General features: G+C 62.9%; 48 protein-coding genes (2 of these 48 cut by a window edge). 30 read left to right on the forward strand and 18 right to left on the reverse strand.

Translation table 11 applies throughout. The features are described from left to right. Together PW947_RS15350 and PW947_RS15355 are read left to right on the forward strand one after the other, a co-directional pair. A protein-coding gene (locus PW947_RS15350) for an ABC transporter permease (RefSeq protein ID WP_299633325.1) crosses the window boundary here: on the forward strand, window positions 1–646 show its 3' portion. Its footprint begins 599 nt before the window's first position; only the last 646 of its 1,245 coding nucleotides appear in the window; its start codon lies off the left edge, out of view; its stop codon occupies window positions 644–646. Window positions 647–685: 39 nt separating this feature from the next. Then, window positions 686–1,492 carry an ABC transporter permease gene (locus PW947_RS15355; RefSeq protein WP_299633326.1) on the forward strand — a complete coding sequence of 269 codons (807 nt, stop codon included), beginning with the start codon at window positions 686–688 and terminating at the stop codon, window positions 1,490–1,492. Between the two features lie 3 nt (window positions 1,493–1,495). Here PW947_RS15355 and PW947_RS15360 read toward each other — a convergent pair whose 3' ends face one another. Next, window positions 1,496–2,503 (reverse strand): LysR family transcriptional regulator, encoded by a 1,008-nt coding sequence (locus PW947_RS15360; protein ID WP_299633184.1) that lies wholly within the window; start codon window positions 2,501–2,503, stop codon window positions 1,496–1,498. A gap of 249 nt (window positions 2,504–2,752) precedes the next feature. On the opposite strand from PW947_RS15360, the gene PW947_RS15365 reads away from it, so the two are divergent. Together PW947_RS15365 and PW947_RS15370 are read left to right on the forward strand one after the other, a co-directional pair. Continuing rightward, window positions 2,753–4,966: an FUSC family protein gene (locus PW947_RS15365; RefSeq protein ID WP_299633185.1), complete on the forward strand. Its 2,214-nt coding sequence runs from the start codon at window positions 2,753–2,755 to the stop codon at window positions 4,964–4,966. Between the two features lie 181 nt (window positions 4,967–5,147). Further along, window positions 5,148–6,644, forward strand: coding sequence for a succinate CoA transferase (locus PW947_RS15370; RefSeq protein ID WP_299633186.1), 1,497 nt, complete (start codon window positions 5,148–5,150; stop codon window positions 6,642–6,644). 44 nt (window positions 6,645–6,688) lie between these two features. On the opposite strand, the gene PW947_RS15375 is transcribed toward PW947_RS15370, so the two are convergent. The 4 genes from PW947_RS15375 to PW947_RS15390 form a co-directional block, all read right to left on the reverse strand. Beyond that, the gene (locus PW947_RS15375; RefSeq protein ID WP_299633187.1) at window positions 6,689–7,210 is read right to left on the reverse strand and encodes a hypothetical protein; all 522 of its coding nucleotides are present in this window, start codon (window positions 7,208–7,210) and stop codon (window positions 6,689–6,691) included. Between the two features lie 30 nt (window positions 7,211–7,240). Then, the gene (locus PW947_RS15380) at window positions 7,241–8,503 is read right to left on the reverse strand and encodes a hypothetical protein (RefSeq protein ID WP_299633188.1); all 1,263 of its coding nucleotides are present in this window, start codon (window positions 8,501–8,503) and stop codon (window positions 7,241–7,243) included. Between the two features lie 100 nt (window positions 8,504–8,603). After that, entirely contained in the window at window positions 8,604–8,786 is a 183-nt protein-coding gene (locus PW947_RS15385) for a hypothetical protein (RefSeq protein WP_299633189.1), read from the reverse strand. A 374-nt stretch (window positions 8,787–9,160) separates the two neighbouring features. Beyond that, window positions 9,161–9,439, reverse strand: a complete 279-nt coding sequence (locus PW947_RS15390) for a DUF4148 domain-containing protein (RefSeq protein ID WP_299633190.1) — start codon at window positions 9,437–9,439, stop codon at window positions 9,161–9,163. Between the two features lie 277 nt (window positions 9,440–9,716). Here PW947_RS15390 and PW947_RS15395 point away from each other — a divergent pair, with 277 nt between their 5' ends. From PW947_RS15395 to PW947_RS15410, 4 genes are all read left to right on the forward strand, one after another. Beyond that, window positions 9,717–11,234, forward strand: coding sequence for an ATPase domain-containing protein (locus tag PW947_RS15395; protein ID WP_299633191.1), 1,518 nt, complete (start codon window positions 9,717–9,719; stop codon window positions 11,232–11,234). A gap of 2 nt (window positions 11,235–11,236) precedes the next feature. Further along, a complete protein-coding gene (locus PW947_RS15400) occupies window positions 11,237–12,928 on the forward strand; it encodes an ATP-binding protein (protein WP_299633192.1) in 1,692 nt (563 codons plus the stop codon). A gap of 97 nt (window positions 12,929–13,025) precedes the next feature. Further along, window positions 13,026–14,378 (forward strand): ATP-binding protein, encoded by a 1,353-nt coding sequence (locus PW947_RS15405; RefSeq protein WP_299633193.1) that lies wholly within the window; start codon window positions 13,026–13,028, stop codon window positions 14,376–14,378. Further along, window positions 14,375–16,306, forward strand: coding sequence for a response regulator (locus tag PW947_RS15410; RefSeq protein ID WP_299633194.1), 1,932 nt, complete (start codon window positions 14,375–14,377; stop codon window positions 16,304–16,306). Before PW947_RS15405 ends, PW947_RS15410 begins: the two co-directional genes overlap by 4 nt. Before the next feature lie 33 nt (window positions 16,307–16,339). Here the strand turns inward: PW947_RS15410 and PW947_RS15415 are convergent, their stop codons facing one another. Next, window positions 16,340–17,137, reverse strand: a complete 798-nt coding sequence (locus tag PW947_RS15415; protein ID WP_299633195.1) for a CerR family C-terminal domain-containing protein — start codon at window positions 17,135–17,137, stop codon at window positions 16,340–16,342. Window positions 17,138–17,248: 111 nt separating this feature from the next. Here PW947_RS15415 and PW947_RS15420 point away from each other — a divergent pair, with 111 nt between their 5' ends. Genes PW947_RS15420 through PW947_RS15430 form a run of 3 tightly spaced genes read left to right on the forward strand, consistent with a single transcriptional unit; the run spans window position 17,249 to window position 21,468 of the window. Then, window positions 17,249–18,382: an HlyD family secretion protein gene (locus PW947_RS15420; RefSeq protein WP_299633196.1), complete on the forward strand. Its 1,134-nt coding sequence runs from the start codon at window positions 17,249–17,251 to the stop codon at window positions 18,380–18,382. Continuing rightward, window positions 18,375–19,967: an MDR family MFS transporter gene (locus PW947_RS15425; RefSeq protein ID WP_299633197.1), complete on the forward strand. Its 1,593-nt coding sequence runs from the start codon at window positions 18,375–18,377 to the stop codon at window positions 19,965–19,967. Before PW947_RS15420 ends, PW947_RS15425 begins: the two co-directional genes overlap by 8 nt. Before the next feature lie 7 nt (window positions 19,968–19,974). Then, window positions 19,975–21,468: a TolC family protein gene (locus PW947_RS15430; protein ID WP_299633198.1), complete on the forward strand. Its 1,494-nt coding sequence runs from the start codon at window positions 19,975–19,977 to the stop codon at window positions 21,466–21,468. A gap of 99 nt (window positions 21,469–21,567) precedes the next feature. On the opposite strand, the gene PW947_RS15435 is transcribed toward PW947_RS15430, so the two are convergent. Beyond that, on the reverse strand, window positions 21,568–21,768 hold the full coding sequence (locus PW947_RS15435; RefSeq protein WP_299633199.1) for a hypothetical protein: 201 nt from the start codon (window positions 21,766–21,768) through the stop codon (window positions 21,568–21,570). A gap of 63 nt (window positions 21,769–21,831) precedes the next feature. Further along, on the reverse strand, window positions 21,832–22,152 hold the full coding sequence (locus tag PW947_RS15440) for a hypothetical protein (RefSeq protein WP_299633200.1): 321 nt from the start codon (window positions 22,150–22,152) through the stop codon (window positions 21,832–21,834). A 238-nt stretch (window positions 22,153–22,390) separates the two neighbouring features. Between PW947_RS15440 and PW947_RS15445 the strand changes: the two genes are divergently transcribed. Further along, window positions 22,391–23,080, forward strand: coding sequence for a dihydrofolate reductase family protein (locus tag PW947_RS15445; RefSeq protein ID WP_299633201.1), 690 nt, complete (start codon window positions 22,391–22,393; stop codon window positions 23,078–23,080). Between the two features lie 15 nt (window positions 23,081–23,095). Here PW947_RS15445 and PW947_RS15450 read toward each other — a convergent pair whose 3' ends face one another. Then, window positions 23,096–24,043, reverse strand: a complete 948-nt coding sequence (locus tag PW947_RS15450; protein ID WP_299633327.1) for a LysR family transcriptional regulator — start codon at window positions 24,041–24,043, stop codon at window positions 23,096–23,098. Window positions 24,044–24,237: 194 nt separating this feature from the next. Between PW947_RS15450 and PW947_RS15455 the strand changes: the two genes are divergently transcribed. The 3 genes from PW947_RS15455 (at window position 24,238) to PW947_RS15465 (ending at window position 27,226) form a co-directional block, all read left to right on the forward strand. Then, window positions 24,238–25,548: an MFS transporter gene (locus PW947_RS15455; protein ID WP_299633202.1), complete on the forward strand. Its 1,311-nt coding sequence runs from the start codon at window positions 24,238–24,240 to the stop codon at window positions 25,546–25,548. A gap of 170 nt (window positions 25,549–25,718) precedes the next feature. Then, complete coding sequence (locus tag PW947_RS15460; protein WP_299633203.1) at window positions 25,719–26,750, forward strand: histone deacetylase family protein; 1,032 nt, start codon at window positions 25,719–25,721, stop codon at window positions 26,748–26,750. A gap of 227 nt (window positions 26,751–26,977) precedes the next feature. Further along, entirely contained in the window at window positions 26,978–27,226 is a 249-nt protein-coding gene (locus tag PW947_RS15465) for a hypothetical protein (RefSeq protein WP_299633204.1), read from the forward strand. Window positions 27,227–27,363: 137 nt separating this feature from the next. Here PW947_RS15465 and PW947_RS15470 read toward each other — a convergent pair whose 3' ends face one another. Together PW947_RS15470 and PW947_RS15475 are read right to left on the reverse strand one after the other, a co-directional pair. Continuing rightward, window positions 27,364–29,004, reverse strand: coding sequence for a sensor domain-containing diguanylate cyclase (locus PW947_RS15470; protein ID WP_299633205.1), 1,641 nt, complete (start codon window positions 29,002–29,004; stop codon window positions 27,364–27,366). Window positions 29,005–29,168: 164 nt separating this feature from the next. Then, window positions 29,169–29,393 carry a hypothetical protein gene (locus PW947_RS15475; RefSeq protein ID WP_299633206.1) on the reverse strand — a complete coding sequence of 75 codons (225 nt, stop codon included), beginning with the start codon at window positions 29,391–29,393 and terminating at the stop codon, window positions 29,169–29,171. Between the two features lie 813 nt (window positions 29,394–30,206). On the opposite strand from PW947_RS15475, the gene PW947_RS15480 reads away from it, so the two are divergent. Then, a complete protein-coding gene (locus tag PW947_RS15480; protein ID WP_299633207.1) occupies window positions 30,207–30,365 on the forward strand; it encodes a hypothetical protein in 159 nt (52 codons plus the stop codon). Between the two features lie 94 nt (window positions 30,366–30,459). On the opposite strand, the gene PW947_RS15485 is transcribed toward PW947_RS15480, so the two are convergent. The 3 genes from PW947_RS15485 to PW947_RS15495 all read right to left on the reverse strand — a co-directional run bounded on the left by PW947_RS15485 (window position 30,460) and on the right by PW947_RS15495 (window position 34,345). Beyond that, window positions 30,460–31,758, reverse strand: a complete 1,299-nt coding sequence (locus PW947_RS15485) for a cytochrome c (protein WP_299633328.1) — start codon at window positions 31,756–31,758, stop codon at window positions 30,460–30,462. Between the two features lie 80 nt (window positions 31,759–31,838). Beyond that, window positions 31,839–33,617, reverse strand: a complete 1,779-nt coding sequence (locus PW947_RS15490; protein WP_299633208.1) for a GMC family oxidoreductase — start codon at window positions 33,615–33,617, stop codon at window positions 31,839–31,841. Further along, on the reverse strand, window positions 33,617–34,345 hold the full coding sequence (locus tag PW947_RS15495) for a gluconate 2-dehydrogenase subunit 3 family protein (protein WP_299633209.1): 729 nt from the start codon (window positions 34,343–34,345) through the stop codon (window positions 33,617–33,619). Before PW947_RS15495 ends, PW947_RS15490 begins: the two co-directional genes overlap by 1 nt. Window positions 34,346–34,888: 543 nt before the next feature. On the opposite strand from PW947_RS15495, the gene PW947_RS15500 reads away from it, so the two are divergent. Continuing rightward, window positions 34,889–36,325 carry a DHA2 family efflux MFS transporter permease subunit gene (locus PW947_RS15500; RefSeq protein ID WP_299633210.1) on the forward strand — a complete coding sequence of 479 codons (1,437 nt, stop codon included), beginning with the start codon at window positions 34,889–34,891 and terminating at the stop codon, window positions 36,323–36,325. 242 nt (window positions 36,326–36,567) lie between these two features. After that, a complete protein-coding gene (locus PW947_RS15505; protein WP_299633211.1) occupies window positions 36,568–37,674 on the forward strand; it encodes an AI-2E family transporter in 1,107 nt (368 codons plus the stop codon). 77 nt (window positions 37,675–37,751) lie between these two features. Here the strand turns inward: PW947_RS15505 and PW947_RS15510 are convergent, their stop codons facing one another. Then, on the reverse strand, window positions 37,752–39,416 hold the full coding sequence (locus PW947_RS15510) for a DUF6311 domain-containing protein (RefSeq protein ID WP_299633212.1): 1,665 nt from the start codon (window positions 39,414–39,416) through the stop codon (window positions 37,752–37,754). 74 nt (window positions 39,417–39,490) lie between these two features. Between PW947_RS15510 and PW947_RS15515 the strand changes: the two genes are divergently transcribed. From PW947_RS15515 to PW947_RS15525, 3 genes are all read left to right on the forward strand, one after another. Then, complete coding sequence (locus PW947_RS15515; RefSeq protein ID WP_299633213.1) at window positions 39,491–40,456, forward strand: hypothetical protein; 966 nt, start codon at window positions 39,491–39,493, stop codon at window positions 40,454–40,456. Window positions 40,457–40,544: 88 nt separating this feature from the next. After that, on the forward strand, window positions 40,545–43,742 hold the full coding sequence (locus tag PW947_RS15520; RefSeq protein ID WP_299633214.1) for an autotransporter domain-containing protein: 3,198 nt from the start codon (window positions 40,545–40,547) through the stop codon (window positions 43,740–43,742). 114 nt (window positions 43,743–43,856) lie between these two features. Continuing rightward, window positions 43,857–45,950 (forward strand): tetratricopeptide repeat-containing sulfotransferase family protein, encoded by a 2,094-nt coding sequence (locus PW947_RS15525; protein ID WP_299633215.1) that lies wholly within the window; start codon window positions 43,857–43,859, stop codon window positions 45,948–45,950. A 2-nt stretch (window positions 45,951–45,952) separates the two neighbouring features. Here PW947_RS15525 and PW947_RS15530 read toward each other — a convergent pair whose 3' ends face one another. Then, complete coding sequence (locus PW947_RS15530) at window positions 45,953–46,822, reverse strand: alpha/beta hydrolase (protein ID WP_299633216.1); 870 nt, start codon at window positions 46,820–46,822, stop codon at window positions 45,953–45,955. Further along, a complete protein-coding gene (locus tag PW947_RS15535) occupies window positions 46,819–47,991 on the reverse strand; it encodes a glycosyl transferase family 8 (protein ID WP_299633217.1) in 1,173 nt (390 codons plus the stop codon). The genes PW947_RS15530 and PW947_RS15535 overlap by 4 nt, the downstream gene beginning before the upstream one ends. Window positions 47,992–48,268: 277 nt before the next feature. On the opposite strand from PW947_RS15535, the gene PW947_RS15540 reads away from it, so the two are divergent. Then, entirely contained in the window at window positions 48,269–48,442 is a 174-nt protein-coding gene (locus tag PW947_RS15540; RefSeq protein WP_299633218.1) for a hypothetical protein, read from the forward strand. Window positions 48,443–48,556: 114 nt separating this feature from the next. Here PW947_RS15540 and PW947_RS15545 read toward each other — a convergent pair whose 3' ends face one another. After that, on the reverse strand, window positions 48,557–49,450 hold the full coding sequence (locus PW947_RS15545) for a PAS domain-containing protein (RefSeq protein ID WP_299633219.1): 894 nt from the start codon (window positions 49,448–49,450) through the stop codon (window positions 48,557–48,559). Window positions 49,451–49,770: 320 nt separating this feature from the next. Between PW947_RS15545 and PW947_RS15550 the strand changes: the two genes are divergently transcribed. The 8 genes from PW947_RS15550 to PW947_RS15585 form a co-directional block, all read left to right on the forward strand. Further along, the gene (locus PW947_RS15550; RefSeq protein WP_299633220.1) at window positions 49,771–50,484 is read left to right on the forward strand and encodes a MotA/TolQ/ExbB proton channel family protein; all 714 of its coding nucleotides are present in this window, start codon (window positions 49,771–49,773) and stop codon (window positions 50,482–50,484) included. Then, window positions 50,477–50,923 (forward strand): biopolymer transporter ExbD, encoded by a 447-nt coding sequence (locus PW947_RS15555; RefSeq protein ID WP_299633221.1) that lies wholly within the window; start codon window positions 50,477–50,479, stop codon window positions 50,921–50,923. Before PW947_RS15550 ends, PW947_RS15555 begins: the two co-directional genes overlap by 8 nt. A gap of 116 nt (window positions 50,924–51,039) precedes the next feature. Further along, entirely contained in the window at window positions 51,040–51,450 is a 411-nt protein-coding gene (locus PW947_RS15560; protein ID WP_299633222.1) for a biopolymer transporter ExbD, read from the forward strand. A 1-nt stretch (window position 51,451) separates the two neighbouring features. After that, window positions 51,452–52,183: an energy transducer TonB gene (locus PW947_RS15565; protein ID WP_299633223.1), complete on the forward strand. Its 732-nt coding sequence runs from the start codon at window positions 51,452–51,454 to the stop codon at window positions 52,181–52,183. Then, window positions 52,173–54,044 (forward strand): extracellular solute-binding protein, encoded by a 1,872-nt coding sequence (locus tag PW947_RS15570; RefSeq protein ID WP_299633224.1) that lies wholly within the window; start codon window positions 52,173–52,175, stop codon window positions 54,042–54,044. The genes PW947_RS15565 and PW947_RS15570 overlap by 11 nt, the downstream gene beginning before the upstream one ends. A 1-nt stretch (window position 54,045) precedes the next feature. Continuing rightward, entirely contained in the window at window positions 54,046–55,125 is a 1,080-nt protein-coding gene (gene yejB, locus PW947_RS15575; protein WP_299633225.1) for a microcin C ABC transporter permease YejB, read from the forward strand. A gap of 2 nt (window positions 55,126–55,127) precedes the next feature. Then, window positions 55,128–56,147: an ABC transporter permease gene (locus PW947_RS15580; RefSeq protein WP_366146124.1), complete on the forward strand. Its 1,020-nt coding sequence runs from the start codon at window positions 55,128–55,130 to the stop codon at window positions 56,145–56,147. Continuing rightward, on the forward strand, window positions 56,147–57,671 hold the 5' portion of the coding sequence (locus PW947_RS15585) for an ABC transporter ATP-binding protein (protein ID WP_299633227.1). Its footprint extends 119 nt past the window's final position; the window shows 1,525 of its 1,644 coding nt (coding positions 1–1,525); it begins with the start codon at window positions 56,147–56,149; its stop codon lies beyond the right edge, outside the window. Before PW947_RS15580 ends, PW947_RS15585 begins: the two co-directional genes overlap by 1 nt.

A 57,671-nucleotide genomic window follows, 5' to 3' on the forward strand; every position in this document is an offset into this window, starting at 1 on the left:
GTGGATCGGCGCGACAGTGACGCTGGTGTGCCTGGTGCTCGGTTATCCGGTGGCGTATCTGCTCGCGAACCTGCCCGCGAAGCAGAGCAACCGCCTGATGCTGTTCGTGATCGTGCCGTTCTGGACTTCGCTGCTGGTGCGCACGACGTCGTGGTACGTGCTGCTGCAACCGGCCGGCGTGGTGAACAGCACACTGGGGCGGCTCGGTCTTGCGAGCCACCCGTTGCCGCTGATTTTCAATCGCACCGGCGTGCTGATCGGCATGACGCACATCTTGCTGCCGTACATGGTTCTCGCGATTTACTCGGTGATGAAGAGTGTCTCGCCAGTGTATGTGCGCGCGGCGCAATCGCTCGGCGCGCATCCGGTGGTCGCGTTCGTGCGCGTCTATATTCCGCAGACGCTGCCGGGCGTCGGCGCAGGCTGCTTTCTGGTGTTCGTGCTCGCGTTGGGTTACTACATCACGCCCGCGCTGCTGGGCGGTGCGGGTGACGAAATGATCAGCCAGTTGATCGCGTCGCAAACCAACGAGCAATTGAACTGGGGGCTCGCCGGTGCTTTGTCCGCGTACCTCGTGATTTTCACGGCGGTATTTTATTTTCTGTTCAACCGCCTGGTCGGGATCGACCGGCTGCGGTTCGGTTAGACGAGGCGAGGACTTATCGTGCAGACCACTCATCGCCGGATGATGTCGGAGCGTGTCGCGGCCACGGCGATGCGCATTCACAGCGGCGTGATTTTCTTTTTTCTGGTCGCGCCGATCGTCGCCATCGTGCCGCTGTCGTTCAATTCGGGCTCGTATTTTTCGTATCCGATGGACGGCTTTTCGCTGCGCTGGTATGCGCAGGCGTTCGGCAGTCACGACTGGCAGCGCGCGTTTGCAAACAGCATCGGCATCGGCGCGGCCGCGACGCTGATTTCGACCTGTCTGGGCACGCTTGCCGCGCTCGGGCTCAGTCGCGCGAGCTTTCCGTTTCGCGCGATCATCATGCCGCTTCTGATCTCGCCGATGATCATTCCCATCGTCGTGGTCGCGGCCGGTTTCTACCTGATTTTCGCGCCGCTCGGGCTCGTGAATTCGTATGCGGGCGTAGTGCTCGCGCACGCGGCGCTCGGGACGCCGTTCGTCGTGATTACGGTAACGGCGTCGCTGCTGTCGTTCGACCAGAGCCTGTTGCGTGCGGCAGCCGGTCTCGGCGCGCCGCCGTGGGTCACCTTTCGGCGGGTGACCTTGCCGCTGATCACGCCCGCCGTTGCAACCGGCAGCGTGTTCGCGTTCGCCACCTCGTTCGACGAAGTGATCGTGATCCTGTTTATCGGCGGACCGGATCAACGCACGGTGCCGCGACAGATGTGGAGCGGAATTCGCGACCAGATCGACCCGTCGATTCTCGCGGTCGCAACGATCCTGATCGTATTCGCGGTGGCGCTGTTCAGCGCGATGAACTGGCTGCGCGGACGGGCGGCCGCTGGCGCCGCCCGCGAAGCCTGACGGCTAGATTGCCAGTTCCGTTGCCGCCGACGCCGCAGCGAAGGCCTGCGGACCATCCATTCCCAAAATGCATGGCAACGCCGCATCGACGCTGGCGAGCGTCGCTTCGTCACGCGTAATCAACTGCGGCAGGCGCGTGCGCAGAAAATCGATCCACGTACGGGTTTTCGCATCCACGAAACGCCGGGATGCGTAAAGCGCCCAGATATTCGTCTTTTGCAGCGTGTGTTGCGGCAACACCCGCACCAGCGAACCATCCTTCAAACCGGCAACGGCGGCATAGAGCGGCAACATGCCGATGCCCAGCCCTTCGCGAATTGCCACCGCCAGCGATTCGGCGATATTCACCTGAACCGGTCCCGTGATCGGCAGCGTCTGGATTCCGTCCGGTCCTTCGAGCGTCCATTCATCGGCCGGAAACGCGGGCATCTGCAGACGCAGGCACTCGTGTACCGCGAGATCGGCGGGCGTTTGCGGTGCACCGCGCTGGCGGATGTACTCGGGCGACGCGCACAAAATGCTGAACGTCGTGCCAAGCCGGTGCGACACCATCTCCGAATCGGGCAGCGAAGCCGCCGATACGATCGCCACGTCGCTGCTGCCTTCGAACAGATCGGGCATGCGCTGCGACAGCGTCAGATTCACGGAGACATCCGGGAAGTTGCGCCGGTATTCCGCGATCGCAGGCAGTATGTAATGTTGGCCGATGCTCGCGAAGCTGAACATGCGCAACGTGCCGGTGGGATGCTCGTGCGCGCAACTCGCTTCTTCTTCGGCGCTGTCGAGGTCGGCGAGGATTTGCAGGCAACGTGTCAGGTATCGCTCGCCGGCGGACGTCAACGAAAGGCGGCGCGTGGACCGCGTCAGCAGGCGTGTACGAAGGTGCGTTTCGAGTTCCGTCACGGCGCGGGACATCGCCCCGGTGCTCGAATTCAGGCTGTCGGCGGCTGCGGTAAAGCTGCCGCACTCCACCACGCGGGCAAAGACCCGCATGTTCTGTAACGTATCCATCAAAAACCAGTGCCTTCGGGGGGAAGCAGCATTGTCCGCCTCTTGCAAGCCTTGATTGTTGTCAAATCAGGAAAGAATGCTTCCAGGAACGGCACTTAATCTTGATCGTCGTCGCGTCCAGAATCGGCGCCTTGCCGTGGCAGTCAGGCATTCGCATGCGTCCGACGCATGCCTGAATACCGACCATGCGCTACACGCATGCAAGCCGCCGGCACCCCGACAATACGCGCCGCGAGGCAGATTACGGTCATGAACGATGGACATGCGATGACGAAACAGGCCACGGCAGCCTTGCCGGCCTGGAGCGTTCGTATGCGGGCGGCGGCGGGCGACCTTGGACGCCACTGGTTGTCCACCGACGGCGCGCTGTGGCTACACATCCTGAAGACGATCACGGCCGTTCTGCTCGCAATGAGCATGTCGATGCTGCTCGATCTGTCGCAGCCACGTATTGCGATGATTACCGCCGTCGTGCTGATGCAACCGCTGGCCGGGATGGTGCTCGCGAAGAGCCTGTACCGGCTGGCCGGCACCGCGCTCGGGATGGTGGCCGCCGTCGTGCTCGGCGCGCTGTTCGTGCAGGAGCCTGGCCTGTATCTCGCCGGATTGACCGTATGGGTTGCCGGTTGTACGGCGCTGGCGGTGCGTTACCGTCAATTCCGCTGGTACGGTTTCGTGCTCGCCGGCTACACGGCTGCGCTGATCGGCGTGCCGCTCGTCGAACATCCCCACGATCTGCTGCTCGCCGCGCTGAACCGCGCGGCCGAAGTCACGCTCGGCATTATCTGTTCGAGTGCCGTCAGCGCGCTATTGATGCCGATGCGCGCGACCGACACGCTCGCGCATGCGCTGCTGCGTCGCGAGAAAACCTTTCGTGCGCTCGCGGCCAGCGTGCTCGAACGGCGTGTCGAGCGGCATGGTTTCGAGCGGCGTTTCGCGGAGCTGGTCGACGATATCGTCGGGCTCGAAGCGGCACGCAAATTCGTCGCTTACGAAGCGGCGGCGAAGCGCGATCAGACGCGCCGGCTCGCGCGGCTCAACAGCGAATTCATGGATGCATGCGCGCGTCTGCATGCAATGCATCAACTGTTGAGGCGACTGGGCATCGGCGACAGTCACCATGTCATCGACGCGCTCACGCCGCATCTGACCGAACTTGCCGGTTTGCTGACCGCGCTCGATACCGCCGACAATCCCGCGCTCGCAAAGGACGCCGCTTCTTTTGCCGCGCATCTGCGCCATTTTCAGCGCCACCTGACAACACAACTGCAAGCGGACCGCTATGCGCTCGACGGCAATCCGCCGTCGTTGCTGGCCGATTTCGACACGGCGAGCGAACTGCTCAGCCGCTTCGTCGACGATTTGATCCGTCATGCCGCAACGCTCGCCGCATGGCGCGACGACAAACCGCATTCGCAATCCGACCGTATTCCGGCGCGATACGAGAACCGCACGCAAGGCATCGTCGTCGCGGCGACCTTCGTGCGCACTGCGGCGATCGTGGCCAGCGTGGGCTGGTTCTGGATCGCGACCGCATGGACCAGCGGTGGCATGGCGGTGATCGCGACCACGCTGACCTGCGGTCTCTGTTCGACCTCCGCGCGACCTGCGCAACTCGCCGCGCAAATGGCTGCCGGGGCCGCGTTATCGGTTGCGGTAGCCTATCTGCTGCTGTGCCGCGTGTACCCCGCAATCGACGGCTTGCCGCTGTTGTGCGCGGTGCTTGCGCCGTTGATCGGCGTTGGCGTGTTTATCGGTTCGCGTCGTCATGCAGCCGGCTACGGCACCGGTTTTCTGGTCTTTTTATGTCTGCTGGCCGGGCCCGACAACGTGATCGCGTACACGCCCGACACGCTGATCAACAACGGCGTGGCCGTGATTGCCGCAATGGCCGTCACCGCAATCGGGCTCGCCGTCGTGTTGCCGCCGCAAACGCCGTGGCTCGTGCGGCGCACGCTTCGCACCTTGCGCGGACAGATCGCGCTGGCCTGTACCGGACCGCTCGACCGCCTGAACCAGCGGTTTCATTCGAGCACGCACGACCTGATGTTCCAGTTGCGCGCGCTGCTGTCGGCGCGCTCGCGCAAGCATCGCGACGCGGTGCGCTGGACGCTGGCGACGCTCGAAATCGGCCACGCGATGATCGATCTGCGCGAAGCGCTGGCCCGTGTGCACGCCGACGGCGACACGCACGATCCGATGGCGACGGTCGTGGCGCGCCTCGCGCTTGCGGTTGTGGCGCTGTTCCGGGAGCCGGGCGAACTGAGCGCGCTCGATGCAATCGACGCCGTGAATCGCGCACTCGACGCCGCGCATGCATACGTGCCACTCGAAACACGGCAACACTCGAAGCGTCATCTGCAGCGCGATATGAGACGCATCGTGACGTCGTTGCACTTTATCCGCGCCGCGTTGCTCGATCGTGACGCGCCGTTTAGCCAGAACCGTCGCACGTTCCGGTGACGCATGCGCTGAACGCATGGGTGATCGTTCCTCCGGTTGAAATTCAGCTTTGACGAAGCAGGGATTTATCCGGCGAGCGTCGGAATTTATAGTGAATCTGCGTCGTGCGAGGACGACCGAAAAATCAACTACACAACCACAACGAGATTGGCCCGCCAGCGCGGGTCGCAGGAGCATGTCAATGTATGAAGATCGTATCCGGTGCCGTGCGTTGCACGACAGAATCATGTCTGCCGACGCCGCGGCGTTGCTGTTCCGTGACGGGATGATCGTCGGCGCGAGCGGCTTCACGCGGGCGGGCGATTCGAAGGCCGTGCCCGCCGCGCTCGCCGAGCGCGCCGTGGCCGGAGGCGAACCGTTGCGCATCACGTTGATCACCGGCGCATCGCTCGGTCACGACACCGATCGCAAGCTGACCGAAGCCGGCGCGCTCGCGCGGCGCATGCCGTTCCAGGTGGACGGCACGTTGCGACGCGCGATCAATAACGGCAGCGTGATGTTCGTCGATCAGCATCTGTCCGAGACGGTCGAACTGTTGCGCGCGAACCGGCTCGGCCGGATGGACGTGGCGATAATCGAAGCCTGCGCGATCACCGAAAGCGGGGCGATCGTGCCGACTACTTCGATTGGTAACGCGGCCGATTTCGTGCTCGCGGCGGACAAGGTGATCGTCGAACTGAACCTTGCGCAACCGGCGGATCTGGAAGGCTTGCACGACATCTGGACACCGGCGCAGCGGCCGATGCGCGAACCGTTGCCGATCACCCGTGTCGATCAACGTGTCGGCGTCTCTGCGATTCCGGTGCCGCTCGACAAGATCGCGGCGATCGTCGTCACGGATATGCCGGACAGTCCTTCGACTGTGCAGCAACCGGATGCGGATACAGCGGCGATTGCGGGTCATCTGATCGAATTTTTCCAGCATGAAGTGTCGCGCGGGCGCTTGCCGAAAGTGTTGCCGCCTCTGCAGGCAGGCATCGGCACCATCGCGAACGCGGTGTTGTCGGGCTTTGCCGCGTCGCCGTTCGAGGCGTTGACGATCTACTCGGAAGTGCTTCAGGACTCGACGTTCGAACTGATGGATTCGGGCAAGGTGAGCTTTGCGTCCGGCGCGTCGATCACACTGTCCGACCCGTGGCAGCGCAAGGTGTTCGGCGACCTGTCGCGCTATCGTGACCGGCTGGTGTTGCGGCCTCAGGAGGTCAGCAATCATCCGGAAGTGATTCGTCGTATGGGGCTGATTGCCATCAACACCGCGCTTGAGGTCGATATCTACGGCAACGTGAACTCGACGCATGTGGGCGGCACGCACATGATGAATGGGATCGGCGGATCGGGCGATTTCGCGCGCAATGCGTCGTACGCGATCTTCGCGACGAAATCGGTTGCGAAGGGCGGGGCGATTTCGAGCGTCGTGCCGATGGTGCCGCACTGCGACCACAACGAGCACGACGTCGATGTGATCGTGACCGAGCAGGGGCTGGCGAACCTGACCGGACTCGCACCCCGGGAACGCGTCGCGCTGGTGATCGAACACTGTGCGCATCCTTCGTACCGCGACTATCTGCGCGACTACGCAAAAGAAGCGCTGCAAGGCGGCGGACAAACGCCGCACGTGCTGCGCCGCGCGTTCGAGATGCATCTGAAACTCGCCAGCGATGGCACGATGGTGATGTAACGCGCGAGGTCGCGTGGTCGCGTTGCCGTGCAGACGGCCGGGTGTCAGCCCTCCCGGCCGGTGCCGATCAACGCGATATCGTCGAGGCTCAAACCCATTTCGTCGTGCAGAAAGCGCACCATCGTCCAGTGCGGCAGCGCGTGTTCGCCGAACGCGCCGAAGGTGTCGCGATACAGCGGCAGCCAGCGCAACGCTTGCTCGATCACCTGCGCGCGACCCGGCGCCTGCCGGTAGTGCGCGTACGGCATGCTGCGATGTTCGATAAAGAAACGGCCGGGCAGCGCCGCTTCGCAGAGGGTCCGGTATTCGCGCGTTTGCAGGATCAGGTAATGCCAGATTTCATCGATGGGTTGCTCGACGGGAAGGAATAGCCCGGCCAGCCGATCCGGATAGGTCGACACCAGATACAGATAGCGCAGACATTCGACGACCTGATTGTCGACATACGGCACGGGCAAACCGGTTCGGCGCACGAAATGCCGAACCGTTTCGCCGTACAGCGGTTCACCGGGCAACGCTTTTAAATCGGCGATTGAAACCGGTGCAGATACGCGATTATTTGTCACGATATGCTCCCGAATCCTGAAGCGAAAGCGTCAGGTGTGAATGGGTGCATCTGCCATTTTCAGCAGCCATGCATATTTGCCCGATTTTCCAATTGGAATGTGCAAGCGATGGTAAACGCCGACGTGCAGACCCGTCCGCCTGAGAATATCGTGCGACAACTGGGCGGCGGTGGATAATGGTAGCGGGTTGTCGTCGAACGTGGTGTAGTGCAATTCACCACACTGGGCGTGACTGGTGCGAAGCTGATACACGAATATCTGGCGTGACGCATTGCTTATCAGTTCATCGAAATCAGATTGCGCGACGATTCCGGAGGGCGCTTCGAGCATTTCTTTTTCGCGACCGCAAAAGCGGATTATTTTGGCAGGGTCGGGCGAGCCGTCGATGGTCTTGGCGCAATCGCCGGAGCGATAGCGAATAAGCGGCATATAGGGGTTGCGGATGCTCGATACAATGAGGCTGTATATTCCGCTCCCGGAATCGAACGGAATGAGTTCGACCTGCATTTTGTCGAGATACGGTTTATAGCACCCTTGCTGGTCGCCGTAATAGAGATAACCCAATTCCGTGCTGCCGAATAGCTCGACAATCGGACAATCGAACCGCTTTTGCAAAAACCGTTTGACGTTGTCCGGCGTGTATTCGTAAGCGTGAATTATGCTCGCGGGCTTTGGAAAATCGTTCGTCAAACCGAATTCGTCTAATTTCCGGACGAAATGGGCCAGATGGTAACTGGCGCAATCCAGGTGATAGAAACCCTGAGGATGTCCGTCACGGGCGGTTTCGATATCGTCGAGCATCTGGGCGATTTCAGAACGCGTCCAGCACGCAGGGTCCAGCCGCTGGTTCAGATAAAGCGTGCGCGCATCGAGCCTGCGCGGGTCGGCCTGTGATGATTCGCGACCTTGCACGCCATGCTTTCCGGCGTTGACCCGCGCGACATGCTCGGTTGCCAGTACCGTGGTCAATGACACCCGCTGGCATTCCTCGCGCCAGGTGAAACCAATGTCCGGATGCGCGCGCCATAACCGGTAATAAGAATTCAACAGAAAGTAGGGTGGCCGGATAATCTGCATTCGCGCGTGGTGCGTGCCGGTGGACAGCACGAATTCTGCGGCGCCAATTTCAATCGCTTGCGCCAGATGTGGCGTCATCCAGCTATCAGGAAAATCTCGTGCAATGTCGTGTTTGTCGATGATCGGAAAGAAGTTTTTTTCGATCGAATCCCGGTAGATTGGAATATCCCTGACGTGCTCGATCATGTCGGCAGTGGGTTGATTATCGATGTTCATGGTAATAAATCACCCGCGTTAGCATGCATTCATTCACCTGAATTAACCTGAAAGTCAGGCGGCAATGAAGCGCCGCCTGACGTTTTCATCGACGTGTCGATCAGCTAATGCAGCCCGCTTTCACAACTGGATAATTCCGCGCAATCGAGATACAGCCTTCCTTGACGACGGAAATGCATCCGTCTTTGGTATCTGAAATACAACCAGCGCCTGCCGATGAATTGGCTGCGATCCATTTGTCCCAGAAAAGATCTTCCGCGATTCGACTGGCCAGAGTGTCCATTTCGCATCTCCACGTTGAAAGGAATCTGTTAGTGATTCGCTAGGTGGATAAGTTCCAGATAATCGTGCGGGATTTTATTTTGATATGCGTCGGCGTTCCCCATGGTGTTGTGGGGATTATTAAATAATGTTTCTTGTGGGCGCCGATGCGAGAAACGAGGTAGGCTTTTATTGCAAAGGCGCAGCGTGGCGCGATTTTCGATAAAGCGGAAATTCGATCACCCGTCGAGCGTTGCACTCGTGGATTCATCAAACGGTTGCCGCCCCGTCATCGACGACAGGGGCGACGCTTGCCGGCTATCCGGAATGCGGGCGCATTACGCCACCACAGGTAATCTGCATCGCCGCATATCCGGAGGGCGACAGGCACAACGATCAGTCGTGCGTGATCGCGCGCGTGCCCGCTTCGGCGCTACCGGCCGCGCCCGAGCCATAAGCCGCTGCGCGACGCGCCGCGAGCTTCTCCTGCGCAGCCTGAATCGCCTCGGGATAGTGCACGTCGTCGTCACCCACGTGATACCCGACGCTCGCCAGCTCCGCCAACTCCGCCTTCACCTGCGCGCGCGTCACGCCCGTGCCGGATTGCTGCGCGAAAGAAACCGAGGGAACCATCAGAACCGAACCGACCAGTGCTGCAAAAACGAGAGATTTCATGATCTTATGACCTTCAAAGTGACAGTGCACCCGCTTCGAAAAAGCCTTGTGTGAAGCAGGTGAGAACAGTCTAAGGTCGCGATCCGCCGGGGCTAAGAGGGTTGTCAGGAAGGCTGCGTTGCAGATCGAACGGGAATCGCCTGAACAAACGGGCGGCGTCGCAAACCGGCATTGCGCCCTTGGCACGCGGATTGCATCCACCCACGGCGCGATGCTTCATGCTCACGCTGGATTGCCCTGATAACAACCGATCGACCTGACCGCACCACCTGTTTTCATGCCAGAAAAATCACTGCCAGTTACAACGCCACGCCTTTCATCCGGGATCGAAGGCATCGACGACATCCTCGGCGGCGGCCTCACGCCGAGTCGGCTCTACCTCGCGGAAGGCGCACCGGGCACGGGTAAAACCACCCTCGCGTTGCAATTTTTACTTGAAGGCGTCGCTCACGACGAGCGCTGCCTTTACATCACGCTGTCCGAAACGGGCGCCGAGTTAACGTCGGTCGCGCGGAGTCACGGCTGGGACATCAGCGGCATCACGGTGCTCGAACTGGTGTCCGACGAAGGCCTCGATCCGCACTATGCGCAGACCGTGCTGCATCCGGCCGAAGTCGAACTCGGCGAGACCGTGCGCACGGTGATCGACCAGGTCGAGCAACTGAAGCCGACGCGGATCGTTCTCGACAGCCTGTCCGAATTGCGGCTGCTGGCGCAGAATCCGTTGCGCTATCGCCGTCAGATTCTCGCGCTCAAACGCTTCTTCTCGACGCGCGACTGCACGGTGCTGATGCTCGACGACAACGCGTCGGACCCCGGCGACGTGCAACTCCACAGCATCGCGCATGGCGTGATCGCGCTCGACAACCTGGTCCACGACTACGGCGGCAACCGTCGCCGGTTGCGCATCGCGAAGATGCGCGGCATCAAGTTTCGCGAGGGCTATCACGACTTCACGCTCGACACGGGCGGCATCAAGGTCTATCCGCGCCTTGTCGCGGCCGAGCATCACATGCCGTTCGATTCGCGCGTGGTCAGCACAGGCACGGAAGGGCTCGATACCTTGCTCGGCGGCGGTTTGCTGCCCGGCACGAACGCACTGATGATCGGACCGTCGGGTGTGGGCAAGACCACCACCGTGGTGTCCTGTTTGCTGGCCGCGCTGAAACGCGGGGAACGGTGCGCGTATTTCGTGTTCGACGAAACGCTGACCACCTTGCTCGCGCGCTGCGACGCGCTTGGAATGGAACTGCGGCCGCACGTCGATAGCGGTCTGCTGACGTTGCGCCAGATCGATCCTGCTGAAATCTCGCCGGGCGAATTCGCCAGCGCGGTACGCGAAGGCGTCGAAGATCATGGCGTGCGTTATGTCGCGATCGACAGCCTCAACGCGTATCTGCACGCGATGCCCGGCGAGCGCTTCCTGTTGCTGCAAATGCACGAACTGCTCGGCTATCTGAACCAGCAGGGCGTCGTCACGATGCTGGTGCTCGGTCAGCACGGCATCATCGGCGAAGTCCATAACGATATGGACATCAGCTATCTGAGCGACGTAGTCGTGCTGTTCCGCTACTTCGAACATCATGGCGAAGTGCTGACGGCGGTCACGGCGGTCAAGAGCCGCGCCAGTGCGCACGAGCGCTCGATCCGTCAGTTCCGCCTCGGCGCCGACGGCGTCGAGGTCGGCGAAGCGTTGCGCGATTTCGAAGGCGTGCTGTCCGGCTTGCCGTCGTATCGGGGCGGGACGGCGCTGTTCGGTGCTACGGAGAGCTTCAACGACAGTCCGGCGCGCTGATCATGGAACATCGCGTCCTGATCCTGGCGCCGTTCGGCCGCGACGCCGACGTGATCGCGGAACTGCTCGCGCGCGACCGGCGCGACACGCTCGTATGCCGCGATCTGCATGCGCTCGCCGATGCACTGCCCGATGGCGCGGGATGCGCGTTGATCGCGGAAGAAGCGTTGACGGGCGGTGGCACCTCGCGACTGTTCGAGTGGCTCGGACAGCAGCCGGCATGGTCCGATTTTCCGATCGTGCTGCTGGCCGGCGCGCGTATCGCACAGCGGGGTCCGTCCACGCTCGACGCGCCCGAATGGCTCGGCAACGTGCTGGTGCTGGAGCGGCCGCTGAACTCCGACACGCTGCGCCGCGCGGTGGCGTCGTCGTTGCGGGCGCGTAATCGCCAGTACGATTCGCGTCATCATCTCGAAGAATCGCGCCGGCATCTGGCGGAACGCACGCATGCGCAAAACGCATTGGTCGAACTGAACGACTCGCTGGAAGGGCGCATCGCCGAGCGCACGCATGAATTGTCGTCGGCGAACAACCGGTTGCTGACCGAGATTCACGAGCGCGCGAAAGTGCAGGCGGTGCTGGTGCAATCGCAAAAGATGGAAGCGCTCGGGCAGTTGACGGGCGGCATCGCGCACGACTTCAACAATCTGCTGAACGTCATCATGGTCAACGCGGAGCTGATTTCGCGGGTCGCCGGCGACGATCGCGTGCGGACCATGGCGGCGACCGTCAAGCGGGCGACCGAGCGCGGCGCGAAGCTGACCGGGCAATTGCTGACGTTCTCTCGCACCAGCAATCTCGACCTCAAGGCGGTGGACGTGGTTGCGTTGCTCAAAGGCATGCGCGACATCATCACGGTGTCGCTCGGCTCGACGATCCACTACGCGAACGAGTTCGAAAGCGATCAGATGTGGACGCGCGCCGACGCGAACCAGATCGAACTGGCCATTCTCAACATGGCCATCAATGCGCGCGATGCGATGCCCACCGGCGGCCATCTGCACATTCGCGTGAAGGAGCGCGACGCGCCGGACCAGACGCTGGTGCAAGGCCGTTACGTGGTGGTCGAAGTCGCGGACACGGGCGCAGGCATTCCGGCTGATGTGGTGTCGCGCGTTTTCGATCCGTTCTTCACGACCAAACCGGTCGGCAAGGGCACCGGTCTCGGCTTGAGTCAGGTCTACGGAATTGCGCGTCAGGCGGGCGGCACCGCGCGTTTCGACAGCGCGGAAGGCGTCGGCACGACGGTCGCGCTGTGGTTGCCGCTGCGCGAGCGGGTCGAGCCGGAAGCGCAGGCGGTGTCGGATGCCGAGCAGAAGGCGACCGGCGGCAAGCGGGTGCTGGTGATCGAAGACGACCGCGAAGTGCGCGCGATGCTGGTCGAATCGTTGAAGATGCTCGGCTATGCTGTCACGGAAGCGCCCGATGGCCGCGCCGGGCTCGACCGTCTGGCGGACGACAATCCCGATTTGCTGATGGTCGATTTCGTGATGCCGGGCATGAACGGCATCGATGTGATTGCAGAAGCGCGCAAGCTGCGTCACGATCTGCCGGTGATCCTCGCAACCGGCTATGCCGATGTCGATGTGTCGAGCCTGACGTTCAGCCGCTGCACGGTGTTGCGCAAACCGTTCCAGCTCGACGAACTGGCGCGCACGGTGCGGCTCGGCCTGCTCGGTCAGGACCGGACCTAGCCGATGTTCGCGCGCACGTCGCCGAACCCGGCTTTCGTGCCCTTCGGGGCCATTTTCATCCACTGATCACCACGTAATGGCACTGCCGCTTTTCTCCATGTCCATCGACAGCGAGCACGACGTGATCGCCGCGCGCCGTCGCGCGCGCGAATTGAGCGCCGCGCTGAATTTCGCACCGCAAGACCAGACGCGCATCGCGACGTCGGTGATGGAAGTGGCGCGAATGCTTCAGATCGCGCATCGCGGCGGCCGCGTCGAATTCAGCGTGGACGACACACCCGCGCCGCAGCGGCTCGGGATCCGGCTGATCTCGCCGGTCGCGCCGTCCGCGTTGCAAGCCAACGTCGATCCCGACAACGCCCGCTCGGGGCTCGGGCTGCTCGCCGGGCAACGGCTGATGGACGCTTGCAGGCTCGTCGAGGAAGCGGGCGGCGGCGCGGCGGTGGAATTGTCGAAGACGCTGCCGGAGCGCGCAAAACCGGTCACGGCGGAGCGCGCGCTCGAATTGTCGGCGATGCTCGCACGCTCGCACGGCGAAGGCTCTTATGACGAATTGCAGCGTCAGAACCGCGAACTCGTCAACGCGCTGGGCGAATTGCGCGAGCGCCAGGAAGACCTGAGCCGCCTTACGCGCGAACTCGAGGACACCAATCGCGGCGTGGTCGCGCTGTACGCGGAACTCGAACAACGTGCCGAATATCTGCGCCGCGCCGACGAATCGAAATCGCGCTTCCTGTCGAACATGAGTCACGAGTTCCGCACGCCGCTGTCGTCGATCCGCGCGCTGTCGAACCTGCTGATCGGACGGGTGGACGGTGAACTCACCGACGAGCAGGAAAAGCAGGTCCGATTGATCCGGCAAGCGGCGCAAGACCTGTCCGATACCGTCGACGATCTGCTCGACATCGCCAAGATCGAGGCGGGGAAGATCGAGGTGCGTCCGGGCGAATTCGAAGCGGACAACCTGTTTTCGGCGCTGCGCGGGATGTTCCGCCCGTTGCTGACGAACCCGGCGGTCGATCTCGTGTTCGACGTGTCGAGCCGGATTCCGCCGGTGCGGACCGACGAAAAAATGGTCACGCAGATCATGCGCAATTTCATTTCCAACGCGCTGAAGTTCACCGTGCGCGGCGAGATTCGCGTGAGCGCGCTCTACGACGCGGAGACGAAAATGATCACGTTCGCGGTGGCCGATACTGGCATCGGGATTGCGCCCGAGCATCAGCACGTGGTGTTCGAGGAGTTCGGCCAGATTCCGAACGACCTGCAGCAGTTCGTCAAAGGCACCGGCCTCGGCTTGCCGCTGTGCAAGAAGCTGGCGGTGCTGCTGGGCGGCGACGTGACGCTGCGCAGCGAAGCGGGCCAGGGTTCGACGTTCGCGGCCACCTTGCCGTGCGTGTTTGCGGATCACGTCGCGAGTCTCGCGGCCGGCGGTAAGGCGCACCCATGATGGACTGGAGCCGCTTTCTGATCCTCAACGTCGACGACAACGAGGGCGCGCGTTATGCAAAGAGCCGCATCCTGTCGCGCGCCGGGTTTCGCGTGATCGAAGCCGCGAGCGGCGGCGCGGCGCTCGACAGCGTCCGGATGGCGTTACCCGATCTGGTCGTGCTCGACGTGAAGCTGCCCGATATCAACGGCCTCGACGTGTGCCGCCGCATCAAGTCCGCGCCGGAAACGTCAGGCACGCTGGTCGTGCAGACGTCGGCGGCGGCGGTCGAAAGTATCGACCGGGTGCGCGGCCTCGAAAACGGCGCGGATGCGTATCTGACCGAGCCGATGGAACCGGCGGAACTGATCGCGCAAGTGCATGCGTTGTTGCGCGTGCGGCTCGCGGAAACCGCATTGCGCGAAAGCGAAGAACGCTTCCGCCAGCTTGCCGAAAACATCGACGACGTGTTCTGGATGCTCGATCCCGCTACGCATTCGCTGCTGTATCTGAGCCCCGCGTACCGTCGTCTGTGGGATGCGGGCGACGCCAGCGTCGCGCCCGATCCGAAACCGGACGACGACCATTGGGTCGGACAGATTTTCGCGGAAGACAAGGCGCGCGTCGCGCATGCGTACCGGGCGCTGATCGATCACGGCACGGCCTATGAAATCGAATACCGGATCAGGCGCGCGGGCGGCGACACGCTGTGGGTCGGCGAGCGCGGCTTCCCGGTTCACGATGCGCGCGGGCGACGCTACCGCGTCGCGGGCATCGTCAACGATATCTCCGAGCGCAAGATCACCGAATTGCGTCTGCGTGAAGCGGATCGCCGCAAGGACGAATTTCTCGCGATGCTCGCGCACGAGTTGCGCAATCCGCTCGCGCCGATCCAGAGCGCGGTGGAATTGCTGCGTCCCGAACGGCGCGCCGAGACAGCGCAATTCGAAAACGCGCGCGCGATCATTGAGCGTCAGGTGCGTCATTTGAGCCGTCTGGTCGACGATCTGCTCGACGTCGCGCGAATTACGCAAGGCAAGATCACGCTGCGCCAGGAAACGGTGGAACTGTCCGGCGCAATCAAGGCGGCGATCGAAACCGCGCAACCGGCGCTGATTCGCAAGCGCCATCAACTGATGACGTCGCTGCCGCCGACATCCACGTATCTGACCGGCGACTCGGTGCGGATCGCGCAGGTGCTCGGCAATCTGCTGTCGAACGCGGCGAAATACACGCCCGAAGGCGGCGAGATCGAAGTCGATGCGCAACACGTGGACGATACGGTGCGCATCGTCGTCCGCGATAACGGCATCGGCATCGCCGCCGACGTGCTATCGACGATCTTCGAACTGTTCGTGCAATCGAAAGACTCGCTGGAACGCTCGGAAGGCGGGCTGGGAATCGGCTTGCCGCTCGCGAGAGCGTTGCTCGAACTGCATGGCGGCCATATCGAGGCGCACTCGCCGGGAGCCGGTCAGGGCAGCGAATTCGTGGTGGTGTTGCCGGTGATGCGCGGGCAACCCGCTATTGCGCCGGACGCCGTGGTGCCGGCCGTGACGGCGTCGAACGGGCTGCATCGCGTGTTGCTGGTCGACGACAACGTCGATGCGGCGCTGGCGATGTCGTTCCTGCTGGAATCGGAAGGCTTCGACGTCAAGGTCGCGCATGACGGCGTGTCGGCGCTGGAGATGGCCGCGTCGTTCGAGCCGGAAGTGCTGCTGCTCGATATCGGCTTGCCGGGCATGGACGGCTATGCGCTCGCGCGCGCGTTTCGCGAGCGTCCCGGCACCCGAAACGCGCTGATGATCGCAATCACCGGTTATGGACAGAGCGGCGACCGGGCGTCGTCGCGCGAGGCGGGGTTCGATCTGCATCTGACCAAGCCGGTCTCGTTCGACGATCTGGCCGACGCGGTCCGCCGTCACTTCGACAAGGCGAACGCGTCGTGACCGCGACGTGACGCAAAGCGAAGCGACGCCCGGTCAGTGAACGCCCGGCGGCATCGGCTTGCCGGACTGGCCCAACTGCGCGGCCGGGTATTGCGCTTCCAGCGCCGCCTGCTCGGCCATGCGCATCGTGCGCATTTCCGTCATGCCGATCAGCAAACTCACCGTCTGCTCGTTGATGATCCTCACGACCGTGTTGAGACGCTCGCGGTCGAACTTTTCCCAGCCGAGCGCTTCGCCCGCGCTGCGGCAGGTCATGTGAAACGGAAATAGCTGGCCGGTGATCGCCAGCATCCGTACGACCACTTCCGGATCGTCTGGCGGCAAGCCCATCAGGCGCGACACGAGTTCCGCGTTGACCCGACGAAGCTGTTCGCTGAACTGCTTTTTCATGACCATGAAGCTGGACTCGTGTCCGAGACCCGCCTGCTCGCGCGCCATAAAGAGTCGCCAGCTATCCGGTTCGCCCGACATCAGCAGAAACTCGGCAATCTGCGTCTGGATCGAGCAGAACGCGTGAATCAGCGCGGCGTCGCCCGCTGCCGGCTCGTCGAGCAGGGCCTGCGCGGCATCGACCGCGCCCGACATATACGCCGATACACGTCCCATGATGTGCTCGACGCACGCCAGGTAGACGCCTTCCTTGTTATCGAAGTAGTAGACCAGCGCCGGCGCGTTGACGCCCGCGCGCTCGGCGATCTCGCGCGTCGATGCGCCTTCGAAACCCTTTTCGCCGAACAGGCCGAGCGCGGCCTCGACGATCTTCGCGCGAGTCTCTTCGCCGCGCTGATATCCGCCGTCGGCCGCCGGTCGATGTCTTGGTGGGGGTGCCATCGTTGAAATTCCTGACTTTTGGGTCGTCGGTAAGAAAATGCAAAATATAACAGTTGACACAATTTTACCAACTGGAATAATTCGACCAATTGGTATAAATCTGGAGTCTACATGTCTGCCACCCTGCCTGTCACCGAACCGCAACCTGCGTCGCCGGCGCAACGTCCCGCCAACTCGAAGAAAAAGATACTGCTGATCGCAATCGGCGGGGTGCTCGTACTGGGCGCCGTCGCCTGGGGCGCGCGCTGGTGGACGGTCGGCCGCTTTATCGAATCGACCGACGACGCGTATCTGCAAGCCGACGGCATGACGGTCGCGCCGAAGGTTTCCGGCTATATCGCCGAGGTTTACGTGGGCGACAACCAGTCCGTGAAGGCGGGCGATCCGCTGGTGCGACTGGACAGCCGCCAGTATCAGGCCGCGCTCGATCAGGCGAATGCATCGATTGCGGCGCGTCAGGCCGACATCGAACGCGGCGAGGCCGAACTCGCGCAACAGCAGTCGAACATTGCGCAGGCGCGCGCGCAGCTCGACGGCGCGACGTCGAACGAGGCGTATGCGGCCGGCCAGGTGAAGCGCTACGAGCCGCTCGCCGCGACCGGCGCGGAAACCAGCGAGCGCGTCGCCGAGCTGCGCAACTCGCAGCGTCAGGCCAGCGCAACCCGTGCCGCCGATGCCGCCGCGCTCGAAAGCGCGCAGCGTCAGCTCGCCACGACCCGCGCCAGCATCGATCAGGCGCGTGCGCAGTTGACGGCCGCGACCGCGAGCGCGCGTCAATCGCAACTCGATATGGGCGACACGGTCGTGCGCAGCCCGATCGCCGGACGCGTCGGCGATCGCAGCGTACGGATCGGTCAGTTCGCGCAGCCGGGTTCGCGTTTCATGACCATCGTGCCGGTGCAGGACGTCTATCTGACGGCGAACTTCAAGGAAACGCAGATCGGCATGATGCGGATCGGGCAGCCGGTCAAACTGCGCGTCGATGCATTGCCGGGCGCGGATCTTCATGGCACGGTCGAAAGCTTTTCGCCGGGTACGGGCTCGCAATTCGCGCTGCTGCCGGCGCAAAACGCCACCGGTAACTTCACGAAGATCGTCCAGCGCGTGCCGGTCCGCATCCATCTGGATGTCGGCGCCGAAACCCGTAAGGTGCTGCTGCCGGGGATGTCGGTCAACGTCGATGTCGACACGCGCGGCGCACGCGAAACCGAACAACGCATCGAACGCGAGAACGACCGTGGCTGATTCCGCCGCTGTTTCCACTGCGTCGGCGGCGGCGTCGAAACCGGCCAACGCCAGCGGGTCCGACTGGATCGCGGTCGCGGCCGGCGCGCTCGGCGCGTTGATGGCGACGCTCGACATCTCGATCACGAACTCGGCGCTGCCACAGATTCAAGGGCAGATCGGCGCGACCGGCACCGAAGGCACGTGGATTTCGACCGGCTACCTGATGGCGGAAATCGTGATGATTCCGCTCGCTGCGTGGCTCACGCGCGTGTTCGGCTTGCGCAATTTTCTGCTGGGTAACGCGACGCTGTTCACGTTCTTCTCGATCACCTGCGGCATCTCGCACACGTTGCCGCAGATGATCGCCGGACGGATCGGGCAGGGGCTGACCGGCGGCGCGATGATCCCGACCGCGCAGACCATCGTCGCGACGCGGCTACCGCGTCACCAGATGCCGATCGGCATGACGATGTTCGGCCTGATCGTGTTGCTCGGGCCGCTGCTCGGGCCGGTGGTGGGCGGCTGGCTGGCCGAGAACATCAACTGGAGCTGGTGCTTCTTCCTGAACATTCCGGTCGGCGCGGCGCTGGTCGCACTGCTGCTGCTCGGGCTGGAAAAAGGGCGCACCGACTGGTCGCAATTCATCAAGGCCGACTGGATCGGCATCGTCGGCATGGCGGTCGGCTTGAGCACGCTGACGGTCGTGCTCGAAGAAGGACAGCGCGAACGCTGGTTCGAGTCGTCGATGATCGTGTGGCTGAGCGTCACGTCGGTGATCGGGATCGGCTTGCTGGTGCTCGCGCAGTTCGTGTCGAAGAAGCCGATCGTGCGGCTCGCGCTGCTGAAGAACGCCAGTTACGCGAGCGTGATTTTTATCGTCTTCATGGTGGGCGCGGGTTTGTACTGCGTGTCGTATCTGCTGCCGCAGTTTCTGAGCGGTATCGCCGGATATAACGCCGAGCAATCGGGCGCGGTGATGCTGATGTCGGGCCTGCCCGCTTTCCTGATGATGCCGATCCTGCCGCGCCTGATGGGCCGCGTCGATACGCGGCTGATGGTGGTGGCGGGGCTGATCTGTTTCGCGGTGAGCTGCTTTCTCGACGTGTCGCTGACGGCGCAAAGCGCGGGCAACGATTTCAACTGGTCGCAACTGTTGCGCGGGGTGGGTCAGGTGCTCGCGATGATGCCGCTGAATCAGGCGTCGATGGCGGCTGTGCCGCGCGATCAGGCGGGCGACGCAGCGGGTCTGTACAACATGGCGCGGAACCTCGGCGGCTCGGTGGGACTGGCGCTGCTCGGTACGTTCATCGATCGCCGTAACACCTTTCACGACGACATGATCCGTGAATCGGTGACGGCTAATTCGCAGATCGGCCAGGAGCATATCGTCACCACCGCCGCGGGATTCTTCGCGCAAACCGGCGACCTCGCGTATTCGAAGATGCAGGCGATCAGCCAGCTTGCGGGGCAGATGGCGCAACAGGCGAGCGTCATCACGTACTCGGAAACTTTCTACGTGCTCGGCGTCGCGCTGCTGCTGTGCATTCCGCTCGCATTCCTTTTGAAAAAGCCGGCGCCGAACACGCCGTCGGCTGGACATTGAATTTCATATGACGTCACTTTCTACTTTGCGTATCAGCGCGATCGCGGCAGTGGCCGCTGCCGGACTCGCGCTCGGGGGATGCACCGTCGGCCCCGACTATCACGGCGCGCCGACCGTCGCGCATGCCGACACGTTCAAGCGCGCGCCGCAGGGCATCGTATCCACGGGTCCGGGTGTCGCCGCATGGTGGGTCGCGCTGAACGATCCGGAACTGAACGCACTGATCGACGATGCGATCAAAAACAGCCCCGATCTGCACGCCGCCGAAGCGCGCGTGCGCGAATCGCGTGCGGGACTTCAGCATGCGAAGAGCAACGGCGCGCCGAAGCTCAGCGCGGATGCGGCGATGGTGCGCATGCGCGAGCCGAATCTGTCTTCACTGGAAGGCGGTTCGTCGTCGGGTGGTCAGGGGCCGGTCGATCTGTTCCTCACCGGTTTCGACGCGAGCTGGGAGCTCGATCTGTTCGGCGGCACGCGTCGCGCGGTCGAGGCGGCATCGGCGGAAGCGGATGCGTCGCAAGCCGATCTCGCCGATGCGCACGTGCAACTCGCCGCTGAAATCGGCAATGCGTATGTGGGTTTGCGCGATCAGCAGCAACGCGTCGCCATCGCCCGTAAGACGGTGGATATCGAGCAGCGCGTATTGACGTTGACCGAGCAGCGTCGCGATCGCGGCGTGGCGTCGGAGCTCGATGTCGAACGTGTGCGTACCCAGGTCGAAAACACCCGTGCGTCGATTATTCCGCTGGACGCGCAGATCGACGAATCGCTCGACGAACTCGCGGTCCTGACGGGCCACGAACCGGGCGCGCTCGACGCGCAACTGTCGGGTGCCGCGCCGTTGCCGACGTTGCCCGCGACGATTGCTGTCGGCGATCCCGCGCAATTGCTGCGTCAACGTCCTGACGTGCGTGCTGCCGAGCGTCATCTCGCGTCGCAAAACGCGCAGATCGGCGAGCACGTCGCGGACTATTTCCCGAAGGTCTCGCTGATGGGCGGTTTGAGTTTCACGGCCGCCAATCCGGGCCATCTGCTGCGCAAGCAGAATTTCACGTGGTTCGGCGTGCCGTATCTGCAATGGAACGCGTTTGATTTTGGTCGCACGAAGGCGAATGTCGATCAGGCGAAGGCCGGACTCGACGAAGCCCAGGCGAAGTATCGGAGCACGGTGCTGGGCGCGTTGAAAGACGCCGATGTCGCGTTGTCGCGATACGGGCATGAACGCGAGAACGACATGAGCCTGCGCAAGGTGGAAGCCTCCGCGACGCACGCGGCAACGTTGACGGAGCAGCGTTATCAGGCGGGCACCGCAACTGCGCTGGACTGGCTCGACGCGGAACGCACGCGCTACAGCGCGGAGCAGACGCGGATCCAGAGCGACGCGCAGTTGATCAAGAACTACGTCGGGTTACAGAAGAGTTTGGGTCTGGGCTGGCAGGATCCGGCACAGGAAACGGCGCAGGTGTCGTCCGGCGCGTCGGCGGGTGGATCGGCGCAGTAAGGCTGGGAGTTCCGGGGAACCGGAGTGTCCGGTTCCGGCGAAGGCATGAACGCGGCGCATCGGTTGCGCCGCCGTTCATACCTTCGTGATGATGCGTAGTTACACCAGCGAACGATAGGTCGTGCTGGATTCGTCGCGCTTGTCCTGGCGGGTGCGCTTGGCGTCGAAGGCTTTTTCAGCGTCGGAAGGACGCGTGAAACGCGAGGTTGCACCACGAATGAACAGCACCGCAAACACTGCGACTGTCGCCCACACACAGAGAATTACCGTCAAAGCGCTCATTTCATCTTCCAGGTTCAAGCTTGCTGCAAAACGCGACCGCGGTTCAGGTGGCGGGCGCGCCGTTTAATCGTCAGATCGTCTTCAATGCGACGCGCTGTCTCGCGACAGGAGCGCGTCGATCAAGGTCGTGGTCATGGCCAGTTTCTTTTCCAGCGACGCCCGCGCCGCCTGCACACGCGACGCATCGCCCGATGCGCTGGCGGAATAGGTCGCGGTAGCGAGTCGCAGCACGTCGTCGGAAGCCTGTTGCAGGCCGCGCATCATGATCGTGTCGGACATGGCGCCGACGTGGCCCCAATCCTGCGTGGACAGTGCGGGCACCTGAATCTCGGACGAACCGCTCAGATCGATGCCGTCGGCGTTGGTGTCGAACGGCGTATTTCTTTCAGTGTTGGAAGACATGTGTTCCTCAACTCGCTGGTATGACTGAAGTGTGCAGCGAGCGATGCGATTTCAATCCAATGAATAGAGGCCGGTTTGGCAGCTATTCGCGTGAAAACACCACAGCTTTTTGTCAGATTTAACCAAAACTTCAGGGGAAACCCGCTGTTTTCGGTGCGGAACGGCGTTTGCTGAAACAGCGGTTTCGAGGTTCGCAAGATACCAGATTAATGACCGTAATTCGCATGGAGCGTAGCGCATGAAACCTTACGTAATCAGTCACATGATGTCGTCGGTGGATGGACGCAGCCTGACCGACGGCTGGCATCTGAAGTTCGCGTCGGACGTGTACGAGTCGACAGCCGCGTCGTTCAAGGCTGACGGCTGGATTTGCGGTCGCGTGACGATGCAGGAGATCTCGCACGGCACCGATTATCTGAAAGGTCTCGCGAAAAATTTGCCGGTAGAACGTACCGATTTCTTCGCGAAACGCGACGCGTCGCAATATGCGATTTCGATCGATCCGAACGGTCGGGTGGCGTGGAAAAACAACACCGCGCTCGATTCGCATATCGTGGAAGTGTTGACGCGCGCCGTGCCGGACGACTACCTCGCGTATCTGCAATCGATCGACGTGTCGTATGTATTCGGCGGCGACACTGATCTCGACCTCGCCGCCGTGCTCGACACGCTCGCGCGCGAACTCGGCGTGAAGCGGCTGATCGTGGAAGGCGGCTCGCACGTGAGCGGTGCATTCGTCAACGCGGGACTCGTCGATGAAGTGAGCGTGCTGATCATGCCGCTCGTCGATGGACGCAGCGCGCATCCGTCGTCGTACGAAATATCGATGGACGCGTGGAAAGCACCGACGTATCTGCAACTGACGTCGGTAGAAAGAGCGGATCACGACGCTGTCTGGATGCGCTACACCAGGACTTCGCGGCCGTGATTCAGTCGCGCGGCGTCAGCGCGTGGCGAGGCGCTCCGGCAGCGAATAACGCTGCATGGTGCGCTCCATCGCGTCGATAAACGCCTGCTCCGCGGCGTTCATCTTGCGCGCGCGATGCCACATCAGGTGGACATCGACATCGGCAATACCTTCTTCGGGCGGCAACGGCCACAAGCGCTGTTGCGCCACGTCGTCGCGCACGATGTGTTCCGGCAGACAGCCGATTCCATAGCCCGCGAAGATCAGCCGGCGGACTTCCTCCAGACTCGCCGACGACGCGACGATGCGCCCGGTAAAGCCGCGCTGATCGCGAAACACGGTCAGCGGCGACAGACTGTCGCCGATCTGGTCGCTGGTGAACGACACGAAATTTTCCGCGAGCAGGTCGTCCATCGTCAGTGCGGGCCGCCCGAACAGACGATGATGCCGACCGCAAAACATCGCGTAACGTTGACGCAGGAAACAGCGCTGTTCGAGCTTGTCGACGGGTGTGCGGCATAAGCCGAGACCGGCCGTCGCGGTCTTTTGCAGCAGCGACGAAATGATGTCCGACGAGCGCATCACCTCGATCTGCAAATCGATGCGCGGATACGTGCGATGGAAATCGGCGAGAAAGCCGTCATACACCGACGAATCGATCCGGCTGACCGTCAGCAGACGAATCGAGCCGGTGATGTCGTCGGTGCTGTCGTCGAGTTCGGTTTCGAGCCGGGACATCTGCCCGTAGATATCGCTCGCGATCCGGTACACCTCCTCGCCGGCGCGCGTCGGTTCGAAGTGCGGCCCGCGACGCTGGATCAGCGTGCGGCCCAACGTATCTTCGAGACGTTTCAACGCCTGACTGACCGCGGGTTGCGTCAGATGCATGCGCGCGGCGGCGCGACTCACGCTGCGTTCCTGCATGATCACCAGAAAGGTGCGCAGCAGATTCCAGTCGAGCCGGTCGTTCAAAAAACGGTTCATTTCCGCATGGATCTGGGTCACGTGACGCTCGCGATATTAGCCAAAGTTATACGCGGAATAATAAACCGAAATTTTACTAATGTTTTATGGCTGTCGATAAAGCAAGGGTGACGACGTGTTCGCACGCAGCCTGAACAGCGGCTCAACCCCAGCAACGACAGCCCGGACGACCGGGCGCGAAACAGGAGTCTTCTGTGAGTTCAGTTTCCCAGCCGGCCCGGCAACCGGTACGCGCCGCCGCGGCGGCCTTTATCGGCACGATGATCGAGTGGTACGACTTCTACATTTACGCCACGGCCGCAGCGCTGGTGTTCGGCGAGTTGTACTTTCCGTCGCACGATCCGTTTCTCAGCACGATGGCGTCGTTCGGCACCTTCGCCGTGGGCTTTTTCGCGCGGCCGCTCGGCGGATTGATCTTCGGCCACCTCGGCGACCGGATCGGCCGCAAGAAAGCACTGATGACGACGCTGCTGATGATGGGCGTCGCGACCGTCGGCGTCGGCCTGCTGCCGTCGTATGCGCGCGTCGGCGTGCTGGCGCCGGTGCTGCTGGTGCTGTTGCGGGTCGTGCAGGGCGTGGCGGTGGGCGGCGAGTGGGGCGGCGCGGTGCTGATGGCCGGTGAACATGCACCGCAAGGGCGTCGCACGTTCTTCGCGTCGTTCGCGCAACTCGGCAGTCCGGCCGGACTGATTCTGTCGCTGATCGCGTTCCGCGCGGTGACATCGATGGAACATGCGGATTTCATCGCGTGGGGCTGGCGTCTGCCGTTTCTCGCCAGCGCGGTGCTGCTCGGCGTCGGCATCTTCATCCGGATGGGTGTCAACGAGTCGCCGGAATTCGAGCAGGAAAAACGCTCGAAGCGCACCGTGGCATTGCCGGTCGCCGAAGTGTTCAGGACCTCGGGCATGCTGGTGGCGCTGTGCATCGGTGCCAATACGATCGGTATCGCGGGCGTCTACTTCACCAACACCTTCATGATCGCGTACACCACCCAGTACGTCGGCGTGACCAAATCCACAATCCTCGACTGCCTGTTCGCCGTCGCGATCATCCAGTTTATGGCGCAGCCGCTCGCCGCCTATCTGTCGGAAAAGCTCGGCGGCGCGCGCTTCCTGAAACTCGCGGCACTGTGCGCAATGGCGTCGCCGTATCCGATGTTCATGCTGGTGCAAAGCGGCAACGTGGTGTCGATGGTGGTCGGTATTGCGCTCGCGGTGATCTGCATGGCGAGCTTCTATTCGGTGATCGCTGGGTTCGTCAGCGGCGTATTCCCGACGCATATCCGCTATTCGGCGATCTCGCTGTCGTATCAGGTGTGCGGCGCGATTGCGGGTGGCTTGACGCCGCTGGTCGGCACGTGGCTCGCGCATCGGTTCGCCGGCCAGTGGTGGCCGCTCGCGGTGTTCTATACCGGCCTCGCGGGGATGTCGCTGGTGTGCATCGTCGCGCTCGACGCGCTGAAGCATCGCCGCGCCGACGCGCCCGGCGCGGTTCTCAGCCGCTAACCGCTAACCGGATGCTTGCATGCGCTGCGCGCATGCAAGCCGCGCAGGCGTGCATCGATGCATGCGCGACACGCATGCGTGATCCCGCTTGACCCAACTTTACGCATGCGAGCATGCGAACGCTGCGACAGACGCTTCACCGCATCAAGACTCAAAGGAATCGACCCATCATGCTGACGTATTTTCATCCGGAGCAATTGAAGCATCACCCGCGCAGCTATCTGTCGCGAGGCCAGATGCGTACGCCGCAGGAAGTGCCCGAGCGCGCGCTGCGCCTCGTCGAAGCGGCAAAAACGCTGGGTTTCGACGTGCGCGAACCTGCCGATGCCGGCACCGCGCCGCTGGCCGCGGTCCACGGAATGAACTATTTGCGCTTCCTCGAAGAAGCGCATGCCGAATGGAAACAGATGCCCGCCGATTGGGGCGACGAAGTGATGTCGAACGTCTTCATCCGTGAAGGCAATCCGTTGCGCGGGATTCTCGGCAAGGCGGCGCGCTATCTCGCGGACGGCAGTTGCCCGGTCGGCGCCGACACATGGCATTCCGCGTACTGGTCGGCGCAAAGCGCGGTGGCTGGCGCGCAGGCGGTGCTCGACGGCGCGCGGGAGTCGTATGCGCTGTGCCGGCCGCCTGGGCATCATGCGCGCGCGGAAGCGGCAGGCGGTTTCTGCTATCTGAACAACGCGGCGATCGCCGCGCAGGCGTTGCGCGGACGCTTCGGGCGCGTCGCGGTTCTCGATACGGATATGCATCACGGTCAGGGCGTCCAGGAGATCTTCTATGGCCGCGACGACGTGCTGTATGTGTCGATTCATGGCGACCCGACCAACTTCTATCCGGTCGTGGCTGGTTACGAAGAAGAGCGCGGTCAGGGCGACGGCGACGGCTACAACCTGAATCTGCCGATGCCGCACGGTGCCGGCGAGGACGTTTTCTTCGCGCGGCTGGATTCGGCGCTGCGCGAGCTGCGCCGCTTTCAGCCGGACGCGCTGGTGCTTGCGCTCGGTTTCGACATCTACAAGGACGATCCGCAATCGATGGTTGCCGTGACCACGGAAGGATTCGGCCGTCTCGGCGACGCGATCGGCGCACTGCAACTGCCGACCGTGATCGTGCAGGAGGGCGGTTATCACCTGGACAGCCTTCAGGCGAACGCGCAGTCGTTTTTCGGTGGATTCGCGGCGAAGCGCACCACGCGCTAACGCGCAGCGCGTTTAAAAAGTGCAATGCGGCAGTGCGTCATAATCGTTAAAAAAACAGTACCAGAACGATTTTGACCACTGCCATTTTTTTATTGCGTCGCATCAAATGGTTTTCCCCAAGTCCATTAATCACGATTTGAAACAACAAAATACGGGGCAAATCGGGAAAGCCCTAGCATCAAGCGTCAAAGGTTCGCGATAGTCTTACTCACAGGAGGAGACTAACCATGAGACGCGTATTCAATATTGCGGTGGTAATGCTGCTCGCCTACCTGATGACCGACCGCCTGTTCATGCATGCGCAGGCCGGCGAACCTGGCACGGTGACATGCCGGCAGGGCGCCCACATGGTCAAACAGGACGCGCTGAAGAAGGGTTTCGGCAATACCGCGTCCAGCATCCAGGCTGAAAACTTTCTCGCGGGTTGTCTGGTAACTGGCCGCGCGCAATTCGGTAATGTCGTTGCGCACGATTAACGACCGGCTGATTCTCGATTAATTCGGTGGGTGAATTGATGCGAGTCAATTCACCCTCAATTCGCTCATTGGCGCGTGCGGATTAATTCACCGGCTTTAATCAATCATTTTCCCGCAAACGCGATTCATTCTTATCGCTACGAGACGGAAGTCACATCGCGATATCGACGGCGCATATGGCCGTCAATCGATGTGACATTCGACGCGATATTCGACCCGCCGCCCGATTCGGCGCGGCCGGTTTCGCACGCCGCGGCAATTCTCGCAATCTCCTCGATCTGACGCCGTCGCTTCGCGTCGTACATCGCGTGATCCGCTTTCTTCAGCAGGTCGGCGGCGGTTTCGCCGTCGTCCCGCACCGCCACGCCGACGCTCGCGCGCAGCATGCCCGCCAGATGCCCGGCGTCGCAGCGCGGGCGGTAGCTCGACGGCATGCCCGTCGGCGCGCCGATATCCGCGCTGACATACGTGCCGTTGCCGTCCAGCGCCGCATCGATCCGGCACACGATCGCCGACGCGGTTGCCGCGGCGTCGTCCGCATCGATCACGACGATAAACTCATCGCCGCCGAAGCGTCCCGCGATGCCGAGTTCGCCCACCGACGCGCGCAGACGCTGCGCCAGCACGACCAGCGCTTCGTCGCCGGCATGATGGCCGCAGGTGTCGTTGAGCGCCTTGAAGTTGTCCAGATCGACGAAGATCAGCGCGATCCGGTCAGGCGCGTCCGATCGCGCGACCGCGTGTTCGAGCAGGTCCGTCATATGTCCACGATTCGGCAGTCCGGTCAGACGGTCGGTTTGCGACAGGCAACGCAGTGCTTCGCGGCCGGTCGTGAGTTGGCGGATCAGCACCATCACCCAGATCGCAAAACCGCTGAGCATCAGCGAAATGATGGCCGCCATCGTCAGATAGCCGTTGCGCATTCTCACGTAATCTTCGAGCGCTTCGGCCACCGATAAACCGGCCACGACAACGAGTCCGTATTGATCGATCGAGCGTACCGCGACGATTCGCTCTACACCGTCGATCGGATCGATCACCTCGCCATCGCCGTGTTTCAGCAAGTCGAGGTAGATGTGCGGCGCCGGTCCGACGATATCGCCAGGACGGCCGCCCGCGCGGCGCGACAGACGAAAACCCGCGCGCGACAACACCGAAACCAGCCCTTGCGCGCCCAGCGCGGCAGGGTTGTAGAACGAGCCGGTCAACGATGCCGGGTCTTCCGACACCACCACGACACCGCCGAAACTGCCGTCCGGCCGGTCGAGCCGGCGCGTCGCCTGGATCGACCACTTTTTCGATACGCGGCCGATCATCGGACGGCTGATAAAAAGCCCCGCGTCCGCGCGACGCCGATGCACGGCGAAATGCTCGCGGTCGCTGATATCGACTGTCGCGCCGACCGGCAGCGTCGACGCGATCACGCGGCCGTCCGCGCCGACCAGCGTCACTTGCAACGCGGTGTCGCTGGTGATCAGGCCACGCGCCTGCAAGACGCCGAGATCGAAATTCCCGGACCCGTCTTCATACCCGTACTTCACGAGCAACGCGATTTCATCGATGTCGTGGATGGTTTTCAGCGTGTGGGTCTGGAGTGCGGCGGCGAGCGTGTTCGCCGAGTTCCGGGTGTCGCGCAATTCGTTGGCGCGTTCGGTGTGCAGGCGCGCGAGGATCGTGATCCACAGCACGCACAACACCACGCAGGTCAGCGCGGGAATCAGGAAGAGCGGAACGGAATCGGGCAGTGGGTCGCGAACGCGGGTCGGTGCGGCACACATGGTTTCTTCCTTTCACTGGACGCTGGAGACACATTGTGCGGTGCACGACGCGTGTGCCAATCTGCGATCAAACGTCCGTTTACCGCCTGTTTCGGTGGATTGAGCGGGTTGGGCGACCCGAATGCTCCGGATGACTACGCAATTGGGCGCGCCGTTGCGCTCGCTCAAGCCGCCTGACTCGATACGGGATGGACGCCGACGACGGTCTGCGACTTCGCGGTCACCGCACAGAGGCGGTCGAGCAGCACGCGGGCTCGTGACGCTTCGATCGGCGTGACGCCGCCTTGCGCCAGAAAACCGGCGATGCGCGCCTGCCAGTAATCGGGTTCGTGGATCGCGGTCGATGCGTGAAAAGGCTCGACTTCATCGAGCAGTCGGGCAAGGCGCATGACCATTGCTTCGATATGCACCAATTCCTGTCTTCTGAACTCGGCATTATTCATTCTTCGATCTTTTTAGAATGTGAGCGCCGCGCGCATTAAGCCGGACACATCCCGGTCATTCCGGAACATGCGCAACCTTTCAGCCTTGACCCACCGTGTCACCGATGGCCGATGATTCGCCACGGTGAAAAAGCAAACGCAGTCCATTCACGGGAGGCCGCAGAAAACTCTTGCGATTTTTTACCCCAGAATTACGTTAGAGCAATCATTCTAACCATCGAAACACTTGCGTTCCAAATGGATTTTTGATGACAGTATTTGTCTGCTCATTAATAGGGGGCGGGTCAATCTCAGGTAACGTAGCGTAAGCTGAGGCTGGCTCTGGGATTGCGCCCCGCGAGTTTTCACAGGGGTCTTGGACACCAGGGTAAGCACGTAGACGGAAGTGTGTGCAGTGCACAACGCACCTGGTTAGAATGAATTATCTAATCTGAAACGGACGCTGAAAACGACCGTTCGTTTTATCGTTTAGATAGACGATTCATTTCTCTCCGCTTGTCCACGGGCACGTCACGGGATAATCGGGGTGATTAACTGCATGCCGGCGGAAAGCACGAATGAACGTTTTTATCCCCGAACATCTGGTTTCAAAGCGGCGTGGTTTTATCGCCGCGTCACACCCAGTGCGCCACGCGCACAGCCGCAAACAGGCAGCGAGCGGCCATTCAGCGACCTGATTTTTCTGCGAAAACCCTTCGATAACCGTCCGCGCGGTCAGCGGCGGGGCGTCGTCAACGGTCTCACCGGGAGGAACGCGTCATGAACGAAGTAGGGATGGGTCTGACCATTGCCGGCATTGCAGTCGGCATTGCATTTCCGCTGATGATTACCCATTACCGCCGCGAACGGCAACGTGCCCGTTTGATGCAACGTCTCGATCACTTCACCGGCTGGTACGGCAAACGCCGCAAATCCTGAGCGGTCATTCCGGCAGCGTCACGAAGAATCCCGGCGAACTCGCCGGGATTCTTCTTTGCGCCGCGCGCATGCATTCGCGCGCGCCTGGCGACTGCTAGTGGCTCCGCACCGCGCCCGGCGGTAGTTCGGGCGCGTCGATCGTGACCGTCTTGCGGACTTTCGCGACATCCGCGGCGCTGACCGTCGCGCCCCGGTTGCCCCAACTGGTTCGCACGAAGTTGGTCACGTCGGCGACCTCCTGATCGTTCAGACGCCAGCCGAACGGCGGCATCGTGAACGACGACGGCGCGGTCTTCGTGCCGGCCAGCGTGCTGCCGGACAGCAGCACGTGAATCAGCGATGTCGCATCCTTGCCCTGCACCACGGGATTGCCGCCGAGCGCCGGGAACACGCGCGTGTAGCCGCGTCCGTCGCTGCGATGGCAGGCCGTGCAGTTGTCGCGATAGACCGCCGCGCCGGGTGCGCTGGCGTCGCCGGTACGCAGCGCGCGTGCGGCCGTGTCGTCGTACGCATACGGTTTTTCCGCTGGATCGTTCGACGGCAGGGTCTTGATGTAGCGCGCCATCGCGATGACATCGGCATCGCTCATGTATTGCGCGCTGTGTTGCACGACGTCGGTCATACCGCCGAATGCAGCGGCGTGCGCAGTGCGGCCGGTCTTCAGGAACTGCACGAGATCGGCCTCGCTCCATGCGCCGACGCCGGTGCGTGGATTGCCGCGCAGACTCGACGGCACCCAGCCGTCGATCGGCGCGCCGCCCGACAGATACGACGGCCCGCCGAGATCGTTCAGCGCCAGTTCCTGCATCGTCACCGCGCGCGGCGTGTGACATGCGCCGCAGTGGCCGAGACCTTGCACGAGATACGCGCCGCGCGCGAGCACCGGATCGGTGTAGCGGGATGCGTCGAACGGTTTCGGATCCGGCGCGAACAGTTGACGCCACACGCCGAGCGGCCAGCGCATCGACAGCGGCCACACGATATCGACCGGACGATTACGCTGCTGGACCGGCGCGACGCCATGCGCGAAGTAGGCGTACAGCGCATGCATGTCGTCGTCACTCAGACGCGCATACGACGGATACGGCATCGCCGGATACAGCGTGTCGCCGTTCGGCTTCACGCCCGCCCGCACCGCGCGATCGAACTGCGCGAAGGTCCACGCTCCGATGCCGGTCGAGCGATCCGGCGTGATGTTGGTTGAATAGATCGCGCCGATCGGCGTGTCGAATTTCAGTCCGCCCGCGAACGGTTTGCCCGTCGGCGCCGAATGACATGCGATGCAATCGCCCGCGCGCGCAAGGTACTCGCCATGCGCGATCGACGCAGCGTCGGATTGCTGCGCCGAAGCTGGCAACGCAGACGCCGCATCCGCGATCAGCGGCCCGAACATCGCAGCCGACACGCCCACGGCGCATAGCGAACGGAACGCCCGCTTCGCGCGCCGGAATGAAGTCTTCGTCATACGCATGCTCATACGCTCACCAGCGGGCCGGGGTTCTTCAGATACTGCGTGCGGATGGCCCGCGCGGACCAGTAGGCGAGGGCGGCGACCAGTCCTGTCGGGTTGTAGCCGATGCCTTGCGGAAACGCCGACGCGCCCATCACGAACACGTTGTGAACGTCCCAGCTCTGCAGATAGCGGTTCAGCACGCTGGTTTTCGGATCGGTGCCCATCACCGCGCCGCCGACCAGGTGGGTGGTCTGATAGCGCCTCGAATCGAAATGCGCGCCGTATTCGCGCGTGTAGACGTTGATCGCTGTCGGTCCCATCTGCTCGGCGATCTTGTGCATCTGACCGGTCACGTAGCGCGCCATCTTGATGTCGTTGTCTTTCCAGTCGAAGGTCATGCGCAGCAGCGGCTGGCCGTACGAATCCCGATACGTCGGATCGAGGTCGAGGAACACGTCGCGATACGACATGTTCGACCCGTGCGCATCCATCGACACCGTATGCGCGTAGTGGTCCTTGACCGACTTCTTCCACGCGCTGCCCCAGTTCGGCGTGCCGGCCGGCGTCGCGATGCCGCTGATCGGCTTGGCGCCCGCCTGATTCACCCACAACGGCGAGCCGCCGACAAAACCGAGCGGGCCGTGATCGAAGTTGTCCGCGTTGAAATCGTCGAGACCGACGCCGTTGCCGCCCGCGCCGATAAACGGATTGGTGTACGTGTCCTTGTCGAAAAACGCGGTGATCGTCGACAGGTTCTGGTACGCGAAATTGCGTCCGACCACCCCTTCGCCCGACACCGGATCGTACGGTTTGCCGATGCCCGACAGCAGCAGCAGATGCACGTTGTGATACTGGAATGCCGCGACGATCACGAGATCGGCCGGCTGGAACACTTCCTGACCCGACGGATCGACGTAGGTGACGCCTTTCGCACGCTTTTTCGAATCGTCGAGATCGACCCGCAGCACGTGACAGCGCGCACGCAATTCGAAGTTCGGCGACTGCTTCAGCGCGGGCAGGATATTCAGGTTCGGCGATGCCTTCGAATACATGTAGCACGCGTAACCGCTGCAAAAGCCGCAGAAGTTGCACGGGCCCATTTGCGCGCCGTACGGATTCGTATACGGCCCCGACGTATTGGCCGACGGCAGCCGGTACGGATGCAGACCGAGTTCGCTCGCGGCCTTGCTGAAACGCTCGGCGGAATAGGTGTTCTGTTGCGCGGGCAACGGAAAATGATTGCTGCGCGGCGCCTCGAAAATATTGCCGTCGCCAACCACCTGGCCGTTGACCTTGTAGGCCTGACCCGATGTGCCGAACACTTTCTCCGCAAAGTCGAAATGCGGTTCGAGCTCTTCATAGCTGACGCCGTAATCCTGGATCGTCATGCCTTCGGGGATGAACGACTTGCCGTAGCGCTCTTCGTAATGGCTGCGCAGACGCAGCTCTTCCGGCGTGATCCGGAAGTGCACGCCCGACCAGTGCAAGCCCGCGCCGCCGACCCCTTCGCCCGGCAGAAACGCGGCCAGTTGCCGGTATGGCAACGCCGTATCCGCGAGGTTGTGACGGATCGAAACGGTGGTCTTCGACAGGTCGAGGAACAGCTTCTTGCGAACGTTGTACGTGAGTTCGTCGATCGTATTCGGGTACGCGCCGTCCGGATACGTATCGCGATACTCGCCGCGTTCGAGCGCGACGACTTTGAGTCCCGCTTCGGTCAGTTCCTTCGCGAGAATCGCGCCGGTCCAGCCGAAGCCGACGATCACCGCATCGGCGTGCGGTTTGGTATTGATTGCCATCAGGTGCGTTTTCCTTCGATCGACACGGGACCGTACGGATAGGCCTGGCCGTTCTGGTTGACGAAGTCCATGAAATCCGCGCGTGCGCCGGGAAAGCCGATCATTTTCCAGCCACCCATCTCGCGATTGCCGCCGTGGATCGGGTCGCAGAAATAGCCTTCGCGGGTGTTTTGCAGCAGTTGCGCGAAGAACACGTTGGCCGGTACGTCCTGCAATTCGACGCTGGCTTTTTCGAGCGCGCCGAGCACGGTGTCGCGGGTGGCGGCATCGAGCGCATCGAACGGCTTGCCGTGGGCGGTCGTGCAATACGCGTTCACGGAGGCAATGCCGAGCCGGTACAGATCGCGCGGCACCAGCTTCAACTGGTAGCCCAACTCGGGAACGCCCTGTTTGAACGGCGCCTGCATGTACCAGAGCGCGCCATGCGCGTACGGCGTATCCATCTGACGGTCGATGAACTCGGGCACGCCCGCATCGACGGCGCCCGGACCTTCGCTATCCGGCGGAATCAACCGGTCGACGGCCGCGTGGATAAACGACCACTCTTTGGCATCGAAAAAGCGGGGCTTGTAGTCGGCGCGCGGCGTATCGGCCTGGCCGGGCGCGCTGCGATTCGCGCTGGAATTCGACGTGTTCTGCACGTCGCAACCGGCCAGCGTGCCGGCCGGAACCAACGCGACAGCCGAGCGTAAAAAGCCTCGGCGAGAGGTAAGGGGGAATTCAGGCATGTTATCGAGTCACCAGATTGGGGGGCGCCATTGCGATCACGTGCAGCGATTCACTGCTACCGCGATGATATTTGGAACCGGTTCCATAGACATGTAGAAATTCTACAATAAGCTCTTCCAAAACGTGGCTAAATGACGCGCCGCGCGGAAAATGCGTTATGAATCAAGCGCATTTTTGGGTGAGTGGCGGTGCGGGTTTGTTCGGATTACGGTCTGCGTTGCGATCGGTGACGCAAAAATGCGACGCGGGGGCACCGAGTCGAACCGGGCCATTGCGCTGTCAAAGCGCGCACGCTCAAGCGTCCGGTGCGACGACGCGTTTTTCGCCGGATAGCGGTAATTCCACACCGCACGCCGGTTCGCCAACGGGTTTAACCGGTTTCGTCGTGACGGTTGGTGGCGAGCGCAAACCGGGCTGTTACCATGACCGCTGATCCGGACCCAAAGTGGCGACGGCGTTCGTGCCGGTAGTTTTTCTCCATCCGCACGAACGCACGTATTCACCCCCGACACTATTCATGTGTGACCCAGGAGATTTCGTCGATGTCGGTTTCGTCATCTGAGGCCGTGCGTCCCGGCGGCGCGTCGCTGATTACCGCGCTGGTCGCGGCCGCGATGTTCATGGAGAACCTCGACGGCACCATCATCGCCACCGCGCTGCCGCAGATGGCGCACTCGTTCGGCATCCGGCCGGTCGAACTGAGCATCGGCATTACGTCGTATCTGCTGACGCTCGCGGTATTCATTCCGATCAGCGGATGGCTCGCCGACCGCTTCGGCGTGCGCGCCGTGTTCACCACCGCGCTGGCGATTTTCACGGGCGCGTCGGTCGTCTGCGGGATCACCGACACTCTCGCGCAGTTCACGGCCGCGCGGATCGTGCAGGGCATCGGCGGCGCGATGATGGTGCCGGTCGGGCGGCTCGCCGTGCTGCGCGTCACGCCGAAAGAAGGGTTGATGCGCGCGATTTCGATCATCACGTGGCCCGCGTTGATCGCGCCGGTGATCGGGCCGCCGTTGGGCGGTTTGATCACCACCTATTCGTCGTGGCGCTGGATCTTCTATCTGAACCTGCCGCTCGGTCTTGCGGGGATGGTGCTCGCGTGGCGCTTTATCGGCGCGGCTCACGAACCCGACCGGCGACCGTTCGACGTGACCGGTTTCGTGCTGAGCGGCGTCGCCGGGACCTCGGTGATGTACGCGATGGAACTGACCGGCCGCGCCGACGCCTCGTGGCATGCGGCGCTCGCGTTTCTCGCGATCGGGCTCGCGTCGGGCGCGGCCGCGTGGTTTCATCTGCGCCGGACCGCGCATCCGATGGTCGATCTGTCCGCGTTCCGGATCAAGACTTTCGCGGTGGCGATCGGCGGCGGCTCGCTGTTTCGCATCTCGATCAGCGCCGTGCCGTTTCTGCTGCCGCTGATGTTTCAGGTCGGTTTCGGGATGAATCCGTTTCAGTCGGGTTTGCTGACGCTCGCGGTGTTCGCCGGCAACCTCTCGATGAAACTCGTCACGACACCGATCGTCAGGCGCTTCGGGTTCCGTACGGTGCTGGTCGCGAACGGCATGTGCGCCGCGTTGACGCTGGCCAGCATGAGTCTGCTGACGCCGACTACGCCGTACGGATGGATCCTGTTCACACTGTTCGTGAGCGGCCTCGCGCGCTCGCTGCAATTCACCGCGATCAACACGTTGAGTTTCGCCGACGTGCCCAAGCCGCAGATGAGCGGCGCTTCGACACTGTCGAGCACACTCGGCCAGATGACGATGGGGATGGGCGTCGCGGCCGGCGCGATTGCGTTGCGACTCGCCGCGTGGTGGCACGGACACGATGCGCAACGTCTGCTGCCTGCCGATTTCAGCGTCGCGTTTCTGTTGATCGCCGTGCTGAGCGTGATCGCGATTGCCGACGTGTTCACGTTGTCGCGCAACGCGGGCGCGCACGTCAGCGGCCATCGGCAAGCCGGCGCGAAGTCGTGAATCGTTGATGAAATACGGGCGAGGGCAGTGCGCGTGCCGCGCAGTTGCAGTTTCCTCGCGCGGCGATTGTCGGTGAGAATGGCCGTGATGGAATCACGCGAACGCGGCCGGGAACGCTAACTGCTTGCTTCGACGCGTTGCGCCCTCGGGTTTGCGCGATCCGGCTTACGCGATGCGATAGACGGCTCGCCGGCCACACGCCGCGTTGTTTGGCTTCACTCCAGTTTCTTTCGAAGGCGTACATGAGCGAAAACACGGTTCATCAAAAGTTTTTCCATATCCTGCTGGCGATCGCCACGGTCGCGCTCGGCTGGATACTGCTGCCGTTTTTCGGCGCGGTGTTCTGGGGGACGATTCTCGCGATTCTGTTCCAGCCGATGCAGCGTTATCTGTCCGCGAAATTCGGCCGGCGCCGCAATCTCGCCGCGTTGACGACGCTGTCCGGAACAGTGGTGATCGTGATTCTGCCGCTGGCTTTCGTCGCGGCGACGCTGGTTCAGGAAATCGGGCTTGCGTACGCGCAGATCAAGTCGGGCCAGCCGAACCTGACGACGTATTTCCAGCAGATCGTGCATGCGTTGCCGACGTCGGTGCAGACGCTGCTCGAACGTTTCGGCCTGACCGATATCGCCGGCATCCAGCGGCGGCTGACCGACGGCGCGGCCGCGATCAGCCAGTTTGCCGCGACCAAGGCGCTCAGCATCGGACAGAATACGTTCGACTTCGTGATCAGCTTCGGCGTGATGTTGTATCTGGTGTTTTTCCTGCTGCGTGACGGCAAGGAAATCGGCGGGCGGATCCGTCGTGCGTTGCCGCTCGATCCGCGTCACAAGCAGCATCTGATCGCGAAGTTCACGACGGTGGTTCGCGCGACGGTCAAGGGCAATATCGCGGTCGCCGCAGCGCAGGGTTTTCTTGGCGGCATGATCTTCATGATTCTGGGCATTCAGGGCGCGTTGCTGTGGGGCGTGCTGATGGCGTTCCTGTCGCTGTTGCCCGCGATCGGCGCGGCGCTGGTGTGGGCACCGGCGGCGGCCTATTTCCTGTTGACCGGCGATATCTGGCGCGGCGTGATTCTGGTGGTGTTTTGCGTGGTCGTGATCGGGCTGGTGGATAACATCCTGCGTCCGATTCTGGTGGGCAAGGACGTGAAAATGCCCGACTGGTGCGTGCTGATTTCGACGCTGGGCGGGATGGCGATTTTCGGCATCAACGGTTTCGTGATCGGACCGTTGATCGCGGCGCTGTTCATGGCGGCGTGGGATCTGTACGCGCAGGACGAAGAGACGGCCGGTGAAGATCACGGGCCGATCGTGACGAAGACGGAGTTGCCGGATTCGGAGGTTTGACGGTGAAGACGCCGCGCAATTCGAATGCGCGGCGTCCGCTTACGGCGAGTTTCGTCCGTCGAAACCCAGCGTGGCTATCACCGCAACCCCGACGCACCACATGACGACGTGCATCCATGCCACTGCGGGGCGATCACGTGATAACCATCGACGGTTCCGATAAACCCGTCGCCCTTGAAATTCGCCTGTGCGATCGCCCAGTTTTGCGGCGTATTGAACACGTAAAGCGTGTCGGGCTGATAGGTGCCGTGCGCGATCGTGTCCTGCAACTGCGTCTGCACTTCGGCGAGCTTGCCGAAATCGAAGCGCGCGAGCGAGCCGCCGTTGATCGTCATCTTTGCCGTGGACGCCATCAGCGCGATCGGCGCATAGGTGTCCTGGCCATCGAGCGGCAACACCAGCGCGACGCGCGTGTACTGCTTCGGCACGTCGTTCCAGAATCCGGCCGAGAGCGTCGGCGTGTACGGTTGCGTCCAGCGTGCCCTGAAAAACTTCGACGCTTTGGTCAGGTCCGTGGCCTGAAAGATCAGGAACACGCACAGCAGCGGGATCGTCCATTTTCTGGGCGACAGCTTGATGAAGCGGAACAGCAGAAAGACGATGACCGTGTAAAAAACCGGCCAGATAAACCGGCCCGACGCACGAAACGTCGAGGTGATCGGCTCGACGAACGCCGGCAGCGGATATTGGAAAAGCTCATGCCTGCCGCCCAGCGAGATCCGGTTGGACAACGAGAACAGGTAGAACAGCGTGCATACGGCGATCAGCGGTGCATGCTTCCGCCACTGGACTGACGCGGCCGACGCGACCGGCGCGCTCTTGCGCTGTCTGACGGTCAGTACCACGGTCGCCACCAGAAGCAGCATGACGCCGACACCGGCATAGCAAAAGCCTTCGTAGTCGCCACCGAGAAACCCGAAGCTGGTCCAGATCGACCAGATGTCTTCCGCGCGGAACGGCGAGGTCAGCGTGACGCGATACGTGCCGAATCCGCCTGCCGTGACGCTGTTGACCGTGTAGTAGCCGGCGGTCCAGGTCGTGATGAACAGCACCACGGCGACACACGGCAGTTCGACGGCCAGTTGCTTCAAACGGGTGTTGCCGGGGGCCAGCATGCGCAGCCGGTCGGCAAACCAGATTCCCGACACCATCGCGAGCAGATACGCGTGTACCGGTGCGGCCACGCCGATCAGCAACAGCCAGTGCCACGTTTTGGTCCGCGGGCTCAGATAGAGATACAGCGCGGCAAGCAGCAGCCAATGTCCGATCAGCGCTTCATGGCCGTGCAAGCGCCAGAGCATCGGCGGCGACAGCGTCAGCAGCGCGCAACCCAATGCCTTGATCACGGTGTCGTTCGTGCGAAGCGACAGGATCGCCCACGCGAAGACCGCTTGCAGGACGAAGCAGGCGGCGATCCACAGTCCGAAGTATTGAAACTGATCCGGCAGGACGCCGCGAATCGCCTTGAAAAAGATCGCCAGTAGCGGGATCGAATCGGAGAAGACGACCGAACTTCCGAGCGCTTCGCCGTATCCCGGATTCAGGCCCGGCGGGAATTCCAGATACGGCGTGTGGCGGAAGAAGTTCCAGCCGATGTAGTGTTGAACGGAGTCGCCGCCGATCGACATGATCCAGTCGATGTGAAGCGGATTCAGTGCGTGCCCGCCGGTGAAGGCCAGGAAGATGAGGAAGCCGATAGCGGCCGGAATCAGAATGTTCCGGATGCGGGAAGAGTCAGTCATTTTTATGATTCAGGGTCCGTTATGCGTGGGTCGGCTCTGTGACGGTGCGCGTCATCTGGCGTGAGCCGCCAGCGTTGGCCGACATTCTACGTCGGCATTCCGATGATCCCGACCGCGCGTTCGAGCGATGTGCGCTGACGGCAGGTCGGGGAATCGGCGAGAACGGCGGCCATGAACTCGATGGCGAGATTGGCGCAGTCTTCGTGCAACTGCGTAACGTAGCCAGAGGATTTGCCGGCCATCCGAGCCAGTTGCGCTTTGCTGGCGGCATCCAGCCAGCGACCGGATTCGCGATCGTCTTTTCCGATGACGAGGGCAGGGGTGTCGCCAGAAATCCAGACCTGGGTGGTCAGGACGTCGTAAACCGGAGCCAGGCGCGGGCGAATGACATCGTCGTAGACGAGACCACCTCGCGCATAACGCTGATGCTGCGAGCGGACACGAAAACATCAAGATCACAGTTCATCCGCGACGGCCTTCGTGCGCAGGCGTGCAATACGCGCGCGCTCTTCCGCCATCAGCGCTTTGAGCAATGGCCGATGCGTCGGACCGCTGCGCGTCGCCGGATTCATGTCGCCGTCCGGCAGCGCGCGCGGCAACGCTGCGAGCGGTTTCAAAACGGGGACGACGCGACGGGTGGGCTGCCGTTCGCGCTCGGCTCGCATCAGATCCTTGAGACGCGGCCTTTCCGGTCGCGGTTCCGTCGCTTGCACCGGCTCTGGAGCAAACGTGAGGCCGACCGTCGCCATCATTGGTTTTTGCTGATCCATTTTGCAACTCCCTGTAAGCGGCACGCCGCCAGATCAATGCCAATATTTTCCGGCCTCACCCCGGAATGTCGATTTTTTTCACATCGAAACAGTAGCTGCATTCTGCCCAACCCAAGCCCAACTCACCCCGATCCTCCCCGCCAAAAGAAACTTACACCCCATTACCCCGCGACTCCGAATGTTGCTACCTTGCAACGTCGTGTTTCACGCAAACGTTTTTCTGAAATTAGTTGGGACGGAATGACAAGATACTTCGACGCACACCGGTAAGTTTCGTCCTTGGCACGTCGCCGCCGCGGCATGGCTTGCGCCAGACGAGCGTCATCGACATCAAAAAAAGATATTTCCCGGGGTTTCAATGAATCACGTTTATCGGATTGTCTGGAGCGCCAGCGCGGGCGCTTTCCAGGTCGTTTCGGAGTTGGCGCAGTCGAACGGCGCGAAAAGCGGGACGACCCGCAAGCGCCGACGCTCGATGCCGGCCGTCAACGTATTTGCGACTGCGGCCGTGTTGGCGGCGATGTCGAACGCGGCCAGCGCGGCGACCATCGCGGGGACCATCGGCAGTTCGACGCTCGATCTCGGCGTGCTCAGCCAGAGCCTTCCCGACTGGATCTGGACCGGCGTCGATTTGGCGGTGGCATCGGGCGCGACAGTCACCGCGGCCAGTCAGTACGGCGCGGTCATCCAGATCAACGGCGTGATCGGCACGCTCTCGAATGCCGGCACCCTGTCCGGTGGCACGACGGGCGTCATGCTGACCGGCAGCGCCGCTTCGCTGGACAATAGCAGCACCGGTCTGATCACGGGTACCGACTTCGGAGTCGATAACATCGGGTCGATCGCTTCGATTACCAATGACGGGACCATCAGCACAACCGGGCCGGTCACGCACGCCATCTTTAACACCGGCACGATCGGTGAGATAACGAACAACGGGCTGCTGTCCGCCCCGAGCGGGATCTACAACCAGGCCACGATCGGCTCGATCACGAACACCGGCACGATCATCGCTTCGGTTTTCAACGGCATCGGGAACCTCGCTTCAATCGGGTCGGTGGATAACAGCGGCTATATCAGCGGCGCGACCGGCGCCGTCTGGAGCGAAAATACGATCGGCACGGTGATCAATAGCGGCACGCTCTCGGGCGGTCCGGGTCTCTACAACACGGGAACGATCGATCTGATCGACAACAGCGGCCTCATCGCGGGCATCGCATCGGGTAGTTATCAGAACGGCGTCTACAACGGCGGCACGATCGGCACGTTGACCAATAGCGGTCTGATCACCGGGAACACGGCCGTTCACAACACGGGCACGATCGGCACGCTGATCAACAACGGTACGATTTCCGGTTCGTACGCGATCACCAACGATGGCACGATCGGCACGCTGACCAATAGCGGCACGATCGACGGCGGCGCTGCCGGTATCTCGGTCGCCGGCACGATCGGGTCGATGGTCAACAACGGCACCATTCACGCCACTGCCGTCGGGATCGCGAACAGTGGCACCATCGGTTCGCTGTCGAACGCGGGCACGCTGAGCGCCGCCGCTATCGGCATCGACCAGCTCGGCACGATCGCCACCCTGACCAATAGCGGGCTGATCAGCGGTTCGAACATCGGCATCTACAATTTCGGGACGATTGGCGCGGTCACCAATAGCGGCCTGATCAGCAGTGTCGACTATGCGATTTTCAACTACCTGTCCGGCTCGATCGGCACGATCGTCAACTCCGGCACGATCGCCGGCGCGATCGTCAACGATGCGTCGAGCGACCTGAACATCGACGGCGCAACCGGGTCGGCGTCCGGCACGCTGACGGGTTATAACGACACCGTCGGTACGATCACCAATACGCGGTCGGACGTGATCTTCGGCACGGGCAATCTGCTGCTGAACGACGACATCAATCTCGGCACGACCGCGCACACGGTCTACAACACCGGCTCGACGCTCGAAGTCGATACCGTGCTGACCATCACCGGCAACTACAGCCAGAGCGCCGCGGCGACCTTGCTGATCGGCGTCACGAGCGGCGCGATCGTCACCGGCAGCCTGACCGATTCCGGCTACGGCCGCTTGATCGTGACGGGCGACGCGACGATCGCGGCGGGTTCGTCGGTCAGCCTGAAGAGCACGACGGGGGGCTATGCATTCGCCGCCGGCCAGCGCTTCGTGGTGGTCGATGCGACCGGCAGCGGCACCCACTACAACGCCACCGCGCTGAATTACGCCGTGCTCGGCTACACGGGTTCCGTGACCGGCACGTCGGTGACGACCAGCGGCCATACCGATCTCGTGCTGACGCTCGGCACCATCGCGGCCAGCACGGGCGACACGACCACGACGACGGACAGCTCCGGCACCACGGGAACGACCAGCGGCAGCGGCACGACCACGACGACCGTCGCGCCGACCACGTCCAATGCACGCAACGCGATCAACGGTCTGCGCAGCTATACCGGCGTGTCGGATGCGGCGCTGCTGAACCTCTACAACGCAGGCGTCGCGCTGCAGACGTACGGCAATGTCGCGAGCGTCAACCGTGCGGGCGCGCAACTCGCGCCGATTTCGCAGGCGGCCACCGCTCAGGCGGCCGCAGCGTCGACGGATACCGTGCTCGATATCGTCTCGACTCACCTCGACGGCATTCGCCTCGCGCAAAACGAAAGCGCGAGCGGCGTCTCGACCGGTGAAGGGACGCTGGCCAACGGCGTGTGGGGCCAGGTGTTCGGCGGTCATGCGAGCCGCAGCGAGAGCAGCAGCGTCGACGGGTACAGCGCGAATTTCGCGGGGATGATGTTCGGCGTGGATCGCGCGGTCAGCGATCGATGGCGCGCGGGCGGCGTGTTCAGCTATAGCAACGGCGCAATCAACAACACGGGCGACACCGCAGGCGACACGACCCGTGTGAACTCGTACGGCTTGCTCGGCTACGGCAGCTACACGGCGAACCGCTGGTATGCGAATGTTTCGGCAGGCGCGGTGATGCAGCGTTACGACTCGACCCGTCAGGTCGATTTCACCGGCTTCTCGGGTAGCACCGGCGCGAGCTTCGGTGGCGCGCAGTATGTGATCCGCGCCGAAGCGGGCATGCCGCTCAATGTCGGTCCGATGGTCGTCACGCCGTTAGCGGCATTGACGTACAGCTATCTGCACCAGAACAGCTATACGGAAAATGGCGGCAACGGTGCGGCGCTGGCGGTCGGTGCGGCGCACGCGACATCGGTGCGAAGCGACCTGGGCGCAAAGCTGTCGCGCGATTTCACGACATCGTATGGCGTGGTGGTGCCGGATCTGACGCTCGCGTGGCGTCACGAATACGACAACACGCGCACCTCGACGGCGGCGAGCTACGCGGCCGACCCGACGGGCGCGACCAGCTTCACGACGCTCGGTTCGTCGCCGGTCACGAACCTCGCCGATCTGTCCGTCGGCGCGACGTTGCTGCGTGCCAGCAACCTGAGCCTGACCGTGCGCTACGAAGTCCAGGCGGGCAAGGGGTATGTCTCGCAAGCGGGTTCGCTGAAGCTGCGTCAGTTGTTCTGAGCGAAGGTGGCCGCACACGCGGCTACCTGAGCGGATGCACGGTTGTTCCGGTACGCGCGATTTTTCTCGTTATCGCGCGTACCATTGCTGGAATTACGTTTCAAGGAAGTTCGCATGTCGCAGGCTACTCCTCCCGGCACCATGACCATCGTCGAAGCGCTCCAGCGTGCACACGCGCACTGGACCGCAGGACAGGCGCCCCAGGCCGAACAGCTCTGCCGGCGGGTGCTCGCAGCAGCGCCCGGGCATCCCGACGCGCTCCATCTGCTCGGGCTCATGGCGCACGCATACGACAAGCTCGATATCGCGATCGACTGTCTGCGTCAGGCGTGCGAATCGCCGCTGGCGCCGGCCATCTATTCGAGCAATCTCGCGGAAATGTATCGTCAGCGAGGGTTGCTCGCGGAAGGCGAGGTCGCCGCGCGCCGCGCGGTCACGATGCAACCCGACCTCGTGTCCGGCTGGACCAATCTCGGCATCCTGTTGCAGGAGTCCGGCCGGTTCGACGACAGCCGCGAGTGTCTGGAGCGCGTCGTCGCGCTGCAGCCCGAGATGCCTGCTGCGCATAACAACCTCGCCAACACGTATCGCCGTCTGGGTCGTCTGGACACGGCGGAGACGCACTATCGCGAGGCGCTCGCGCTGAAGCCCGACTACGCCGAAGCCCACAGCAATCTCGCGTTCCTGCTGTCGGCAAAAGGACGCTATGACGACGCCGCTGCCGCGGCTCAGACCGCGATCGGCCTGAATCCGCGCCTCGCGGATGCGTATCTGAATCTGGCGGAAACCGAAGCGGCGCGTCATCGATACGACGCCGCGCTGCGCGCGCTGAACAGCTTGCGCGGTTTCGCGCCGCAGCATCCGGCCGCGCTCGCCGCGCTGTCGAAAGTGCTCAGGAAAACCGAGCGGTTCGATGAATCGCTGGTGCTGGCGCGCCAGGCGGTCGCCGCCGCGCCGCAGAGCGCCGACGCGCATCACGCGCTCGGCGGCGTGTTGCAATCGCTCGGCAATACCGAAGAGGCGCTGGCGTCGTACGAACGCGCGGCAAGCCTGCCGGGTGCCGTCGCCGAAGAAGCGATGACCGGTCGCGCGGCGCTGCTGCTCGAAGCGGGCCGCAAGGACGAAGCGCTGGCCGCATTCGATGCCGCGCTCGCGGCGTTTCCCCGTTCGGCGCAGGCACTGGCCGGTCGCGCGGACGTCCGCAAGTACCAGGCCGGCGACCCGGATTTCGCCGCGCTCGAAGCGATGCTGGCCGACGGCGAGCATCGTCCGTTGCCGGACCGACTCACCGTGCATTTCGCATTGGCCAAGGCGTATCTGGACGTCGGCGACAACGCGAAAGCGTTCGAACATCTCGACGCCGGCAACCGCCAGAAACGCGCGACCTTCGACTACGACAGCGCCGCGACCAGCCGCTGGACCCAGCGCATCGCCGATATCTTCACGCCCGAGCTGTACGCGCGGATGAAGGGCAGCGGGGCGGCTTCGGATCTGCCGGTTTTCATCATCGGCATGCCGCGCTCGGGGACCACGCTGATCGAGCAGATCATCGCGTCCCATCCCCAGGTCACGGGGGCGGGCGAGTTATCGGCGATGCGTCATGTGATCGACGCGCGCGGTGCGTTTCCCGACTCGATCCAGTCCATCCAGCCCGACGATCTCGCCGCACTCGGCGAAGCGTATCTTCAGCGCGTGACGCCGCTGGCGGCCTCACGCGCGCGGCTGGTCGACAAGATGCCGGCGAACTTTTTGTACGCCGGGTTGATTCCGCTGATGCTGCCTGGCGCACGCATCATCCATGCGCGGCGCGACGCGGTCGATACGTGTCTGTCGTGTTATACGAAGCTGTTTGGCGGCGAGCAGCCGTTTACCTACGATCAAACCGAACTGGGCCAGTTCTATCAGGACTACCAGCGGCTGATGGCGCACTGGCGCACCGTGCTCCCCGCCGACCGGTTTATCGAGGTTGATTACGAAGCCGTGATCGACGATGTCGAAGGCGAGGCGCGCCGGATGATCGCGTTCCTCGGCCTGCCGTGGGACGACGCGTGCCTGAAGTTTCACGAAAATCGCCGCGTGGTGCGCACGGCCAGCGTGAACCAGGTTCGCCAGCCGATCTACACGACGTCGCGGGGACGCTGGCGCAAGCATGCGGACCATCTCGGTCCGTTGCTCGACGCGCTCGGCGTCGATCGAAACCCGGCTTGATCCTAGCCGCCTTCGCGCGTGCAGGAAACCGGCATCGCCAGTAATTCGGGCCAGCGGCCGCTCCAGTCGCTGTAGTGCGTCAGGCCCGGAACCGTGATCGCGCGGGCGCACTGCCCGCCGGTGGCGGCCGCGAACCGATGGGCGACAGCGGGCGGCACGACGGTATCGTCCGCTCCGCTGAAGTGGAGTTGCGGAATATCGGCGACGTCACGGGCGTGATCGATTGCGTTTTCGGAGTCGGGCATCGCGGACACGTGATGCAACCGGTTCACGTATTCGTCGTCCAGATTGCCCGCGACCGTGCGGATCGACAGCACGTCGCGTCGCCGCGCGGCCACCAGCACCGCCAGTGCGCCGCCGCCTGAATAGCCGGTGATCGCAATTTGCTGCGACGGCACCCGCGCGGCGATCCGGTCGATCGCCACGTTCATCGCGGCCACGACTTCCGGCGCGTACCGCTTGCCGGTCCAGTAAGGCGTGCCGCAGCGCGGGTTCATCGCCATCGGCGTGAACTGGCACGGACGCGCCAGATACACCACGTTCGGTGCGGGATCGGCGGCGGCGAGCGTGAGGCCGAGCGCGTCGCGCGGCGTCGGATCGAGCGAAGGCTGCGTGCGTGTCACCCAGGCGAGTCCATCGCCTTCGATATAAATATCGACGGGCCGGTCCGGCCGCGTGATTCGCGAATAGGCGGTGAGCACGAACGTGCCGGTGTCGATCAACTCGCGCTGCATGCCGGCCGGTTGCGCGAGCGAATCGGCGTGCGCGGTACGGTCGAGCGACGCGCATCCCGACAGCGTCAGCGCGCCGCTCGCGGAGGCCGTCGACACCGCCAGCGCGACGATCCGCTTCAGACGAGCGGATACGTTCATCGCGCGGCCCGATCCTTCAACGCGTCGGTCATCGCCGAAATCACGTGATGCCAGTCGCCATATGCTTTTTGCCGGAACAGCCGGACGCCCGGATACCACGGCGTGTCGTCGCGATCGAGCAGCCAGCGCCAGTCGGGCACCATCGGCAGCATCACCCACGCCGGACGGCCGAGCGCACCGGCCAGATGCACCGGCGACGAATCGACCGAAATCAGCAGATCGACCACGCACAGGATTGCCGCGGTGTCTTCGAAATCGACGATCTCATCGCTGAGCGACACGACCGACATGCCTTCGGGCGGGTTGGCCGCCTGCTCCGACGCCGGGCCTTTCTGGATCGCGACAAAGGTGGCGCCGGACGCGCCCAGCGGCGCGAGTTGGTCGAGGTGCATCGAGCGGCGGGCGTCGTTCACGTGCGTGGGCCGTCCCGCCCACACCAGCGCGACCAGCGGACGCGGCAGATCCGCGAGCCGCCGACGCCATTTTTCGACGCGCTGCGGATCGGCCGACAGATACGGCATCGGGCCGGGCAGGTCGGACAGTGTCAGCCCCATCGCCATCGGCAGATCCATCAGCTCGCAATGCATGTCGAACGGCGGAGGCAGATCGCCGCGCGCGACCAGATGGTCGTAACCGGTGGTGCGTGACGCGAGCGGCAACGCTTCGCGATTCACTTCGAAGATCACCTTCGCGCCGCTGCGTTCGCGCGCCCACGGCACCATTCGCATGAACTGGAAGGTGTCGCCGAAACCTTGTTCGTCGTGGATCAGCAGCGTCTTGCCGGGAATCGGGCGACCGTCCCAACGCGGCTTTTGCACGCGCCGGCCGATCGCGAACGTATGCGGCATCCCGTAACGGTGATGGTATTCGCGCCAGCCGCGCTCGAATTCGCCGTGCAACAGCAGCGTTTCAGCCAGATTGAACCGTTGCGTCAGGTCGCCGGGAACGGTCGCGACGATCATTTCCTGGATCATCCGCGTTTCGGCGATTTTGCCCTGCGGACGGATTGCGTCCACCAACAGTTGCCACAGCGGAATCGGGCCGCTGCCCGACGCGAGATGCGGGCGGATCAGCGCTTCGGCTTGCGCATGATGGCCTGCCGCGATCAATGCGCGAACCTGCTTCTCGAAGGCTGCGAAGGGAGTGGGTTCGACGTGTCCGTGGGTCATCTGGATAGCATGCAATGCGCGCGAGGTTCTGGTTCGAACCGGTTCGCTCGAAGCAGGCAATCTTACTGTGAGTTGGGTGCGGTTTGGTACGACGTCAGCGGCACAGGCTTACGAAATGTTCTGGATTCGCCCCACGCAGCCGAAAATCCCGGTTCCGTCTGGAAATAATTGCGGCGAGGGCTAAATTCCGTCCGGGTTCTTCCGTTGACCAGTTATATCGCGGTCATCGGCACCGCGAGCGACAGCGCCAAAAGCGCGTTAACCGGTGGAGGAAATCATGGACGTACGTCAGATGGCTGCGCAGTGGAGCGACTTGCAGGCCCAAGCGGCGGACGCGGAGCAATTTCAGCGCGATACGGAAAAAGCGTACATGCTTCGCGCGGAAGCGGTCGGTGTGGAGAAACAGCTGAAGGCCGCGGGTTACGATCTGCATTCGCTCGTGGTGCTTTGAGGGGCCGGAAAAGCCCGGTCAACGGTTGCACGACCGGGCGGATAACGACGCGGATCGCCGGGCCGGTTGCGGATGTCGGTGCATGTATCCGCATTCGCCCAGCCGGGGGCACCGTTACCGGACCTGGCGAACCTGCACGGTTTTAGTCTTTTTTTTCGCCTTCGTGGGAAGCGCTTTAACGGTCGCGGCTTTCTTGCTGACGCGCTGCGCCTGTTTGGAAGCAGCCTTCGCACCACCGGAGTAACCGAGTTCTTCGAGGTAGTTGTAGATCGTGAAGCGTGAGACCGACAGGGAATGCGCGACCCGCTCGACTGAACCCTTGATGACGAACACTCCGCGTTTCAGCAGTTCGAACACGATCTGCATCTTCTCGTTCTTGTCCATCAGCGCGGCGGGTTTGCCGACCAGGTTGACCGCGCTGCTCACCATCTCCTCGATCAGATCGTCAACGGTGGGGCGTTGCTCCTGCAGCGCCGCCTGCGGGGCTTCCTGATCGACGCCCAGAAGCTTTTGCAGCGACGCATGCAGCGACTGGTATTCCGAGAGATCCGTGTTCGTACACACGGAGGCGAAGGCCTTGCCCTGGCGGTTTCTGAACAGCACCGTCGCGGACTTGAGCTCGCGGCCGTCTTTCATTCTGGACCGGTAGTGGCCGATGGACGCGGAAATGCCCTTCGACGGCGGCTGGTCCTGATACAGCAGATCGAGCCCCTGGTCGTCGACCGGCGCGGCGATGATCGGATCTCCGACCTGCCGACCCGACACATGACCATTGATGATGGTGTGCGTGGAGTGCGCAGGCGTGCGGATGTCGTGCAGGATGATCTCGGTGTTGGGCGGCATCGTGCCACCCAGACCTTCGAGCACGAGGCTGAGGATGTCGATGATCTTCTGTTCTTCCTCGTCGCTTGAAATGTCGCGATGCGAGAAGTTGGCGGCAAAGGGCTGTGTCTTCATGAGCAGGAAAAGTGTGTTCCGGTCTCTGCTGGGGATGGCCAGATCGATCAAGCGTAGCACGAATTGAACATTTTGTTTAGGTCCGGCGCGGCGACTTCAACAGACCCGATCGGAATTTTGTTGAGCTTTCGGCAGCTTTCGATTTTCTCGTTATTTCCCCTGATTTCACGGGTCACCTCCCGATTTTTGAAACAAGCCTGCTGCCTCGTGTTCAACAAAATTTTGACTTACGGGCGATTACACCTGGCTTTTTATAAACTTTTTGTTGAGAAGTATTTTTTTACATGCCAGAGTTCGCTCGTCGTGACGGGGAAGGTACATCGTACCGCTCCGGCGCTTTCGAAATTTCCTTGCGGAAGGACTCTGTAGCCATGTTGAACACCCTGATTACCTGGAGCATCGAGTCGTACGGTCTGTTGCCGCTGATGGCGGTCATCCTGCTGATCGCGCTGGCAGTCATCATCGAGCGGTTGTCGTTCCACGGTAGGGTCACGCGTGCCGGCGACGCGCTTCAGCGTCAACTGCAACGCGCGCAGTATCAGAACATGTCGGCGTTGTCGGACGTCGCGAGCCAGTATCAGGGCACACTCCAGGTCGAGCTGTTCGAACCGGCGCTGAAACTGCGCCCGATCGACGCCGAAACGCTCGACCGACATATCGAGGAGTCGATCCTCACGATCATGCCGAAAATGACCCGCAACCTGTGGCTGATCGACACGACGGTGACGCTCGCGCCGTTGCTCGGTCTGCTGGGAACGATCATCGGCATGATGCAGTCATTCGACGTGCTGAGCACGTCGGCAAAGGGCAACCCGACCGCGGTGACAGGCGGCATCGCCCATGCGCTGGTCGCCACCGCGTTTGGTCTGGCGATCGCCATCATCGCCGTGGTGTTCCTCAATTTCTTCAACACACGCAACCGTCTGCTGCTCAACCAGATGGAAGTCATCAAGACGATGCTCATCAACCGGATCTTCGGCGGCGCGTTGCAGACGACCAGCAGCGCCAACCCGACCGGCGCGTCGAAACCGGAAGCCCCGGCCGGCGCGGAGTGGAGCGCGCACGCCGAGGTTCGTCATGGCTAGGCATCTGCTGGCCGACGAAGACGAGGCGCGCATCGAGATCATTCCGATGATCGACATCATGATGTTTCTGCTGGTGTTCTTCGTGATGGCGACGCTGAAGATGATCACCAACGCAGGCATCACGCAGAACCTGCCGGGCAACGCCGTGCCGCAGGAAGAGCAGAAGATCGACAAGCTGATCGTCGGGGTTGCCGCCGATGGCACGCTCACGCTGAATGGCGCACCGCTGGCCGCTGCCGGGCTCGAGCCGGCGCTCCGGCAGGCCCGTCAGGACGAGGCCAGCAAAGGTCAGGCGCAAGTGCTGATTGCCGCGCAAAAACAGGCCGATCTGCAGGCGGTGATGCATGTGGCGGACGCCGTGCGACATGCGGGTATCCAGGCGCTGGGCATCGCCACGCAGGCGGACAGCTTGCCTTCGGCGCACGGCGCGATCCGCTAGTGCGCCAGCCCGGCCGTGCGCTTGTCCGGTAACGGACGCACGATCCGGCGATCCGGCAGTCAGTCGCTCCTCTGGCTGATCCGCTCATTTCGACAGTGACCTAACACGGAATTCCTATGGCCAAGAACCGGGACGCCTTCCTGGGTGGGAAGCGCGCGCGCATCGAAATCATTCCGATGATCGACATCATGATGTTTCTGCTGGTGTTCTTCGTAATGGCGACGCTCAAGATGATGACGGGCGCGAACCTTCAGTTGACGCTGCCGGACTCCAGTACCGCGGACACGCTGCCGCCGCAGCCGGTGCTGCTCGGCGTCAGGGCCGACGGCACCGCGACACTGAACGGCCGCGCGATGGATCGTGCGCATATTCAGGCCGAACTCGCGCGACTGGACGCAGCGGCCACCAAACCGGCGATCGTGATTGCGGGCGACAAGGGCGTCAGTTCGGAACTCCTGATCGACACGATGAACCTGGCGCAGCAGGCGGGCGCCAGCCAGATCAGCATCGCTACCGAGCAGAACTGACATGACTACGATTTTGCCAGGTATGCGAGAAGGCGCTCCCACGCGACGCAATAAAGGCCAGCCGATCGGTTTGCCGCGCGCGCTCGCGATCGCGTTTGCGATCGAAGCGCTGGCGATCGCCGGTTTGATGAGCGTGCGGCACACGCCGCCCGCGCCGCCGCACGACGAACCGATCGTGATGCGGGCGCTAACGCCGGTCAAACCCATCGAGCCGCCGAAGCCGCCCGAACCCGTCAAGCCGCCGCCGCCCGCGGTCCGGCAGATCGTCCGGACGCCGCCGAAAGTGGTCCACGAAAGCGCGCCGATGAAGCTGGACGCACCGAAGCCGGTTCCGGCACAAGCGGCCGCGCCCGCGCAGGTCAGCGTGCCGCAGGACGTCGGCGCGCAGCATCAGGCGCAAGGCCCCGCGGACGCGAAGCCGACGCCGCCCGCGCCGCCGTCGCCACCGACGCTCGCGATCCGCCATGGCGTGCAACGAATCGGCGGCAGTTATCCGGCGTATCCGGAGCAGGCGCGCCGTCGGGGGATCGGCGGCAAGGTGGTCGCGCATCTGGTCGTGCATCCCGACGGCTCGGTCGGCGAGGTCACGATCGTCAGCTCGCAGCCGCGCGGCGTGTTCGACGAAGAGGTGATCCGCTCGCTGAAAGGCTGGCGTTTTGCACCGGACCCGACCGGCTTTATCGGTGAGGTCGAGATCTCTTTTGCTGTGCCGGATAGCGACGATGACAACTGATCTGTACGGCATGCTCGCTCATACGCTGCGGCGTCTGGGCGTTGCGTTGACGCTCGGCGGTGCTGCCTGCTGCCATCCGGCATTCGCCGCGCCGCAATACGCGTTGACCGCCTACGGCGAAGCGCCGAAATATCCGGCCGGCTTCAGCCACTTCGATTACGTGAACCCGACGGCGCCGAAGGGCGGCACGCTCGCGATCGCGTCGGAAGATCCGCTGCGCTTCGATCACCTGATGCCCCACACGATCGACGGCAACGGCGTCACGCAGATCGATACGCTGGTGTACGCGCCGCTTGCCGTCCGTTCGCTCGACGAGCCCCTGACGGTCTACGGTCTGGTTGCGCAGTCGATGGACCTGTCGGCCGATCGAAGCACGTTGTGTTTCACGCTCAATCCAGAAGCGCGTTTCGCCGACGGCACGCCGATCACCGCCGACGATGTCGCGTTTACTTTTGATCTGCTGCGCAGCAAGGGCGATTACAGTTTTCGGCGCAAGTTCGCAGACGTCGCGAAGGTGACGGTCGAGTCGCCGACACAAATCCGTTTCACGTTCAGTTCGACGCAAAGCCGCACCTTGCCGCTCGAACTCGCGCAAATGCGGGTGATGCCGAAACACTGGTGGGCGACCCGCAACTACGACAATGGCGGCGGCTTCGACGCGCCGCTCGGCAGCGGTCCGTACAAGGTCGTGCAGGTCGATCCGGGGCGCACCGTCGTGTTCGAGCGCGTGCCCGACTGGTGGGGCGCGAATCTGCCGGCCGCGAAGGGCATGTACAACTTCGACCGGATCACGCTAAAGGTCTACGGCAGTCGCGACGTGATGCGCCAGGCGCTGCTCGCCCACGATATCGACGTCAACATCGAAAAGGCCGCGTCCGCGTATCAGGTCGGCTACGACGGTGCGGCGTTGCGCGACGGCCGGTTGCAACGCGGCATCTTCGGCGACCGCGACTACGCGTCGGGCTTCGTGTTCAACCTGCGTAATCCACTATTCCGCGACGTGCGCGTGCGCCGCGCCATCGCAATGCTGTGGGATTTCGAATGGGTCAACGCGCGGCTCTACCGGAACTTCAACCAGCGGCAGGTCAGCATGTTCGCGCCGGCCGCGTTGCAAGCACACGGGTTGCCGTCCGCCGCCGAGCGCACCGTGCTCGAACCGTTACGCGGCGAAATCGCGCCCGAAGTCTTGACGACGCCGTTCAGCGTGCCGACCGGCGACGGCTCCGGCGATATCCGCACGCGTCAGATCGAAGCCTTGCATCTGCTGGAATCGGCCGGCTGGCATCCGGTCGGCGACAGTCTCGTCAATGCGCAAGGCCAACCGCTGAACTTCACGTTTCTCAACGTCAACAAGGGCTTCGAGCGGGTGTTCATGTCGTTCAAACGGAGCCTCGCGGAAATTGGCGTGACGCTGAACCTGAAAACCGTCGACGTCGCGCAATACGGCAACTTTCTCCAACAGAAGCGTTTCGACATGATCTTCAACAGCTTCTATTCGCCCGCGACGCCGGGCGCCGAGCTCAACGACTACTACGCGAGCGCGTCGTATTCGGCGCCGGGTACGCAAAGCTGGATGGGCCTGCGCGATCCCGCCGTCGATCAGTTGATCCAGGGCGTGCAGCGCGCGAGCACCCGCAGCGAGATGGAAACCTACGCGCATGCGCTCGATCGCGTGATGGAGTGGCAATACCTGTGGATACCGTCGATGCGCAGTCCCGGCGCGGCGCTGGTGTACTGGAACCGCTTTGGCCGTCCGGCGATCCAGGCGCCAGCCGATACCAACATCGACAGCTGGTGGGTCGACAGCGCGACGCCGGTAACAGCCGCCGCACAGCCGCACGTTGCGACGGGAGCGAACTGACATGATCGCGTACATCTTGCGGCGACTCTGCCTGATCGTGCCGACCTTGCTCGCCATTCTGGTGGTGAACTTCATTATCGTGCAGACGGTGCCGGGCGGTCCGGTCGAGCAGGCAGTCGCCCGTCTGAACGGCATTGCGGGCGGCAATGGGGTGCTCGGGTCGTCGGCGGCGCCGGGCGATTCGGGTGGATCGGCGGGCGGCGCCTATTCGAGCAACGGCGTCGATCCGGCCTTGATGGCACAGATCCGCAAACGCTACGGCTTCGACAAACCGCCGCTCGCGCGCCTCGGATCGATGATCGTCTCCTATGCGCATTTCGATTTCGGCACCAGCTTCTATCTCGGCGAACGCGTGATCGATCTGATTCGCGAGAAGCTGCCCGTTTCGCTGTCGCTGGGCCTGTGGTCGACGTTGCTGACGTATCTGATCGCGGTGCCGCTCGGTATCCGCAAGGCATTGCGTCACGGCAGCCGCTTCGACGTGTGGACCAGCACCGGCATCGTAGTCGCTTACGCAGTACCGACCTTCCTGTTCGCGGTGATGCTGATCACGCTGTTCGCGGGCGGGCTGGGCATCAACGTGTTCCCGCTGCGCGGTCTCGTGTCCGACAACTTCGCGCAGATGACGCCGTGGCACGCGCTGCTCGACTACGGCTGGCATCTCGTGCTGCCGGTGGTGTCGTTGAGTCTGGGCACGCTTGCGGCGACCGCGATCATGACCAAGAACGCGTTCCTCAACGAAATATCCCGGCAGTACGTGGTGACGGCGCGCGCAAAAGGGCTGACCGAGCGGCGCATTCTGTACCGCCACGTGTTCCGTAACGCGATCCTGCTGCTGGTTTCCGGCATTCCGCAAACCTTCACGAGCGTGTTTCTCGGCGGTGCGCTGCTGATCGAAGTGCTGTTCTCGCTCGATGGCTTCGGCCGCATGAGTTACGAAGCGGCGATGTCGCGCGACTACCCGGTGGTGTTCGGTTCTCTCTTTATCTTCACGTTGGCGGGCATGCTGATCAAGCTGATCGGCGATCTGCTGTACATGCTGGTCGATCCTCGCATCGATCTTTCCGCGAGGGCGTCATGAGCATGCGACTGTCTCCCGTTGCCCAACGCCGCTGGCAGCGTTTTCGCGCGAACCGTCGCGGCTGGTGGTCGTTGTGGCTGTTCGTCGGGCTGTTCGCCGTGACGCTAGCGGGCAATCTGCTCGCCAACGACAAGCCCTTGATGCTCGGCATGAACGGTCATCTCTACTTTCCGGCCTTCGCGCGTTACACCGAGCAGCAACTCGGCGGCGAGCTGCCGTTCGTTCCCGACTATCGCAGCGACTACGTGCAGCGGCTCGTCCGGAAGCAGGGCGGATGGATGCTGTTCGCGCCGATCCGCTTCAGCTACGACACGGTCAACTACAACCTGACGGTGCCCGCGCCAAGCGCGCCGTCGCGCGAAAACCTGCTCGGCACCGACGACCAGGGCCGCGACGTGCTCGCGCGCGTGATTTTCGGCATGCGTGTGTCGATTGCGTTCGGTTTGCTGCTGGCGCTCGCGAGCACGGTGATCGGCGTGATCGCGGGGGCGATCCAGGGCTACTTCGGCGGCTGGGTCGATCTGATCGGACAACGCATCCAGGACATCTGGTCCGGCCTGCCGATGCTGTACATCCTGATCATCCTGACCGGCTTTATCACTCCCAATTTCTGGTGGCTGCTCGGCGTGATGGCGCTGTTCAGCTGGCTGGCGCTGGTGGATGCGGTACGTGCGGAATTCCTGCGCGGCCGGTCGCTCGACTATGTGAAAGCTGCGCGCGCGCTCGGCCTGTCGGACCTGAGGATCATGCGCCGCCATGTATTTCCGAACGCGCTGACAGCGACCGTCACGTTTGCGCCGTTCATGGTGACCGGCGGTATCGCGATGCTCTCGGCGCTCGATTTTCTCGGTTTCGGCATGCCGGTGGGCAGCCCGTCGCTCGGTGAGCTGACCGCGCAGAGTATCCAGAACCTTTACGCGCCGTGGCTTGCCATATCGGCGTTCGTGTCGCTTGCGCTGATCCTGTCGCTGCTGGTGTTTATCGGCGAAGGATTGCGCGACGCTTTTGATCCGAGGGCATGATGAGTACGCCATTGTTGAGTGTCCGCAATCTGTCTATCGCGTTCGGCGAGCGAGAGATCGTGCACGGCATCGACTTCGAGATCGCCCGCGGCGAATCCGTTGCGCTCGTCGGCGAATCGGGCTCGGGTAAATCGCTGACGGCGCATGCGCTGCTGGCGCTGTTGCCGCGCAGTGCCACCGTGCGCGGGCAGATCGATTTCATGGGCGCCGATCTCGCCACCGCGAGCACGGCGCGCATGCAGGGCATTCGCGGCGACCGGATCGGCATGATCTTTCAGGAGCCGATGACATCGCTGAATCCGCTGCACAGCGTCGAAAAACAGGTCGGCGAAGCGTTGCTGGTGCATCGTGGGATGAGCACGCGCGAGCGGCGCGAACGGGTGCTCGAACTGCTTCGCGATGTCGGTATTCCCGAACCGGAAAGCCGCCTCGCCGCGTTGCCGCATCAACTGTCCGGCGGACAGCGGCAGCGCGTGATGATCGCAATGGCGCTCGCCTGCGATCCGGATTTGCTGATCGCCGACGAACCGACCACGGCGCTCGATGTCGTCGTGCAAAGCCGCATCATCGACCTGCTCAAGGCGCTGCAGGCGAAGCGCGGCCTCGCGCTGCTGATGATCAGCCACGACCTGAACGTCGTGCGGCGGATCGCAGACCGGGTCTGCGTGATGCGCGAAGGCCACATCGTCGAAAGTGCGCCGTGCGCCACGTTATTCGCCGCACCGTCGCATCCGTACACCCGCATGCTGATCGATGCCGAACCCGACGGCGCGCCGTCGCCGCGCCCCGACGCCAGGCCGCTGCTCGAGGCGGACGGCTTGCGGGTCACCTTCGCCAGGAAGGGCGGCTTCATGAAGCGCGCGACCCCGTTCACCGCGCTCGACGGCGTCAGTTTCAGCCTGAAGGCGGGCATGACGCTGGGTATCGTCGGCGAATCGGGGTCCGGTAAATCGACGCTCGGCCAGGCGCTGCTCAGACTGATGCCATCCGAAGGCGAAATCCGCTTCGACGGTACGCGTCTCGACGGACTCAACACGCGTCAGATGCGGCCGTGGCGCAAGCATGTGCAGATCGTTTTTCAGGACCCGTTCGGCAGTCTGAGCCCGCATATGTCGGTGACGGAAATCGTCGGGGAAGGGCTGAAGGAACAGGCGACGCTCGACGCTGCCGCCATCGACCGGGAAGTGATCCGTGCGCTCGAAGACGTCGGTCTCGATCCTGCCACGCGGTACCGTTTTCCGCACGAATTCTCGGGCGGCCAGCGCCAGCGTATCGCCATAGCGCGGGCGCTGATTCTTCGGCCGCAGGTGATCGTGATGGACGAACCGACTTCCGCGCTCGATCGCACGGTGCAAAAGCAGGTGGTCGGCTTGCTGCGCGATCTGCAGGACCGGTACGGCCTCGCGTATCTGTTTATCAGCCACGACCTCGCCGTGGTCCGGGCGCTGGCGCACGACGTGATCGTGCTGCAACACGGGCGGATCGTCGAGAGCGGCGCGGCCGCTACCGTGTTGTCGTCGCCTG

The sequence above is a fragment of the Paraburkholderia sp. genome, from assembly GCF_028283785.1.
GTDB lineage: Bacteria > Pseudomonadota > Gammaproteobacteria > Burkholderiales > Burkholderiaceae > Paraburkholderia.

Coding starts and splice junctions, on each gene's coding strand:
- PW947_RS15560 (WP_299633222.1), top strand. CDS start 51,040: ATGGCCAAGAACCGGGACGCCTTCCTGGGTGGGAAGCGCGCGCGCATC.
- PW947_RS15445 (WP_299633201.1), top strand. CDS start 22,391: ATGAAACCTTACGTAATCAGTCACATGATGTCGTCGGTGGATGGACGC.
- PW947_RS15550 (WP_299633220.1), top strand. CDS start 49,771: ATGTTGAACACCCTGATTACCTGGAGCATCGAGTCGTACGGTCTGTTG.
- PW947_RS15555 (WP_299633221.1), top strand. CDS start 50,477: ATGGCTAGGCATCTGCTGGCCGACGAAGACGAGGCGCGCATCGAGATC.
- PW947_RS15440 (WP_299633200.1), bottom strand. CDS start 22,152: ATGTCTTCCAACACTGAAAGAAATACGCCGTTCGACACCAACGCCGAC.
- yejB (WP_299633225.1), top strand. CDS start 54,046: ATGATCGCGTACATCTTGCGGCGACTCTGCCTGATCGTGCCGACCTTG.
- PW947_RS15580 (WP_366146124.1), top strand. CDS start 55,128: ATGCGACTGTCTCCCGTTGCCCAACGCCGCTGGCAGCGTTTTCGCGCG.
- PW947_RS15400 (WP_299633192.1), top strand. CDS start 11,237: ATGGAACATCGCGTCCTGATCCTGGCGCCGTTCGGCCGCGACGCCGAC.
- PW947_RS15525 (WP_299633215.1), top strand. CDS start 43,857: ATGTCGCAGGCTACTCCTCCCGGCACCATGACCATCGTCGAAGCGCTC.
- PW947_RS15390 (WP_299633190.1), bottom strand. CDS start 9,439: ATGAAATCTCTCGTTTTTGCAGCACTGGTCGGTTCGGTTCTGATGGTT.
- PW947_RS15365 (WP_299633185.1), top strand. CDS start 2,753: ATGAACGATGGACATGCGATGACGAAACAGGCCACGGCAGCCTTGCCG.
- PW947_RS15490 (WP_299633208.1), bottom strand. CDS start 33,617: ATGGCAATCAATACCAAACCGCACGCCGATGCGGTGATCGTCGGCTTC.
- PW947_RS15540 (WP_299633218.1), top strand. CDS start 48,269: ATGGACGTACGTCAGATGGCTGCGCAGTGGAGCGACTTGCAGGCCCAA.
- PW947_RS15465 (WP_299633204.1), top strand. CDS start 26,978: ATGAGACGCGTATTCAATATTGCGGTGGTAATGCTGCTCGCCTACCTG.
- PW947_RS15430 (WP_299633198.1), top strand. CDS start 19,975: ATGACGTCACTTTCTACTTTGCGTATCAGCGCGATCGCGGCAGTGGCC.
- PW947_RS15395 (WP_299633191.1), top strand. CDS start 9,717: ATGCCAGAAAAATCACTGCCAGTTACAACGCCACGCCTTTCATCCGGG.
- PW947_RS15565 (WP_299633223.1), top strand. CDS start 51,452: ATGACTACGATTTTGCCAGGTATGCGAGAAGGCGCTCCCACGCGACGC.
- PW947_RS15495 (WP_299633209.1), bottom strand. CDS start 34,345: ATGCCTGAATTCCCCCTTACCTCTCGCCGAGGCTTTTTACGCTCGGCT.
- PW947_RS15535 (WP_299633217.1), bottom strand. CDS start 47,991: ATGACCCACGGACACGTCGAACCCACTCCCTTCGCAGCCTTCGAGAAG.
- PW947_RS15420 (WP_299633196.1), top strand. CDS start 17,249: ATGTCTGCCACCCTGCCTGTCACCGAACCGCAACCTGCGTCGCCGGCG.
- PW947_RS15470 (WP_299633205.1), bottom strand. CDS start 29,004: ATGTGTGCCGCACCGACCCGCGTTCGCGACCCACTGCCCGATTCCGTT.
- PW947_RS15505 (WP_299633211.1), top strand. CDS start 36,568: ATGAGCGAAAACACGGTTCATCAAAAGTTTTTCCATATCCTGCTGGCG.
- PW947_RS15385 (WP_299633189.1), bottom strand. CDS start 8,786: ATGGACACTCTGGCCAGTCGAATCGCGGAAGATCTTTTCTGGGACAAA.
- PW947_RS15410 (WP_299633194.1), top strand. CDS start 14,375: ATGATGGACTGGAGCCGCTTTCTGATCCTCAACGTCGACGACAACGAG.
- PW947_RS15355 (WP_299633326.1), top strand. CDS start 686: ATGATGTCGGAGCGTGTCGCGGCCACGGCGATGCGCATTCACAGCGGC.
- PW947_RS15360 (WP_299633184.1), bottom strand. CDS start 2,503: ATGGATACGTTACAGAACATGCGGGTCTTTGCCCGCGTGGTGGAGTGC.
- PW947_RS15380 (WP_299633188.1), bottom strand. CDS start 8,503: ATGAACATCGATAATCAACCCACTGCCGACATGATCGAGCACGTCAGG.
- PW947_RS15405 (WP_299633193.1), top strand. CDS start 13,026: ATGTCCATCGACAGCGAGCACGACGTGATCGCCGCGCGCCGTCGCGCG.
- PW947_RS15460 (WP_299633203.1), top strand. CDS start 25,719: ATGCTGACGTATTTTCATCCGGAGCAATTGAAGCATCACCCGCGCAGC.
- PW947_RS15475 (WP_299633206.1), bottom strand. CDS start 29,393: ATGCGCCTTGCCCGACTGCTCGATGAAGTCGAGCCTTTTCACGCATCG.
- PW947_RS15530 (WP_299633216.1), bottom strand. CDS start 46,822: ATGAACGTATCCGCTCGTCTGAAGCGGATCGTCGCGCTGGCGGTGTCG.
- PW947_RS15570 (WP_299633224.1), top strand. CDS start 52,173: ATGACAACTGATCTGTACGGCATGCTCGCTCATACGCTGCGGCGTCTG.
- PW947_RS15415 (WP_299633195.1), bottom strand. CDS start 17,137: ATGGCACCCCCACCAAGACATCGACCGGCGGCCGACGGCGGATATCAG.
- PW947_RS15485 (WP_299633328.1), bottom strand. CDS start 31,758: ATGTTCGGGCCGCTGATCGCGGATGCGGCGTCTGCGTTGCCAGCTTCG.
- PW947_RS15370 (WP_299633186.1), top strand. CDS start 5,148: ATGTATGAAGATCGTATCCGGTGCCGTGCGTTGCACGACAGAATCATG.
- PW947_RS15500 (WP_299633210.1), top strand. CDS start 34,889: ATGTCGGTTTCGTCATCTGAGGCCGTGCGTCCCGGCGGCGCGTCGCTG.
- PW947_RS15510 (WP_299633212.1), bottom strand. CDS start 39,416: ATGACTGACTCTTCCCGCATCCGGAACATTCTGATTCCGGCCGCTATC.
- PW947_RS15480 (WP_299633207.1), top strand. CDS start 30,207: ATGAACGAAGTAGGGATGGGTCTGACCATTGCCGGCATTGCAGTCGGC.
- PW947_RS15450 (WP_299633327.1), bottom strand. CDS start 24,043: ATGAACCGTTTTTTGAACGACCGGCTCGACTGGAATCTGCTGCGCACC.
- PW947_RS15520 (WP_299633214.1), top strand. CDS start 40,545: ATGAATCACGTTTATCGGATTGTCTGGAGCGCCAGCGCGGGCGCTTTC.